Raw genomic sequence first — 47,125 nt, 5'->3', positions numbered from 1 at the left:
GGCGGCGGCGGCGGAGGCGGGGGCGCGGCCGGGCGCGTTCGCTGATCCAGCACCACCCCGCCACGCTGCAGCGCGTCCAGCGTCACGTCTTCCGGCGGCGTCTGCGTGAACTCCAGGTCGGCGAGCGACGCCGGTCCGACGCCGTCGATGTCAGAGAACGTCGGGTCCGGGCCGCTGCCCGCGAGCACGACGTTGCCCTCGATCACCAACTGCCCGCCGGCGACGAGGTCGAGCCCGCGGTCGGTGACGAACGAGCCGTCGGCCAGGAGCAGGTCCGACGCCTCGCGCCGGTTGAACCGGGTGGTCGTCGCGGTGATGGTCAGGTCGCCGACGGTCGTCATGTCGCCCAGCGAGGCGAGGTCGTCGACCTGCAGCGTGAGCGAGCCGAGCGTGGTGAACTTCTCGTGCTGGCTCATCGTGAAGTTCGCGGCCCGGATGCTGATCGAGCGCTCGCCGACGATGGTCGCGCGGTCGGGGATGTCGCGTCCCTTGGTGCCGAACGCCGTGCTGAGGAAGATCTCGGTCAGGGCCTCGCTGGCGCCGACGTCGCCGTTGAAGACGATGACGCCCGCGGGGGTGGTGAGCACCTCGAGCACGTGCGCACCGTCGAGGGTGGAGCCGAAGCGGATGGTGCCGGGCGTGGGGTCGTAGGTGCTCTCGAGGATGGCGAACGAGCCGAGCGTGACCGCGCCGTCGAAGCGCTGGTCGCCGCCCGTGCGGATCAGCCCGCCGTTGATCGCGCTCGTGCGCTGCACGAGGAGGTACTCGAGCGGGTGAGCCTGGCCGACCGGGGCGTCGAAGACGGCGTCGGCGAGGAGCGTGAGCCCGCCGGGGATGGGGCAGGGCGAGTCCCCGAGGTCGTCGCCGCAGTCGTGCCCGGGGTCTTCCGCCGCGTCGAGCGACGAGCGGAAGGTGATGGTCGTGCCGGTGAGGGTGCGGTCGTCGTTGACGACGACGGCGTCGTTGTACGTCTGGTGCGCGGTGGCGGTGACATCGGCCCGCAGCAGGACGGGGCCGAAGGTGTCGAGCGACACGAGGGTGAGCGGCGACGAGACGGTGGAGCCGGTCTCGCTGGCGAGCGTGAGGGCCGTGGCGTCGAGGCTGTTCGTGTTCGTGACGCTGACGCCCTGGTCGAACGATTCGACGCGGTAGGCCATGGCGTCGATGGGCGCGCCGAACTGCGCGAGGGCCGGGCGGTCAGATTCGAACACGGCGGCGTCCTGCGCGAACTCGAAGGCGTCGGGGCGTGTGGCGCCGCCCGAAGCCCCGCGGAAGATCGGGGTCGTGGTGAGCGCATCCACCCGGGCCGCGCCCAGGCCCGAGTTCGAGCCCGCGCGCAGCGCGATCGACGGCGCCCAGAGCTCGGGCACGGTGAGCACGCCCATGCCGGGCTCCAGGTGCATCTGGAAGGAGAGCGTGCCCGTGCCGCCGGTGGCGGCGTGAAGCTCGACGCGTTCGCCCGCGTGCACGAAGCCGGCGACGACGACGTTGCCCTCCGAGCGGATGCGCGCGACCGAGCCGATGTCGAGGTTGTCCTCGATGCGGACGTACTCGCTGGCGAAGGCGTCGAGCGAGCCGATGTTCTGGTAGCCGCTGACCCCGCCGTAGTCGCCCCCGATGACCAGGTGCCCGTCGGTGACGTTCAGCACGATGTTCGTGGCGCCGGGGTTCTCGATGATGCCGAACGGCCCGGCGCCGAACATCCGCGATTCGTCCTGCGTGATGGAGATGGTGCGCCCCGACGGCACGCCCGCGAGCGAAAAGCCGACGTTCCCCGTGGTCGCGACGAGGGCGATGTCGCCCGTGCTCGCGCGGAGCGTCGTGCCGAAGAGCATGTTCTCGGCGATGTGGCGCCCGGCCCGGAAATCAAGCGACGTCGCACGCACCTCGCGGCTGGCGAGGTTGAGCATCAGCGGATCGCCGAAGTTGATGTCGCGCCCCGCGAGCAGCGTGAGCCCGCCGTTGGCCTTGTTGATGTCCTCGAAGATCGTGATGTCGCGCGTTGCCTCGAGGCGCACGTCGCCCGCGAAGCCCTCGATCGCGCCGGGCGAGATCACCCAGTCGTCGGTGCCGCCCTCGGCGCCGAGCACCACGCCGTCGGCCACCTGCGCGTCCTGCGCGCCGGGCGTACGGATCAGGATGTCGCGCGGGTCGAGCAGGATGGTCGCGGGCGCGAAGCCCGGGGCGGCGTTGCCGACGATGTCGCCCAGGATGGCCAGGCGCTGGGCGCCGGAGACCTCGCCGGTGCCGCCGTCGCCCCCCCGCGCGCCGCCCGAGAGATCAACGCGGGCGCCGCGCTGCACGACGGTGTCGCCGTGGTACGCGTGGACGAGCACGCGCCCGCCGTCGGCGTGCCCGTCGCCACCCGAGGCCGAGACGACCGCGCCCGACGCCAGCGTGGTGCGCGAGGAACTGGTGACCTCGACCGCGCCGGCGCGCCCGGCGTCGGCGTCGGAGGCGATGCGCCCGCTCGTGGCGACCTGCGCGCCGGTGACGACGACCGTGCCCGCCTGCCCGCTGTGGACGCTGGTGTCGATCGTGCCGGTGTTCTCGATGCGCCCCGCGGGGGTCGCGGCGAGCACCGTGCCGCCCGACGCGCGAACGTGCCCCGTGTTGCGGAACGCGAGCGAGACGGCGTCGCCCGCGCCCAGGCTGGTGAGGCCCTGGCGCTTGCCCGGTCGGGCGGCGGCGTCGGACGAGGCGGTGACGTCCGCGCCGTCGATCCGGGCGCTGATGCGCCCGCCCGATTCGCGGACGGTGACGTCGCTGCCCACGAGCATCGCGACGACGCCCGCGTCGGCGACGATCGTGCCGGACTGCTCGATGCGCCGCCCGACGAGCGTGGCGGAGCCGACGTCCATCAGGCCCTCGGCGACGATCCCGCCCTGCACGTTCGAGACGCGGTCGACGCCCCGCAGGAAGTCGCGGTCGGTGATGGTGCCGGCGGCGGCGAAGATCCCGCCCGCGTTGACCACGCTGCCCGCGCCGAAGATGACGCCCGCGGGGTTCACGATGTACACGCGCCCGTTGGCGAGCAGCGTGCCGTCGATGCGCGTCGGCGCGGGGCCCTGGATGCGGTTGAGCACGCGCGAGGCGGCGTCGGGCTGGATGAACCGCACCGTCTCGTGCGGGGCGATGTCGAAGCTGCGATAGTTGATGATCGAGTTGCGCGGGGCGGTGATCGTCGTCAGCGCCCCCTCGCGCCGGATGGTGACGTTCCCGCGAACGACCTGGGCGCCCTCGGGCCCGGCGAGCGCGCCGGGCGTGGCGACGCCGAGCAGCGTGCCGGCAACGAGCGCGAGGGCCGTGCTCCGCCGAAGTACGCCGCCAGTTGCGCCGGGGGTGCCGCCCATGTGGAGGTCTCCTGTCTTGAAGCACTGTTCGAGCGCGGGCCAAGGCCTGTTGCCAGCAACGTACAGCGCGTGCCCGGCGCGTCCAGCGAACTGATCAATAGACGAGCGTGATGACGACGTGCAACTCGGCATGACCGGCGTCGACGACACGATCGCCCGAGGCGTCGTCGAGGCCGCGGAGGGCGAATCCCAGGTCCGCCCGGGCGTTGAAGCGGCGCGTGAGGGCCAACTCGACGCCGATGCCCGCCCCGACGAGCGTGTGATCGGACTCGAACGACTGCCGATCGGTGTTCACGATCCGTCCGGCGTCGAGGAACGCGCGGAAGATGAGGTCCCAATCCGTCGGCCCGTACGCGTACTGGGGGCGCCAGCGGAACGGGCGGGCGAAGAACGACCCGGGCTCGACGCTCGGGCCCAGCGCCCGCGGCAGGTGGAACCGGTACTCGGCCGTCCCGATGAGCCCGCTGTCGCCCGCGACCACCGCGTGCGGGTAGCCGCGGACGGTGTACAGGCCGCCGGCGACGATCTGCTCGTTGGGGATCAGGCGGCTGCCCAGCGCGTGCTGACCCTTGACCGAGAAGAACACCTCGTTGACTAGCCCCGCGCCGGCGTCGGCGGCGTCGCGGAAGTACGGGTCGAGGTAGAGCGCGTACGAGCCCTCGCCCCGCAGCACGACGAACGAATCGTCGGCGTCGAGGCGCCCCAGCGCGTCCAGGTCCTCCTCGGTGCCGGCGATGTCCGGCAGGTTGAAGTCCAGCCCGATCCGCGCGTCGAGCGACGATTGATCACGCCGGCGTTCCAGGCGCAGCGCGACCGACGGGAGCAGCAGGTCGGTGTCGCCCTCGACCGCGGCCAGTTCGTTCTCGACGCGCACGTGCTCGAACCGCGCGCCCGCGACCAGGTCCACGAAGAGGTCGCGCTCCTGAAGGAAGTTCCACGCGACCTCGGCGCCCGCGAACCACCCCTCGCCCCGGAAGTCGGCGTCCTGGATGCCCAGCTCGGACGCGACGTACTGGTACCACGAGCCGTGGATCTTCCAGCGGAGGCGGTCGCTGAACGAGAACGGGCGCTCGTACGAGGCGTGCAACGCGTGCACGTCGTCGAAGTTCGCGGTCTGGTAGTCGAGCGACAGGATGTCGTCGTGGTTGGTGAGGTTGTTGTGAACAAAGCCGAAGTGCTCGCGCCAGCCCGAGGTGCTCTCCGACCCCGTGTTCGACGCCTGGCCGAAGATCAGCCACGGGCGGTTCTCGGTGATGGTGTAATCAAGCGTGACGGCCCCGGGCACGTCGCCCGGGGCGGCGACGGTGACGTCCACACGGCGCCCCGGGTGCCGGTTCAGGCGGAACACGTAGTCCTCGAGCACGTCGCGGCGCAGCAGGTCCGAACGCGCGGTCGAGCCCGGCGCGTACGGCTGCACGGGCGAGTTGTCGCGGACGCGTTCGTGCAGCGGGTTGTTGATCGTCTCGTCCGGGTCCACGCGCTCGCCCACGCCGACGGAGCGCACCTCGACCACCATGCCGGTCGTGACCTGCAGCGTCAGGTGCGTCTGGTCTTCGGGGCGAAGGTCCACCACGCGCCCGTCCTGCACGCCGAACTGCGCGGGGTCGGGCGTTGCGTACACGCCCACGAAGCCCAACTCCCGCATGCGCTGTACCACCGCCGGGGCGAGCAGGGCCAGCCCCGCGTCGGTGAACCGGGCGGCCCCGGCCTCGTTGATCTCGCGCAGCGCCACCGCTCGCCCCGCGCCGGGCGCAAACCCGTCGGGCGTCTCCATCGCGACGAACGTCGCCCCGAGCAGCGATTCCACGCTCGGGTGCCCGGGGTTCTCGCGCGAGAACTCGATCCGTACCTGCGTGACGCGGTGGCTGCCGACGTGCGGCGATTCGACGCCCGGGGCCGTCTGCGCGCGAACCCGCCCCGGTGAAAAGACGAGCGCCAGCCCCGCCAACAGGCACGCCAGCCAGCAGCCCGCGCACGTCGGCATGGGTCGCGCCGCGATTCGCATTCACGTTCCTTTCGGTTCTCGGACCAGACTACCAGCGCCGGCCGGTCGCTCGCGCGCCCGCTCGAACCGTACTCGACATCTTGCCCATTTTCACTCCAGTCTCACACGGCGGGTCCCGATGTCTCCCGCCGAAACCCGTGTCCATGCGGGCTCGCAAGGGAGATCGTTCATGGCGAACTGGGGTCTTCGAACGGTGCGGACGGCGCTCGTGCTCGTGGCGGCGTGCGGTGTTGGCGGGTGCGCCCGATCGCGCCCGGCGGCGTCTCCCGCGGTCTTTCAGCCCGGCCCGCTCGTGACGCTCGGCGCGGGTGATTCCCTCGGCACGCGCATTTACCTGAACGACCTCATCATCGCGTCGCGGGCCATCGACCAGGACATCGTGATCACATCGGTGCCCGACCTCTCCTCGTTCTCACTGGTCGAGTAGAGACGCCCGCTGCGAGCGGCCCGGCGCGCTGGGCAACGTGTGCGGCGTGGGCGGGCCGAAATCTGCGCAAACCGGCGTCGCAGGGTTGACGGACCTGGCAGCGCGGTCATGTTTTCTTCGGCGGGGGGGCTCGGCCCCGCGCCCGCTGACCGCTCGCAGAGATCATCAAGACCAGGAGTTCCACCTGTGCGCACGCGCCCTTCGGACATCGTGACGGTCTCGCTCCTTCTTGCGTGCGGCGGGACGGCCTCGGCCTCGGTCATCGACTCCGCGGCGTACTTCACCTCGGTCCCGCACACGCGCATCACCTGGGAGGCCGACGGCGCCGGATCGCCCGTCGCGCTCATGCAGGGCGCGTCCCAGGTCATGCCGACCAACGCCTACTCGACGCTCGGGCTGATGTTCGAAACGCAGGTCCGCTGGATCAACGACGGGACGGGCGCGTTCGACGCGGCCCAGGCGACCGGTGGCGGGTCACCCGCCAACGCCATCCCGTCCTCGCTCGTGAACACGTTCGCCTTCACGTTTACGGTGCCGGTCCGGTCGTTCGGATTCTGGCTGGCGAACAACCGCGGCGCCGACCCCGCGGGTCCCACGATCCAGGCCTTCGACGCCCAGGGGCAGTTGATCGAGAGCGTGCAGTTCGGCGGGAGCCTGGTCGACGGGTCGATCACGGTCGGGCAGACGACCGCGGACTACGGCTTCATGGGCATCGAGTCGCAGGCGGACATTGCGCGCGTCGTCGTGACCAAGCAGGCGGCGATCTTCGACGACCTGTACTTCTCTGTCGTGCCCGCGCCGGCGAGTGCGGGCGTGCTCGCGCTGGGCCTGCTGGCGGCGGGGCGTCGCCGGCGCTGAGCGCGCGACTTGCCCCGGCCGACGAGAGCCGCGATAGTTGCCGGCATGAACACACGGCTCAAGACGTGGCGCGGGCTGTCGGTCGCGCTGGTGGGGGTGCTGCTCGCGGCCGGCTGCCAGACGGCCCAACCGGTGGCCGAGGCGCCGACGCTCCGAACGCACGGGGTGATTCTCGACGGCGACATCTCGGAGTGGCCCTCCGAGGTGGCGGCGTTCGCGGACGAGCACTACCTCTACGTGCGGTTCACCGTGGAGGGCCAGCAGTTCTCGCTCCAGTCGGCGCCGAACAGCGTGGTGGTCTCGATCGACGCGGACGCGAGCCCCTCGACCGGACGCGTGGACGCGGAAGGCCCGCTCGCGGGCATGGGCGTCGACGCGGAGATCGAGTTTTCGCCGCGGCGCCCGGACGGGTCGGCCGGGCGGGGCGTCGCGGTGTGGACGGTGCACGCCGACGGGCGGCGTGAGAGCGTGGCGCCGGGCGCGACGGACGTCGTCGTGGCGCCGACGTACGCCTCGAGCTGGTACGAACTGCGCATCTCGCGCACGCCGGACGTGCCGATGTACCCGGCGTCGGCCGGGCTTGCCGGCACGGGGCTGGCGCGCGTCGCCGTGTGCCTGCGCGCGCCCGACGGGCGGGTAACGGCGTGGGCCGACCCGTGCGAGGCGGCCATCGAGGACGTGTGCGCGGGGGGCAAGCGCCTTTCGAGCCTGTCCCCGCCCACCGCGCCGCGCAACGGCGTGCGGGTGGTGTCGTGGAACGTCGAGCGGAGCGCCCCGGCCTCGAACCCGGAGCCCTTCGGACGCATCCTGCGGGCGCTGAGCCCGGACGTCGTGCTCATCCAGGAGTGGGACCAGGGGGACGAGGCCTCGGTGCGGGCGTGGCTGGAGGCGGCCGGGTTCCCGGGGTGGACGGTGCACAAGGCTCCGGGAGATCTCGGAGAAGGCGGCGGGGTGCTGGTGGCGTCGCGGTTCCCGCTCGAGCGCGTGCCCGGGCCGCTGCGGATGAATGACGGCGAGCGCGACTCGACGGTGCGCGTCGCGGCGGCGATCGTGCGCACGCCGCTGGGCGACATGCTCGCGTCGTCGATGCACCTGAAGTGCTGCGGATACAAGGACAGTCGCGAAGACCGGCAGCGCATGGCCGAGGCGCGGGCGATCAACGAGTTCCTGCGCGGGCAGGTGCGCACGCGGACGGGCGGGGATCGCGCGTCCGAGAGCGAGGGGCGGCTGGTGGGCCCGCGCGTTATCGGCGGGGACATCAATCTGGTGGGCTCGCGTCCGCCTCTGGACTTGCTGCGATCGGGGCTGGACGTAGACGGCACGGACCTGGACGTCGCGGACGCGCGGGTGCTGGGGGATCGCACGTACACGACCTGGCGCGACCCCGGGACGCCCTTCCCGCCCGGACGCCTGGACTTCCTGATGTACAGCGACTCGGCGTGCGAGAGTGTGTCGTTCGTGTTCGACAGCGCACGCCTGACCGACGCCGCGTTGGAGCCCCTGGGCGTGCGCCGCGACGACTCGGCCGCGAGCGACCACCTGCCGGTGGTGCTCGACCTGACGCCCGTGCGGTAGGGATCAGTTCGAGGGGATGACGACCACCAGCCCGCCCTCGGCGGTCTCGCTGACGAAGCCCAGGTCGCGCAGGGCGACGAGTGCGGCGGACTGTTCGGCCTTTTTCTTGGTCGACCCCCAGCACGGCTCGAAGCAGCGCCCGCCGATCTCGGCGCGCACCTTGAAGCACTTGGCGTGGTCCGGGCCCTGCTCGTCGAGCACCCGGTAGTTCGGCGCCCAGCCGAAGTGCTGCTGGGCGTACTGCTGCAACACGCTCTTGAAGTTCTCCTGGTGCCCGCTCAGGGCCGTCCGCTCGATGATCGGCTCGATCAGCGGCCTCAGGAACTCGTTCGTTCGCTCCCAGCCGGCGTCGAGGTACAGGGCGCCGAGGATGGACTCGAGCGCGCAGGCGGCGAGGGAGGGGGGCAGGGCGGCGGACTGCATTCCCTTGCCCAGGATGAGCAGGTCCTCGATGCCCAGGTCGCGGGCCAGTTGGGCGCACGTGTCGCGCGAGACCACCGACGACTTGATCTTGGTCATCTCGCCTTCGCGGAGGTTCGGGAACCGGCGGTAGACCGCCTCGCAGACGAACATTCCCAGGACGGCGTCGCCCAGGAACTCCAGGCGTTCGTTGCTGGCCAGGCCGTTCTCGGCGGTGGAGGTATGGGTAAGCGCGCGTTCGAGGAGTGAGGGGTCGCGGAAGCGGTGCCCAAGGATGAACTCGGCCTGTTGACGCCGCTCCGCGTCCATTCGTGCACACACCCCCGCTTGGAGCCGAACCGGCTGCAACCGACAGTTTAGTGAGAACGCCCCGAGGATGCACGCCGAGCCGACGCGGGTGCGGAGGTGGGGGGTCCGGGCTCGACTGGGGCAGGGTGGGGGTCTATCATTGCGGCCCGGCGGGCGACGGTTGCAGCCGGGCAGATTCCCAGGAAGGCGCCATGCACTATCCGCACCGCACAAGCCGCATCAAGCGCAAGCGTTCGCTCGGGTTCCGGGCGCGCATGAAGACCACGAACGGGCGGAAGATGATCAACCGCAAGCGTCGGGTGGGTCGGTCGCTGAACGTGGCCGACAAGTAGCCCTCCGAACTAGGGCCGAACACAGTAGACAGCCGGGCGCGTTGGGGGTAAGTTATCCCCATGCGACCTCCCGGGGCAGGCACGTCGCGCGCGTTCACCCTCATCGAACTGCTGGTGGTGATCGCGATCATCGCGCTGCTGATCGGCATCCTGCTGCCGGCGTTGGGGAAGGCCCGGGCCGCGGGGCGGGCGACCGTCTGCCTGTCGAATCAGCGGCAGATCGGCGTGGCGTTGGGGCTGTACGCCGAGTCGTACAAGGAGATGACGCCGCGCGAGGCCGGGGTGAGCGAGTCGCTCAACCCGGGCGGTGCACCGCATGTCCCGGCGTGGTACGTCAGCCGTACGAATCGGGCGCCGTACAACATCTCGTGGGCGTTCAATCTCCGACCGTTCTTGGATTCGCGCGCGGTCTCGAGCCAGAGCAACGCGGGACTGAGCGATCAGTACGTGAACTGCTTCGCGTACCGTGATCCGTCGCGTCCGAAGGACCCGCACAACATTCACTATGTGAACAACGGGCTGCGCTTCCGGCTCTCGGCCGGGCAGCCGACGGCCACGAACGAGTCCAAGCCGCCGACGCCGATGTTCCGGTACGTTCGCCCGTCGAAGACCGCGTATCTGACGTGCTTCACCGACGACCCTAACGGCCTGCGCTGGGGGAACAACTACGCGGCGGGCAACTCTGAGCTGACGATCTCGATCTTCTACGACATGTGGCGGATCAGCAGTGTGAACGGGAGCGGGCCGAACACCCCGACCGAAGCGCAGCGCATCGCGCCCAAGCGCCATGTGACCGGAGCCAACGTGCTCTTCCTCGACACGCACGCGCAGATCATCAGCGCGAGCGACGTGGTCGTGCCCGCGCTGTGGGACGATGGCGACTACCGGTAGCGTGCGGGGCCGCGTACAACGCGCGGCGAGGCAGGCCCGCAGGAACCGAGCCGGGGTGAGGCGGCCCTCGCGGGCGCGTTCGGAGAAGAACCCTCGCTCGCGTTTCGGGCTCGTAGCGCGTCGGGCTCGCAGAACGGCCAGATCAACGAGACCGAATCACCGGCAGGGTGCCCCGGCGATGCGCTGGGCGAGGGTCAGGATGTCATCCTGATCAACGTTGCCGTCGGTGTTGATGTCGGCGTCGCCCACGCACAGGCAGCTCGGGTCGCCCGCGACGGCCTGCGCCAGGCACGCGAGGTCGTCCTGGTCGGCGTTGCCGTCGCAGTCGACGTCGACGGTGCAGCGGCGGATCTCCAGCGGCCCGGAGTAGGCGCGGTACACGTTGCCCTGCGGCTCCAGGCGGATGCGGGCGTTCGTCGAGTACGCCTCCGGGATGACCACCGACGCGACCCCGATGTTGGGCCGGCCACCCGCCAGCACGATGGGGTATGTCGCGCCCCCGTCCAGGGACAGACGTGCCGTCACCGTCAGCGTGCTGATCGGCGGCGCTGTCGTGCCGCCGACGTCCCACCGGATCGTGGCGGGCCCCGGGTACAGCACGGTGTTGGGGGCGGGCTCGGTCACCACGAACGGGGCGGCGTTGACGACCTGGATCGAGATGACGCCCGACGTCGTCACCGCCCCCGCCCCCGGGTGGTTGTCGCGCACGGCGACGCGGAACCGGCGCGTGCCCGCCACGCTCGGCAACTGCTCGCCCCGCGAGGGCTCACCCGCGAGGACGCGTGCAAGTGCGGGGAAGTGGCGTGTGCCGGTCGGCGCGGGCTGGAAGACGCGGAACAGCGGCGAGAGCCCGTTGTCGGGATCGTCGAGCGTCTGCGGGGGCCCGAGGTCGAACTGCTCCCATGAGTACGTGAGCGTGTCGCCGTTCGGGTCCGAGGCGCTGGCCGTCAGCTCGAAGGGCGTCAGCCGGGGTATCGCAAGACTCGACGCGGGCGGCAGCCCCGTGATCGTCGGCGCGGCGTTGCCCGTGTCCACCGTTCCAGCACACGCGCCTCCTCCGCCGGTCCCCAGGAAGGTGACCATCTCGCCGATGCTGCCGAGATGGAACATGAGATCGCGGTTGATCAGGATGTTGTCGCCCGGGGGCACGTTGCCGATGGGGCAACTGCCGGCGTAGCTCATGATGGTGGTGCCCGAGCCGGGCTCCCACGCGGCGCTCGACGCGCGGTTGCCGGCGCAGAAGCCGACGGTGCCGTTGAAGGTGTGGTTCGCGCCGAGCTGGTGCCCGATCTCGTGCATGACCACTTCGCCGGAGAGCGGATCGTCGTCGGCGGTGCGCGGCGTGCCGGAGATGCCGCCGGCTTTGTTGGCCGTGCACGCGGCCCGGAGGTACGCGACCCCGCCCGGGATGCGGGTCACGAGGTGCCCGAGGTCAAAGTTGGCGTCGCCGATACGGGCGCGGAGTGTGTCGACGTTCGCGCCGAGGTTGTTGCCGCTCGACGTGCCGTCGTACGGGTCGGTGGCGGGGTCGAGGAACACGAGCACGTCGTTGTTGGGTACGAGCAGGAAGCGCACGCGCATATCGCGCTCGAAGACGGCGTTCGTGCGGTTCGTGATGGTGACGATCGCGGCGAGGGCGTCGGGGACGTTCGCGGGGCGCCCCTGGCGTTCGCTGTGAAAGACCGCGAACTCGCCGGTGCAGGCCATCGCGAAGCGGTAGGTGCGCAGCGGCAGCGGGCCGCGCTCGGTGTATGTGCCGGGCTCGACGGGCAGCGGCGCGCCGTGCTCGGGCCCGACCGCGCAGTCGATGACGCCGGCGACATCGGCCCAGCGGCGCGAGACCACGCGCGCGGGGTCGCCCGGGACGGCGGAGATGACGGTGTCTTCGCCGGGCGCCAGGAGCAGGGCGTGCAGCCCGTTGTGCGAGAGGTCAACGCGGCCGACCATCGCCGGGTTGTCGACACCCCGGACGGCGAAGGTGCGGATCTGCGGGTACCTCGCCGCGAGGTCGGCGTGCATGACGGGCGAGTCCCACGCTTCGACGCGCGTCTGGCCGCCGTCGGGCAGGGGTAGGGTGATGACGGCGCCCGGGCCCGAGAACTCGGGGGGTGCGGCGGCGAGGGCCGCAAGGAGGTTGGCGTCCAGGGGTGTGTCGGGCTGCGCGCGGGCGGGCGAGAGCAGGACGCACAGCAGCAGGACGCAGGACACGACGATCCGCATGGGGAACCCTCCCGCGGGAAGGCTACCGGAGCGTGGGGGTGTCGTCCAGCCTGAAGAGGAAAGTCGATAGCACGAACGCGCGTGCGGCTGGATGCAATGAGCGCACATTCAAGGCGAGCGACGTTGTGATGTTGTAGCGAGCGGCCCTCAGCGGGCGAGGGTGACGCCGACGGGCTGGGGGCGCGGGATGTGGGTCGGCTGCAGGACCAGGCCCAGCGGCACGCGCTTGCCGCCCGGGGGCGGGATGCCTTCCTGGTCGATGTGGCGCTGGATGGCCATGACGCCCTCGATGAGCTGTTCCGGGCGCGGGGGGCAGCCGGGGACGTAGACGTCGACGGGGATGAACTGGTCGCAGCCCTGGACGACGGCGTAGGTGTCGAACACGCCGCCCGTGCTGGCGCAGGCGCCCATGGAGATGACCCACTTGGGCTCGGGCATCTGCTCGTAGATGCGCTGGAGGACGGGGAGCATCTTGATGGCGATGCGACCGGCGACGATGAGCAGGTCGGCCTGGCGGGGGCTGAAGCGCATGACCTCGGCGCCGAAGCGGGCGAGGTCGTAGCGCGAGCAGGCGGTGGCCATGAGCTCGATGCCGCAGCACGCGGTGGCGAAGGGCATGGGCCAGAGGCTGCTGCGGCGCGCCCAGTTGATGACGTGGCGCATCTGGGTGGTGACGAACCCGTCGACAGGCAAGGCGGCTTCGAGGCCCATGCAAACTCCCGTGTCGCGCCGTGAGAGGCCCGACACCAACTATACGCGTGCCGCCGTGCTACTTCGGGGCGGGGACGGTCGCGGGCGCGACGGTGCGGGGCGTGGAGACCGAGCCGGAGCCGGCGTCGCCCGTCCAACGCGTTGTGGATTTCTTGGGGGGCGGTGCGGTGAGGGAATCCACCCAGCGGTCGGCGGCGGTCTCGGAGCGGTAGGGCTTCTGCACGCTGACGCCCGAGGCGCCGATGCCGCGGGTGGAGACGGTGCGCGAGTAGCAGCCGCCGGCGGCGAGCGTGCTGAGCAGGGCGGCGACAAGGATCGTGCGGCGGGTCACGCAGGGCTCGCTTGGGGTGTTGCGGGAACGGGACGCCGGGCGTCGGGTTCTTCGGGCTCGGGCGGCGGCGGGATCAGATCGGCGATGGTCTTGCCCGCCAAGACATCGTACCGGGCCCGGTCGACGAGTTCGGGGACGGGACCTCGGGGCAGGTGGGGATCCTGCGAGCCGACCAGGGCGTCGCCCAGACCCAGAACGTCGGTCGCGAGGATCTTCTCGGGCGGGCGGGAGAGCGCGTAGCACGCGAGGCTGTCGGCCCCGCTCGCGACGCGATGCACCAGCCCGGCCTGCTCGAGCTTCTCGAGCATCTGCCCCACGGCCTGCTCGTCGATGCCCGTGCGCTCGGCGACGTGGTTGTGATCGGTGGACTGGCCCTGGCGGAAGCGCTCGGCGATCGACGACATGACGACGACCACGCCCGCGGGATCGACGAACCGGGCGCGTCCGGCGGTGTGGTCCTCGATGAGGCCCAGCGTGGCGAGCACGGAGCGCGTGAGCCCGCGCGCGGTCGCCTGGCGGTACGTCTGCATCGAGTACGCCAGTTGCAGCCCGAGCAGCACGATCAGCCACGACGCGTAGACCCAGATGAGGAACAGCGGGAGGATGGCGACGGCGCCGTAGAGGTTCGCGTAGTTGGTGCCCGGGCCGGGGCGGGTGGCGAACTCCACGTACCAGGTGAAGCCGAACTTGCCCAGTTCCCACAGGCACCCCGCGACGAGCGCACCCAGGAAGGCGGGGGCCGCCTGCACGCGCGTGTTCGGCACGGTCGTGTAGATGACTACCAGCAGGACGGTGCTCACGCCCGAGGCGAACAGGAAGCGCAGCACGCTGAGGATCGTGCTCTTGACGGTCTCGCCCCCGATCTCCGCGAGCGATTCGGCGGAACTCGAGAGGTAATGGGTGATGGTGAAGCTCGCGATGAGCAGCACGGGCCCCAGCGTGAGCAGCGTCCAGTACTGGACAATGCGGCGGATCCAGCTTCGCCCCTCGGGCGCGCGGTAGATGTCGTTGAAAGCCTGCTCGATCTCCACCAGCATCGAGACGGCCGCGTAGATCAGCGTGCAGATCGCGATCAGCCCGATCATGTTGAACGGGAGCTGCTTGATCTTCCCGGCGATGTCGACGGCCTTGGCGTTGATCCACTCGTCGAGCGCGGGGGGCGGGTCGACGACCACCTGCGCGGTGCCGCCATCGCCCTGGATGGTGCTGGCGGTGGAATCGGCCGGGAGCGACTGCACGACGCGATCCACGGAATCATCCGGCGGCGGGGCTGGCTCGGTGCTGCCGGCGCCCGGGCCTTCGAAGTGCGGGGGTTCGCGCGTGCCGGGCGGCGAGGCCGGGATGTCGATGCGGATGCGATCGAGCCCGGCGTAGACGAGCATCTGCCGGATGACGGACTGCTGGGTGTTCTGGCTGGTGAACGCGGCGAGGGCGACGGCGACGACGACGATGACGGGGATGAGCCCGAACATCGTGCGGTACGAGAGCGCGCCGGCCATGCGCGTGAGGTGCGATCGTCGGATGCCGACGAGCACCAGGTGCACCATGTGGAAGAGGGAGCGGAAGAGCCCGGCGGGGACGGCTTCGGAACGTGCCGCGACGCCCGAATCCAGCGGCAGTCCCCCCAGCACACGCTGGATCGTGTGGACCGGACGCGGGCGGGAGTTCCTGAACTTGGGGTGCTTCATGACGGGCGACGTGCGGAAGGCCGTGCAGGGTTTCGAGCGGGAGGACGCGCGGGAGGACGTGCCGGGGCGTTCGCCGCGGGCGGCGCTTTCTTCTTCGGCGAACCCCGGGTGGTTCTTGCCGGGAACGCGGCGTCACGCAGCGCGCGGACCTCGTCGCGGGTGAGTTCGCGCCAGCGTCCGACGGCCAAGCCCGAGAGGCGCAGCGGTCCGATGCCCACGCGGGTGAGCTTCTTGACGGGCATCCCCAGGTGCTTGAGGACGTCGCGGAGCTGGCGGTTGCGGGCTTCGCGGAGGGTGACTTCCAGCGTGGTGCGTCCGGGTTCGCGCTTCACGATGCGCACCTCCGGCGCCTCCGACGCGCGGCGTGCCACTCCCCGGTCGGCGTCGTCGCGCCGGGCGGCGAGCACCGCCTTGTGGCGGATGGCGTCGACGGCGGATTCATCCACGGGCCCCCGCACCACGACGTGGTAGGTCTTCGCCATGCCGTACCGCGGGTGGGTGAGGCGGTTGGCGAGTTCGCCGTCGTTCATCAGCAGCACGAGGCCGGTGGAATCGAAGTCGAGGCGTCCGACGGGGAAGAGGCGTTCCCCGGATGGGTGGTCGACGATGCTGGTGACGGTGGGGCGCCCGGAGGCGTCCTCGTCGGCGACGAGGGTCCGTTCGGGCTTGTGCACCATGATGCACAGGCGCCGGTGCGAGACGCGGACGGGGCGTCCGTCGACCTCGATGCGGTCGTTGTCCGGGTCGACGAAGGCGGGCAGACGGCGCACGACGACGCCGTTGACGCGGACGTGCCCCTGCTCGATGAGTTCTTCGCAGGCCCGGCGGGCGGCGACGCCCGCATCGGCCAGCACGCGTTGGAGGCGGACGCCGGGCGGAGCGGGCGACTTCGCGGTCGTCGCGGAGCGTGCCATGGGGGGAGCGTATGCGGGCGGGCGTGGGCCGCGGCGGGTATGCTGGGCCCATGACCGATGCGCGCAGCACGGACCACCCGCGCGAGCCGGCGCCGCGCGGCCCGCACCCGGCGGACCCCGGCGCGTCGTCCCTCGAGTCGACGATCGAGCGGGTCTTCCTGACGCCCCGCGTGGTCGACGAGCGCGCGTTCGAGGACTACGCGGCGTCGCTGCGTGCGCTGCTGCGCGAATCGCACGCGCGCGAGGACGCGCTGCGCCGCGCGGGGGTCGAGGTCAAGGGAATCGCCGAGCATCTCGCGCAGGCCTCGTCGTCGCTGCGTGAGCAGTTGAGCGCGCGCCCCGCGGGCGCGACGGAGGAACTGCGCACGCTCGTCCGGGTGGAAGTCGAGCGGGCGCTGGCGCGTGGGGGGGCGGGCGCGGGTGAACCGCGCGGCGGCGGGCCGGACGGGCACGAGGACCTGCCCGCGCGTCTCGGCGAGGCGATCGAGCGGGCGGCGTCGGAGGCGGTCGTGCGCGTCACGGCGCTCGCGCGTCAGGTGGAAGCCAGCGCGGCGGCGGCGGGGGAGGCCGAGGCCCGCGTCCGCACGCTCCTCCGCACGCTGGACGAGCGTGCGGGCGAGGTGTCACGCGCCGTGGACGCCTCGTGCTCGGGCGCGGCGGAGTCGGCGGCGCACCTCGATCGAGAGTCGCGCGGCGCGGCGGCGACGCTGGGCGCCTCGCTGGCGGAGTTCGAGCGCCGGGCGCAGACGCTGAGCACGGGCCTGGAGGCGGCGCTGGTGGATTTCGAGCGCCGGGCGGCGCGGGCGCGCGAGGCGCCCGAGGCCGAGGATGCGACGGCGCTCGCGGCCCGCGTGGACGATGCACGCCGCGTGGGCGAGGCGCTGGCGGCGTTGGTCTCCCGCGCGGAGCAGGTGGGGCGGGCGCTGCACGCGCTGACGCGCGGTGGCGAGCGTGGCGCGGACGGCGCGGGCGCGTAGACGCGTCGGGCCGCTCGGGATTGGGAGCACCATGAAACGAAAAACCCCGGGGCGCGGGCCCCGGGGGTCGTGTGGTGTCGCGTGCGGTCGAGGCCGGGATCAGCCGGGCGAGATGACGTTGTCGAGGAGCGAGCGGGCGTTCTGCTGGCCGAGGAAGAAGTCGCTGCGCTGCACGCCGTCGAAGGGCGTGGAGAGCGAGCGGTCGAAGTTGGGGATGGTGAAGGTGCGTCCGATGCCGGGCTGGAGGTCCGGGGAGTTGGCGGCGAAGGGATCGAAGACGACGGTGCCCAGGGCGTTGTTGTCGGCGATGCGCAGGCCGACGAGTTCGCCGACGCGGCGAGCGACGGCGCCGGTGAGGGACTGGACGAACCTGTCCATGTCGACCTGGCCGGGGGTGAAGCCGAGGAGCGCGAAGGAGGGGACGAAGACGACGCCCTCGTCCTCGACGTCGGCGTTGAAGGGGTCGCTGTGCTCGCTGAAGCCGTAGGGCTGGGTGTTGAAGAACTGCTGCGAGAGGAAGTTGAAGTTGAAGGCGACGTTGGGGTCGAAGAGCGGGACGATGGGATCGACGGTGGAGGAGAGGTAGATGGTGGAGAACTGCTCGCCCTCGAAGTCGGCGGGGTTGGTGGAGAAGCGGACGTCGAGCCCGCCGCCGGGGGCGTTGTCGAAGAGCGAGTTGAGGGCGGAGGTGAGCTGGGCCAGGATGTAGGAGCGGACGTCCTGCCCGTTGGAGGCGGCGCCGTTGAAGCCGAGCGCGCCGGGGTTGAAGGGGGCGATGGTGGTGAGGGTGTTGGCGACCTGGAGCCAGTCGATCTGCCCGCCGTCGGTCTCGATGAACACGTTCTGGCGGGTGGTGAGGTTCTGGCCGGTGCCGCCCTGGACGACGGTGATGGTGTAGTCGGTGTTGTAGACGCCCTGGAGGTAGACGGCGAAGGAGCCGGCGGCGCCGGGGAAGTCGGCGCGGTCGGGGACGATGAAGTCGATGTAGAAGTCGCCGGCGCTGTTGAAGCCGTAGCGGGTGGAGCCGTTGTCGGCGATGACGGTGTTGGGCGTGCCGCCGGTGGGGGTGAAGTCGGTGGGGCTGAAGACGAGGACGCCGTCGTCGATGCCCTGCGCGGAGGAAATGTCGAAGAGGCCGAACTGCACGGCGCCGCGGTTGTCGACGAAGATGCGCTGCTCGCCGCGATCGCCGGAGACGGGCTGGGCGCTGCCGAGGTCGGCGCCGAGTTCGGTCAGGCCGACGGTGATGATCATGCGGGTGCCCGGGGCGATGGGCTGGGCGTTGTTGAGCTTGAAGATGTCGACGTCGGAGGCGACCTCGCCGGGGACGCCGGCGTGCCCTGTGGGCCCGATGGCGCTGCGGACGGAGGTGGTGATGGTGCCGTCGCTGGAGCGGGTGGTGGTGATGCCGGTGTTGTCGGAGCCGACGACGAGATCGTCGGCGGTGTCGGGCGCGCCGTCGGTGCCGCGGTCGAGGGTGAAGGTGAAGGCGCCGACGACGATCTCGGCGGAGTCATCGGGCGTGCCGAACACGCGGTCGGCGCCGGCGAAGGCGATGGCCGCGGGCGGGTAGACGACCGGGGCGCCGTCGCCGGCGCTGGTGGGCGCGTTGAAGCCGGTGTCGCCGTCGTCGAAGATGGTGATGGTGAAGTTGTAATCGCCCACGCCGCCCGGCGGGATCGGGTTGTTGGGGATGGTCTGGGTGTCGGCGGCGGTGTCGGCGTTGCCGACGGCGATGACGTAGGTGCCGGTGACGAGGATGAGGTAGGCGGAGGGGAAGGTCACGTCGAAGGCGGAGCCCTGCGGCACGGGCAGCGACGTGGCGAAGGCGTTGTCGGTGATGAGGCCGAGCGGGTTGCCGGAGGGGTCGAAGACGGAGAGGCCGGCGAGTTCGGCCGGGCCGCCGAGCCCGGTGAGGCGGAGGATCTGCCCGGCCTGGAGCGTGATGGCGAAGAGGTCGACATCGCTGCCGAAGTTGAAGTAGGTGTTCTGCGAGTCGGGGTGATCGCCGATGGACCCGCGGATGACGAAGGGGATGTTGATGTCGGGCAGGCCGTCGGCGGTGTCGTTGCGGTCGAGGATCAGGTCGAGGTTGATGGGGGCGTAGAAGTCGACGCGGTTGGCGGTGTTGTTGTTGGCGAAGGCGGTCCCGGCGGTGAACTTGTCGCCGGCGTCGCCGATGATGGCGTCGCCGGAGAAGTCCTCGCCCGCGAGGGTGAACCCGTCGCCGTTGCCGTCGATGGACTGGTTGCTGAGGCGGGCGCGGAAGAGGTCCTGGTCAACGATGAAGCGGTAGATGCCCGGGCCGGGGCGGCCGGAGACCTGCGGGATGTTGGCATTGGTGACGCTGGTGCTGAAGGCGACGACCGCGGCGTTGCGCTCGGCGTCGTACGAGACGGAGTAGTCCGTGCCGGGCACGAGACGCAGGAGAATCTCGCCGGTGCCGCGAACCTCGTAGATGCTGAGCGAGTTCCCCAGGCTCGAGGCGTCGATGGGCTGGTTGAAGATGATGTCGGCGTACCAGACCCCGGCGTCGACGCGCGGGACGATGTCGGCGACCTGCACGGGCGCGGGCGGGAGGCCGAGCGACTCGGTCGCGAAGTTGCCCGCGCTGCCCGAGAAGGTGCTGCCCCCGATCGTGACCGTGCCGATCGTGCCCGACGAGGCGATGCGGTACGTCTCGCTGAAGCGGCTGGAGCCGACCTGGTTGCCTCGGATCACGACGCTGGTGATCGCGGAGCGGCCCGGGGCGATGGTGTCGTCGGTGGTGCCGAAGTACCCGTCCGCGCCGCGGTTGTAGCCCGCGGTGATGCTGGACTCGCGGAAGTTGCCCCCGATGGTGACCGTGCCGATGGAGCCGGTGGAGAGGGCGTCGGCGGCGAGGCCGGTGCCCCCGAAGACCGAGTCGGTGCCGAGGTTCAGCCCCGCCGAGAAGGACGTCGCGAACGCGTCGCCCGTGATGGCGACGGTGGTCAGGGCGTCGCCGGCGGAGACGAACGAGCGGCTGATGGACGGGGCCGAGAAGGTGCCCAGGTTAGCCCCGACGCTGATGTTGGAACGCTCGACCACGCCCGAGACGGTGATGCTCGGCACGTCGCGTTCGACGTGGATGTTCGCGCGGGCCGCGCCGGTGATGGTGATCGCCGACGCCGACCGCACGCGGAGCGACGCCTCGCCGGTGACGAGCGAGGAGGCGGCCCCGAAGTCGCCGTTGATACGGACGGTCTGCACGCCCCGTGCCGCGACGAACCCGCCGGTGAGGGAGGCGAACGTGAGGGTTCCGGCGTCGGCGCCGATGGAGATCGTGCCCGTGCCGGCGTAGGCGCCCAGCGTGAGGGTGCCGAGCGTGCCGTCGACGGTGATGTCGCTGTCGCCCGTGAGAGTGGCGTTGACGGTGACGGTGCCGAGCGAGGCGTCGTCGTTGGTGGTGATGTCGAAGTTGGCGATGGAGCCGGTGCTGGAGTTGACGGTGACGTTCGTCCCGGAGGTGGAGTTGCGGAGCGTGAGGCGCCCGGTGCCGGTGTCGAAGAAGGCCTGGCCGGGCCCGGAGACGGCGATGGTGACGCTGGCGCCGGCGTAGTCGAAGGAGCGCGAGCCGGAGAAGGCGGTGCCGGGCGTGCCGGCGCCGTTGTCGAGGTCGGGGTTGAGGCTGGGGAGGTTTGTGCCGCCCCGGATGAGGCGGGCGTCGTTCGCGACGCTGGAAGAGAGGGCGTCGCCGAAGGCGGAGACGTTTGCGCCGACGTTGGTCAGGGCGAGGGCGCCGATGGACGAGAGGCCCAGCGCCTGGCGGTCGTCGGCGGTGTTGTACAGCCCGTCGACGCCCGGGGCGATGCCGGCCGAGAAGGAGGTGTTGCTGGTGGTGCCCGAGACGGCGACGCGGACGATGGAGCCGTCGGTGATGATGTCGGCGTTCGCGCCGGTGCCGCCGGGGCGGGCGTCGTTGCCGAGCGAGGCAACGCCGGCGATGAAGGCGGCGTTGGAGACGTCGCCGCTGACGGTGACGGCGTCGATGGAGTCGCGCGCCATGAAGAAGTTGCCGGCGCCGGTCGTGAAGGCGTCGTTGGCGACCGAACCGCCGATGGTGATGGTGCGGATCGAGCGGCCCGCGCGGAAGGTGGTCTCGAAGACCGACCCGCCGGTGACGGCGACGTTGACGATGTTGAAGCCCGCGGAGATGACCGGGCCCTGCACCGCCGCGCTGGGCGCGAGGCCCGCGGGGAGCTGGTTGCGACGGCTGTCGTAGAACGCGAGCGACGACGAGGCGGGGTTCACGCCGATGTCGCCGAAGACGCCGTCCGTGCCGGCCGAGACGCGCAGCGAGGTGATGTCGTAGTCCGCGTGGACGCTGCCGAAGAGGGTGCCGTTGGTGATGATGACGGAGGCGATGCTGCCGTCGAAGGCGGCGATGCGCCGCCCGGGGAGCAGCGACCCGTTGGTGATCGAGACGGAGGCGATGCCGCCGGAGTAGCTGATGATGTCGCCGCCGAAGTCGCCGGTGACGGTGACGCCGGCGACGGAGCCGGCGGCGATGACCGACCCGCGTCCGACGAGGTCCTGGCCGGGCTTGTTCGTGGCGCCGCCGACGGTGATCGTGCCGAGGATGGAGCCGGAGACACGGATGTCGGCGTAGAGCTGCCCGTTGGGCGCGGCGGCGGACTGCAGGTTCCCGCGCACCAGGATCACGCCCGGGCGGTCGCGCAGCCCGATGTGCCGTCCGGCGACGATGGAGGTGAGGCCGCCCGAGATGTCGGCGGAGAGCGCGACGTCGCGGCTGGCGGAGAGCGTGCCGACGTTGCCCAGGGGCGTGGTGGTCTGCAGGTCGATCGCGAGATCGCCGTTGGAGACCGTGACGGTGGTGATGGGCCCGCTGGCGCGGAGCGAGCCGGTGAAGCCGAGGGCCGCGGTGATGGAGCCGATCGAGCCGGACGGGCCGGTGATCTCGATCTCGGCGTTGCCGATGGCCCCGCCGACGGTGAGCGTGGAGATGCGTCCGGAGACGCTGAGCGTGCTGGACTGGAGGTTGCGGCCGATGGTGATGGTCGGGACGGCGCCGGTGTTGATGTCGGACCCGCGGAGGTCGTTGGTGACGGAGAGGAGGCGGATCTCGTTGTCGACGTCGATGCTCGAGCGGTTGATGTTGACGGCGGTGATGGACTGGGTGACGGACCCGATGATGTCGATGACGAGGTCGCTGATGTCCTCGGTCGCGGTGAGGCTCTCGATGTCGCGGGCGCCGAGGATGATGTTCTGCCGGACCTCGTCCTGCTCGCCCGTGAGGGTGCTGTTGCGGAACCCGCGTGCCGAGACGCGTCCGATGCGGTCGGTCGCGGAGATCTCGGAGGCGTCGAAGTAGCCGGTGGTGCTGAACTCGACGAGCTCGCGCGCCCGGATCGTCGACGCGTAGAAGTCCGTGTTCATCACATCGATGCGCTGGATGTCGCCGGTGGAGAGGTTCTCCTCGCCGAAGTTGAAGGAACTCCAGAACCCGTCGAGGTTCTGGGCGGCGATGAAGGCGTTCTCGATGCGCCCGCCCATGATGCGGAACGTGACGATCCCGTCCTGCTCGATGCCGATGATGTCGGGGTCGTTGATGTTGCCGGCGATGATGGGCGCGCTGATGGTGACGCCGCCGGCGCGCTCCGAGATGATCTCGAAGATGTCGTCGCGGGTGAAGATGCCGGCGGTGGCGAAGGGCCCGCTGGTGACGTTGATGATGCCGTCGCCCAGGTTCATGCGCCCGATGTCGTTGGCGAAGATGGACCCGAAGATCCCGTCGAAGCGCCCGAAGGCGGTGGTCAGATCGGCGTTGACGTTGAGGAGGGTGAGGAGCCCGTCGTCGGCGGCGAGGATGACGTCGCCGACACCCCCGTCGACGCGGATCTCCTGAACGCTGCCGCCGCGGACGACGGCGCCGTTGAGCCAGCCGTCGATGGGCGAGCCGATGTCGTCGAGGTAGGCGTTGCCGCCGGTGAAGAGATCGTCGAAGACGGGGCGGAAGATCTCCCCGTTCCAGTCGAAGTCGTAGAGCGGGGTGCCGTCCCCGCCGCCGGCGTTCTCGCCGCCGACGCCGAGCGCGCCGCGCACGGCGGTCACGCTGCCCGACGCCAGCCCGAGCCACGGGGCGTAGTTGATGGGACCCCACGTGGGCCACTGGGTGCGACCCAGGTCGCCGGCGAGGTCGATGAAGTTCAGGCCGCCGACGTCGATGGAGACGATGTCGCCGCCCGGGGTGCGATTGGTGATGGCGTTGAGCGCGCCCGCGGCGCCGCCGCCGCCGCCACCGCCGCCGCCGGCGATGGTCTCGATGCGGTAGACGTCGACCTCGGTGGTGCCGGTGATCTCGATGTTCGAGGCGCCGTCGCTGCCGGTGACGATGATGCGCCCGATGCTGACCAGGCCCCCGCCCGTGCCGCCCCCGCCGCCGCCGGACTGGGTGGGCTGGACGCGGAGGATTCGTCCGCCGGAGAGATCGACGGTGATCTGGCCGATGGCGACGCCCTGCGAGCCGTCGATGGGGAGGACGCGGACGGTGCCGACCTGGACCTCGGGGGGTGCGCCCTCGACGGAGATGGTGACGCGTGCGCCGCTGTCGTCGACGATCTCGAGCGGGCGGTCGCCGACGATGGGCAGCAGGATGTTGACGCTGGCCTGGAGGTCGAGGCGCGGGAAGTCGACGAAGCGGACGTCCGAGCCCGGGCCGGTGACGAAGGGAACACCCTCGCTGCCGAGGTAGATGCCCGAGCGCCCGTCGGCGTCGGTGTAGGCGTCCTGGCTGACGAGGAACGCGCCCACGACCGAGCCGGGCGAGGTGTTGACGGAGAGCGCGTCGCCGCCGACGTGGAAGCCGACGCGGAAGAAGCCGATGTCGCCCCTGCCGCCGGCGGTGCCGGTGCGGACGCTGACGCTGTTGACGCCGATGCGGGCGCGCGGGTCGGTCTCGTCCTGGTCCATGCCGATCCCGCCGCGGATGTCGATGCTGCCGATGCGGCGCCCGACGGCGAGGTCGAAGAAGTTGACATCGCCCTCGTTGACGCCGCGGCCCACGGCGGCGGACTGCCCGGTGTAGAGCGAGCCCAGGTCGCCGCCGATGCGGAAGGTGACGGTGGCGAAGGCGGTGCCGTTGGCCGAGCCGATGTCCGAGCCGGTGGTGATGTTGAAGAGCGAGCCCGGGACGGTGTGGGTCCCGCCGATGAAGCTCATGACGTCGTCGGCGGAGGACACGGTGTTGATGGTGTCGGTGGGGTCCTGCTCCTCCCCGTCGGGGCCGGCGTAGCCGGTGCCGATGCGGATGGAGCCGACGTTGCCGGCGAGCACGTTGACGGAGTTGCCCTCGCCGCTGCCGAAGTCGGTGAAGCCCGAGCCGGCGCCGGTGCGGTACGCGCCCAGCGTGGTCGTGGCCATGCCGGTGACGGTGATGGTGTAGGCGGAGTTGCCCACGCCGGTGTCGTTGGCCTGCGGGTCGGAGACGACCAGGTAGTACGCGCCGGGCGCCGTCGGGCGCCAACGCAGCACGGACGCCGTGAACCGTCCCGATGTGATCGGCAGTTCCGGCGCGGCGAGGGTTCGCCCGTCCTGATCCACGATGCGGAAGTAGGGCGAGGTGGCGGCCAGGCCGTTGGCGCCCTCGATGACGATGTCCTGCGTGCCGTCGACCGCGAACCCGTAGACGTCGGCCGCGTCCTCGCCGTTGAGCGGGTCCTGGCCCGAGAGTTCGCCCTGGATGCGCACGCCCGAGGAGATCGAGCCGATCCACTCGCTGGTGAGCTGCGAGTCGTTGCGGAAGGTGCTGAGCCCGAAGATGGTGTACTGGTCGAAGGGGCGGAAGAGATCGGTGGGGTTGCGCGTGCCCAGGAGGGTGTTCGCGCCGAGGTGGTCGATGATGAGGTCGCGGACCTCGACCGTGGTGGTGATGCCCTCGATCCACTCGCGCTCGTAGTAGGTGAACACGTCGCGCGCCGGGCGCGAGATCGGGTTGTTGATGTCGCCGATGACGGTGATATCGGCCAGCCCGCGGCCGGCCGCCGCGATCGTCCCGGCGGTGCGCCCGACGATGACCTGCGAGCCGGTCTTGTTGTTCTGATCGACCGTTTCGCCGGGCGTCGGGGTGAAGTCGGGGTCGGGCGACCACTGCCCGAGATCGGAGCCGACGTAGAGCGAGCCGAGGTCGCCCTCGACGGTGAGCGAACCGACGAGATACCCGATGTTGATCTTGTCGGCGCTGCCGGCGATACGCGACGCGCCGTGCACGATGCCATGGATCGAGATGCTGCCGATCGACCCGTTCTCGACGAAGATGCCCTGCGTGGCCTCGTTGAACCCGGTGGTGACGGGGGTCGCGGCGGCGGGGGTGTACGGGCTGGCGCCGGGGGCGCGGCTGCGGACGAAGGGCGAGCCGATGACCAGCGAGCCCGGCCCGGGGGGCAGGCCCGTCACGGTGACGTTCCCGTTCTGGACGCGGAAGGCATAGCCGAAGCCGGCCGCCTCGAAATCGTCGTAGATTCCCTGGATGTCGTCGGTGATGGTGAAGGCGAACTGGCCGTCGAAGTCGTACGCGTCGTCGGGGCGCTCGGTCGCGGACTGGATCTCGCCGCCCCACATCGTGACGGTCGTGCGCGCGTCGCTGTTCAGGACGCGGATGCGTCCGATGCCGACGTTGAAGTTGGGGATGCCGTTGCCGTCGGGATCAACGAAGGGGAGGGTTCCGCCCTGCGGAACGCCCAGCCCGAGCGTGGCGCGCATGTCCGTGCCGTAGAGGTCCTCAACCACGACCTGCGTGCCGACGGGCCCGGAGATCGCGATGGTGGCGCCGAAGATCGAGTCGGCGATAACCTGGACGTTGTTCGCCGCGGGGATCGTGAACGTCACGGGGTCGATGCGGAAGGCGGGGTTGCCGCCCACGGCGGTGATGACCTCGAAGCGCACCGTGTCGAAGCCGGCGGTGCCCTGCGGGGTGACGAAGGTGTACTCGCCCACGCCCAGCGCCGGGTTCGCGCCGGTGATGAGCGCCTGCAGGGCCGCGCCCTGGAAGGTCGCGATCACCTGGTTGTTGCTGATGAGCGTGGCGCGGAAGTTGGCGGGCAAGAGGCCCGTGTTGTCCGTCGGCCCGTCGGGAACGACCTCGATGGTCGCCTGCGTCGCCTGGATGCGGAAGGCGGGGTTCTCCGAGTCGTTCCAGAGTTCGAAGGCGAAGAACTCGCCGACGTTGTTCGGCGCGGCCCGCAGCCAGCGGTCCTGGGCGTCGGTCCCGCCGGGCTGGATCGCGAAGTCCGACGCGGGCGCGATGCCGTGCAGCGCGCGGATGCCGGAATCGAGGAAGAACTGCCCGCTGGGGACGGCGCCGGCGTTCTCGTCGTCGAAGGGCTCGGCGCGCGTGGTCGGCTGCTGCGTCTGGGGCTCGGCGTTCGTGGCCAGGTGCGGGAGCACGTACCCGAACGACTGCGACGCGTACCCGATGCCCGTCGCGGGGTCCACGTTGTCCGCGGTGATCGTGAGCGAGAACAGCAGCTCACGGCGCTCGAGCTGTTCGGCGCTGATGCGCTCGCTCAGACCCGCCGCCGACGCCAGCCGTCCCGCCAGTCGCGAGAGCACGCTCGGGCGGGTGGTCTGACGTGAGCGTTCCGAACGATCCACGCGGATGGTGCGATCCATGGCGACTCCTGCTCGTTGTCCGGCCTGCCGGACTTCCTTCCCTGATCTCACCGATGCACACACGCGCCTCGCGGCACCTTGGGGTCCCGTGCTCGGCTTGCGTGCGCCCCGGCGCCCCGACGCTCGCGCGTCAGGCGCCGCTGTTCCCGGCGCCTCGCGACGCCGCGGAACCCGCCCCTCGGGGCTTCGCGCCCGCGGGGCGTCTTACCCCGCCGGACCTGCACATCCTACAGACCCGCTCGCTCGCGCTCAACAGGCCCGGGGCCCGCTTCTTGCCGCCCGTGCGCCGGGGGAGCGAGCAAATAGGGTTCTGTTCGGTACGAGCGGCCGCGCGGGGCTCGCGCGCCGCAGGTTGCCCGGTTCCGGCGCTCCGCCTGTACGCAGCGCGCGGCCCACGGTTGCCCGACCGGGAAATCATCGGACCATGCGCCGGTAAATCCGCGCCAAACTCGAAAAGCCACACCGATTCGTCCGAACCTCTACTGTCCGCTGCACGCGCATGACCGCTCCACTTTCCATCCCCGGGTTTCCCCTCTACGCCCTGATCCTGGCGGGCGGGGTTGTGGCCGGGCTGCTGCTTCTGATCCGGGGCGGGGCGCTGCTGCGTCCGGCGCTGGGGGTTGCGGGCGTCGCGGGCGGGGTGGCGCTCGGGCTGGCGGCCGCCCCGGGCTGGAATGACGCCCACCTCGGCGGGCTGCCCGTGTCCGCGCTTCTGCCGCTGGTGGGGGGGCTGATCGGCGGGGCGATCGCGCTCGCGGTGTTCCGCCTCGCCATCGCGTGCGGCGGGGCGGTCGTCTTCGGCGCCCTGGGGGCGCTCGGCGCGGTGATCTACCTGGCGGCGTCGAACGGCACGATCGTCCGGCCTCCCGCCCCCGAGTCGCTCGTCATCGACGGGTCGATCCCGCCCGCGCTCGACAGCGCCGGCGCGCTGCTGACGGGCGAGACCGGCCGGTTCGCGCTGCTCGCGGCCCGCGATGGGGCCGCGTCGTGGTGGGCGGACCTGGCATCGCCCACGCGCGAGACGCTCGCGCTCGGGGCCGCGTTCGGCGCGCTTGTCGGCCTGCTGGGCGGATCGCTCGCGCCGCAGCGCATGGGGGGCGTGGTGACGGGCCTGCTCGGCGCGGGGATCGTGCTCGCGTCGGCCGTCACGCTCATGTCAGAACTCGGCGCACCCCTCCCGACGGGGCTCTCGCCCGCCGCGTGGCTCGGGGCGTGGGGCGCGCTGGGCTTGCTGGGCGTGTCGCTGCAGTGGTCGACGGGCCGGGTGCGACCGTCGCCGAGCGTCTAGCGACGGGCGCGGAGCCTGATTTGACGCGGATCGAACCGGAACTCAGCCGGACTGGAACGCAGCCGAGCCGAAACTGCGTCGAACCGGAACCGGCTCGCACGGGTGCATGAACGCGCGAATGCGGATCGTCCCAGACGTCGGGCGAGCGATCAGTGCCCGTCCGCGTCGGGCGTCGCGCTGCGCGGATCGTTGACGGGCACCGGCGCGACGTCGTCGCCGAGCGCGTCGGAGGTTTCCACGCGGGGCGGGACGGCCATCTTCGTCGTCGCGGCCTGCGATGACGCCCGCATGAGCGGGCCGCCGAGCACGGAGAGCACCAGCACGCCGCCCGCCGAGATCGCACCCGCGATGGTGCGCGCCCGGAACGGCGCCACCCGCACGGGCTCGGCGCCGTCTTCGGGCTGCTCGAGCAGCGGCGTGAACGCGAGTCGCAGGTAGTAGTACGCGCCGATCGCGGAGTTGACGCCGAGGATCACCACGAGCGCGATCTCGTTGGCGGCGATCCCGGCGGTGAACAGCGGGAGCTTGCCGAAGAAGCCCAGCAGCGGGGGCAACCCGAGCAGGCTGAGACTGCAGACGACAAACGTCCAGCCGTGCAGCGGGCGCGCGGCGCAGAGCCCGCGGAGGTCGTCGTAGGTCTCGACCTCGCCGGGCTCGCCCGAGGCGTCGCGGTCGCGCTCCAGGGCCGCCAGCACCGCGAACGCGCCGGTGTTCATGACCCCGTACGCCGCGATGTAGAAGAGCACGGCCCCGACGCCGTTGCGGGTGAAGGTCTCGCCCACGGGCCCGGCGACGACGCCGACGAGCATGTACCCGCTGTGCGCGATCGAGGAGTACGCGAGGACACGCTTGATGTTCTTCTGGAGCACGGCGAGGACGTTGCCCACGGTCATCGTGAGCGCCGCCATGACCCAGAGCGTCAGGCGGAGCACCTCGGGCAGTTGCGTGCCCCCGCCGCCGCGTGCGGGCGCCGGCGCCGCGCTTGATAGCGGCGAGTTCACGCCCAGCGCATCGCCCCCGAAGCGCCAGCCGACGGCCGCGCAGACCAGGAGCAGGGCGATGAACCCGGCGGCCTTGGGCACGAAGGCGAGGAACCCCGAGACCTGCGGGGCCGCGCCCTCGTAGACGTCGGGGGTGTAGTAGTGCATCGGGACGGCGGCGATCTTGAACGCAAGCCCGACGACGGCGAGGAGGATGCCCGCGAGCGAGATGGGGCCGACGCCCTGGTCGCGCCACGCCGCGGCGATCTCGTTGAGGTTCGTCGACCCGGTCCCGCCGTAGATGAGCGCGAAGCCGTAGAGGAAGACGGCGGCGCCGAGCGCGCCGAGGAAGAAGTACTTGACGCCGGCCTCGCGCGAGCGGTTGCGCGAGGTCGAGACCGCGACCATGATGTACGTCGGCAGGCTGGTGAGCTCGAGCGCCAGGAAGAGCCAGATGAGGTCGTCGGCCGACGCGGTGAGCATCAGCCCGGTGAGCGAGAACAGGAAGAAGGCGTAGAACTCCGCCCGGTTGCTGCGGAGCGGATCGAACGTGCGGGTTCCCGCGGCGATCGACTCTTCGTCGCGCCGGTCGACGGTGCCCGCCATCGTGAGCAGCAGCAGCAGGCCCACGCCGGCGATGACGACCTTCATGAACGGCGCGAGGTTCGGCAGCAGCACCTGCCCGGCCTCGGGTGTGAGGCCATGATCAAAGACGATGCCCGTGATCGGGCACGACGCTTCGCCCGGGCGGGGCGTGCTGACGAGCGCGAGGAACCCGGCGACGATGAGCGACACCGCCGCGACGCTCGCCGAGGCCTTGCGCGTGCGGAGCGTGCGCGACAGCCCCAGCACCATGACCACGCACGTGCCCGCGAAGAGCGCCATCTCGGGGTACAGGAACGCCAGGCGGTCGGTCATGGCGTCGCCTCCTGGGCACGGGCGTCCTGCGGCTGCGCGGCGGCTCGGCGGATGGTGTCCTGCGGCTCGCGCAGCTCGTTCTCGTAGATCGCGACGGTGCGTTCGATCGGGGGCTGGAGCGTGTCAAGCAGCGGCTTGGGGTACAGGCCCAGCAGCAGGCACAGGGCCGCGAGCGGGAGGAGCAGCCCGATCTCGCGCGAGGTGAGATCGCGCGGGAGCCCGGTGTGCGCGTGGTCGGTCCCGTGTCCAGGCCCGTGCGCGGGCCCGGCGTGGGCCGCGTCACCCGCGTGCGTGCCGGATGGGCCATGCGTGCCGCCCGCGGCGTGCGCGCCATCTGCGGCGTGCGCGCTGTGGTGCGCGTGCCCCTTGGGCAGCACCAGCGGGCCCCACACGACGCGTCCGAGCATGTAGAGCAGGTACATCGCCGCGACGATCATGCCGACGCCCGCGATGGCGGCGAACCAGGGGCCCAGGTCGCCGGGCGTGGCGCCCACGGGCGTGCCGAGCGAGCCCCACAGGCCCGAGCCCCAGGCGCTGCTGGCCTGGAAGGCGCCCAGCAGGCACAGGAACTCGCTCACGAAGCCGTTGAGCCCGGGCAGGCCGACGCTCGCCATCACGAAGAAGACCATGAACGTGGACCACACGGGCATGTACGCGCCCAGCCCGCCGATCTCCTTCATGGAGCGCGTGTGCAGGCGTTCGTACATCATGCCGATGAGCAGGAAGAGCGCCCCGGTCGAGAGCCCGTGGTTGATCATGTAGAGCACGGACCCGGTGATGCCCGCGTTGTTGAGGGCGAAGAGCCCGAGCACGCAGAAGCCCAGGTGCGCCACCGACGAGTACGCGACGAGCTTCTTGACGTCGGTCTGCACCCAGCAGATGAGCCCGGCGTACAGGATGCCGACGATGCACAGCACCGCGATGAGCGGGGCGTACTGCAGCACCGCGACGGGCGTGAAGGGCAGCACGAACCGGAAGAGCGCGTACGTGCCCAGCTTCAGCAGCACGCCCGCGAGGATCACGCTGCCCGCCGTGGGCGCCTCGGTGTGCGCCAGGGGGAGCCAGGTGTGCACCGGGAACAACGGGACCTTGACCGCGAACCCCGCCAGCAGCGCCAGCATGACCAGCGCCTGCTCGCGCGGGCTCATGGCCCGGGCCGCCGCCTCGAGCGTGGCGATGTCGAACGTCCACCCGGCGGCCTTGCCCCCGCTGGTGGTGGTCGCGAACCACGCGACGTACAACAGCCCCGCGAGCGCGATGACCGAGCCGGTGAACGTGTACAAGAAGAACTTGACCGCCGCCTTGCGCCGGTTGGTCGAGCCGTACAGCGAGATCAGCACGAACATCGGCACGAGCGTGAACTCGAAGCAGACGTAGAAGAGGATGATGTCGCGTGCGCAGAAGACGCCGGTCATCGCCGCCTGCAGCACGAGGAGCCAGGCGTAGTAGGTCCGCACGCGTTCGGTGATGGCCGTCCACGAGCACAGCACGCAGATCGGGCCCAGCAGCACCGTCAGCAGCACGAGCAGCAGCGCGACCGAATCAACGCCCAGCGAGACCTTGAGCCCCAGTTCGCCCATCCAGGTCAGGGGCCTCTCGCTCCCGAACTGGAACCGGGCCGCGTAGCCCCAGTCGAACGACACCGCCGCGTACGCCCCGAGCACGATCGCGACGAGCGTGCCCGCCAGGGCGATGGTCTTCGCCCGCGCCTCGGGCGCCCAGATCACCACCGCGGCGAACAGCAGCGGGACAACGATGAGTGCGCCCAGTATCACGGCGTGCCTCCCGCGTGGCGCGCCCAAGACGCCCCGCCCGGACTACCCGTGTTGTTCCGCGTGTCTCGCATCACGTCGCCACCAGCAGCACGATGAGCAGGAGCCCGGCGAGCCCGCCGGCCATCCACAGGGCGTAGCCGTGCAGCTCGCCGCTCTGCGACGGGCGGAGCGTGCGCCCCGTCGCGCCCGGGGCCGCCCCGAACGCGTTGACCAGCCCGTCCACGATCCACTGGTCCACGAAGTGGAAGACGTGCGCGAAGGCCCGCAGCGGGCGCACGAGCACGAAGTCGTAGATCTCGTCGACGTACCACTTGTTCCGCGCCAGGCCGACGATCTTGCCGAGATAGGGCACGATCGCGTCGGCGCGGCTGGTCTCCGCCTTCGTGCGGCTGCCCAGGAACAGACCCTGCCAGCCCTTGGGCCCGTGCAGGTACGCCGCGATCGCCATCCCGACCGCCCCGACCAGCGCGGAGATCACGTACATCGCGCTGTGGTTCGTGATGCCCAGGAAGTTGAACTCGTGGTGCTCGGGGTGGTAGCGCGCCGACGACGAATCCACCATGAGGGCGGCCCAGCCGCCGTGCGCGCCCATGAAGTACGGGATCGCCGCCAGGATCGTGAACACCGCGCCCAGCCCGATCGCGATCTTCATCGCCATGCCCGGCGGGTGCGGGTCGAACTCCTCGGTCGTCGGGTCGAAGTCCACGCGCGTGCGCGCGTGGTGCGCCGATCCATGATGCCCGTGCCCATGCCCATGCCCGTGCCCGTGCCCGTGCCCGTGCTCGTGCTCGCCCTTGGGGTGGCGTCCCAGGTCAAGCAGATCCGCGTCGTCGCCGGGGGTGAACTCCTTGGGCCCGACGTACACGCGGAAGTAGGTCCGGAACGTGTAGTACGCGGTCATCCCCGCGGTGATGAGCAGGATCCACGCGACGCCCGAGGCGCCCCACACGGCGGTGCCGGGCGTGGTGAAGCCCTGCGCGAGGATCATGTCCTTGGAGAAGAACCCCGCGGTGCCGGGCACGCCGCTGAGATTGATGGAGCCGATGAGCATCGCCAGCCCGACGAGCCCGAAGCCCTTCATCCACGCGACGCCCGACATCCGCCGCAGGTCGAGCTGCCCGCCGAAGCCGTGCATCACGGCGCCGACGCCCAGGAAGAGCGTCGCCTTGAAGAACGCGTGCGTGAACGTGTGGTACGCGGCGCCCTGCGGCGTGAGCAGCCCGAGCCCCGCGAACATGAACCCGAGCTGCGAGATGGTGGAATAGCCCATCACGCGCTTGATGTCGAAGATCGCCATCTCGATGGTGGCGGCCCAGAACGCCGTCAGCGCCCCCGCCCACGCCACGAACGAGAGCGCCATCTTGGCCTCGTCCGCCGCGAACAGCGGGTACATGCGGGCGATCAGGAACACCCCGGCGGTCACCATCGTCGCCGCGTGGATGAGCGCCGACACCGGCGTGGGGCCTTCCATCGCGTCCGGCAGCCACACGTAGAAGAGGATCTGCGCCGACTTGCCGAACGCGCCGATGGCGAAGAAGAACGGGATGACCTGGACGACCCACGTCCCGGCGATCGGCTGCCCGGAGGCGTCGACCCCGCGCCCGATCATGGCGAACAGCTCGTCGAGCTGCAGCGTGCCGAAGACCAGGTACGTGGACATGATGCCCAGGACGAAGCCGAGGTCGCCGATGCGGTTGACGATGAACGCCTTCTTCGCCGCCGCCACCGCCGCGGGCTTCGTGTAGAAGTACCCGATCAGCAGGTAGGAGCACAGCCCGACGCCCTCCCAGCCGAGGAACGTGAGCAGCAGGTTGTCGCCCATCACCAGGCACGACATCGAGAAGACGAAGAGGTTGAACGACGCGAAGAAGCGGCAGTAGCCCGGGCCGACGTCGTGCACCATGTACTCGGCGGCGTAGAGCCCGATGAGGGCCGCCAGCCCGGTGACGAAGAGCATCCACAGCAGCGTGAGCGAATCAACGTAGAACGAGAAGTCGGCGATGATGCTGTGCTGGAGCGACTTGCCCGATCCGTCGCCCGCGTTCCACGAGAAGTTGATCCAGTCGAACAGGTGCGCCGTCTTGGGCGTGCCGTCGTGCCCCAGGTAGACCGTCAGCACGACCGCGAAGCACGCCGCCAGCGACCCGACGCTGAGCCAGGCGGGCAGCCGCGACCGGTTGCCCAGGGCCGCGAGCACCCCGCACAGCGCCGTCGCGGCGAGCGTGATGATGGGGATGAGCCGGATCAGCCCGGCGCCGGCGACGGCCCTGGGAATCCCGTGCGCGTACGCGTCGGCGTGCCCGGCCTCGGGCGGCGCCGCCACGCTCGCGAGCGTCAGAATGTCCGCCAATGCCTGCACCACGCACCCCCGACGCCCCGGCGCTCGCCCGGGCGGCCAAAGCTAGCCCTTCATCTCCCGCCACTCGTCCGCGTTCAGCGATTCCTTCCGGCGGAACAGCAGCACCACGAGCGCCAGCGCCATGGCGGCCTCGGCCGCCGCGACCGTCAGTATGAAGATCACGAACGTCTGCCCGGTAAAGTCCAGGTAGTACCGCCCGAACGCCACCAGCGCGATCCCGGCCGCCTGGAACATCAGTTCTGTGCACAGGAACATGATGATCAGGTTCCGACGCGTCAGGAACCCGATCAGCCCCAGCACGAACATGATCGCCGACACCGCCAGGTAGTGCGCCAGCGTCACGCCCGCCATCAGGTCCGGGTACCCGCTCTGCGCCAGCATGTTCGTCACGCGCCACCCCCGTCCGGCGGCATCAGCCCCAGCCGGTGCGCCTGCGATCGCTTCGCTTCCTCATCCAACTGCACCTGCTTGCGGCTCAGCACCACCGCGCCCAGCATCGCCATCAGCAGGATCACGCCCGCGATCTCGATCGTGCCCGGGTGGTCGCGCAGCAGGTTGAACCCCAGCGCCTCCACGTTCGTCGTCCGCAGCGACTCGGGCCAGTCCTTGCGCTCGATCCGCTCCAGCGTCTCGTTCACCACGATCGTCCCGCCGAACGAGTCGATCGCGACCGTCTGCCCGTCTTTCAGCTTCCCCGCGGCCCGCAACGCCCGCTCGGCCTTCACCGGCATCTGCTCGAGCACCACGTCGTTGATCGGTGGCTTCGGGGCCGGCAGCCCGGGGACTCCCTTGAACATCATCCCCGTGAGCAGGGCGAGCAGGATGAACCCGGCGACGGTCGCGGCGACCGGCTCGCGGGCCGTCGTGTCGTACTCGCGCAGCACTTCCACCTCGTCCTCGTGCGGGGCCTGCGAGGCGAGCATGATGACGAACAGGTACGTGATGAGGATGGCGCCCGCGTAGACGATGACCAGCGCGAAGGCCATGAACTCCGCCGAGAGCAGCAGGAACAGCCCCGCCGACGCCAGCACCGTCAGGATGAAGTACAACGCCGCGTACACCGGGCGCGGGTGCGTGATGACGCGGAGAGCGCTGCCAAGTGCAATGAACGCAAAGACATAGAAGTAGATGCTCGCGTGGTGCTCGCCCCCGACGATCGCCAGCACCAGCATCGCGGCCCCGCCGACGGTCGCCGCCAGAAGGGCGCCCAAGATCTGCGGCAGACGCCCGCCCCGCGGGAGCGCAAGGCACACGCCCGCGCCGCCCACGACGCACAACGCATAGATCAGCAGAGGATGGACGATCGAGTTCACGCGAGGTTTCTGATCCGTCCCGGCCTGCCCGGAAGAGCCGAGAGGATAGATCGGGCCCGCCCCGGCTTCAACCGGCGCGAGCTGTCGCCTCCGTGTCGTCCCGGACGAGCCCCGCACGAACGGGTGCGAGCGACGGCAGGGGGTTCGCGTCGTTCGCGCGTTGCGTTTCCGCGCCGGGCCGACGTCCGTCTAGGATGGCCCGATGCCCGGATCGCACGACCACGCCGCCGCGACGGCCGCGCACGCCGCACAGCCGTCGCGCGGGGCCCCGCGCGTCGGCGCATTCCTGCAGTCGCTGCCGAACCTCCTCACCTGCCTCCGCCTCGTCATCGCCGCCGGCTTCTTCGTCCTGCTCGCGACCTGGACCTACCCCATCCGCGAGTTGGTCGTCTCGCCCCGGCACCCGGTGTCGGCGTATCTCGTGGCGGCGGCCCTCTTCGGCCTGGCCGCGCTCACCGACGCGATCGACGGCCCGCTCGCCCGACGCTGGAACGTCGTCAGCGTTTTCGGGCGCGTCATGGACCCCTTCGCCGACAAGGTCCTCGTCGTCGGCGCCTTCATCATGCTCGCCGGCCCGCGGTTCGCCGTCGAAGAGCCCGGGCGCCCCTACTTCCAGGTCAGCGGCGTCGAGCCGTGGATGGTCGTCATCATCCTCGGGCGCGAACTGCTGGTGACGAGCATCCGCGCGGTGGCCGAATCCGCGGGCAAGGACTTTTCCGCCGACTGGTCCGGCAAACTCAAGATGATCCTGCAGGCCTGCGTCATCCCCTTCATCCTCGTCATGCTGGGCGTGACCGAGGTGAAGAAGGGCACCGCCGGGCGGCTGGCCATCGACATCGCCGTCTGGACCACGCTTATCGCGACGATCGTCAGCGCCGTTCCCTACATCGTCCGCGCCAGGAAAGTGCTCGGGTAGCGCACCGCCTTACGCGGCGAGCCAGGTGACCAGGCCGTAGATCGCTTCGATGCCGCCGAAGAGGATGGCGCCCCAGGCGAGGATGCCGCCGTTGCCGCCGCTGGAGGCCATGATGGTGATGACGGTGAACGCAATGCCGCCGACGCACCAGCACATGCCGATGACGACGTGCCGCTTGGCCTTGCGACGCTTTTCGGCGCGGTACTCGGGCGTTGTCTTGTATTGATCGACCTGGCGCGCGACGTCGGCGACGAGCAGCGTGGCGTTCTGCTCGGGCATGCCCGACTTCACGAGTTGCTTCACGACGCTCGACTGGCTCTTTCCGCTGAGCAGCGCCTGCGAGATCGCGCCGATGACCTGCTGCGCCTGCTGCTCGGGCGTGGGCGGTGCGGGGGGCGTGGTCGGGGCGGGCGGGGTGGTGGCCATGGCGAGCATCTCCGAGTCGCCGCAGATTACCCGGCGCGCGGGCGAGCCCGCAAGGTGCGGGCGCTCAGAGCGTGCGAAGAAATGAGGGCTCTCGCCCGGCGGTCCGGGGGATGATGACCAGCGGCTAGCGGACCGGTCCGGGGGGCACCCCGCCGCGCACGCCGTTCAAGCCGTGACGTGTGTTACAACCCGCCGGCCTGGCCGCGCAGCAACGCGGCCATCGCACGCAGTGCCGCACCCCGGTGGCTCCGCGCATTCTTCTCCTCCGCCGTCAACTCCGCGCTCGTCCGCGTGTACTCCGGCCCCACCAGAAAGACCGGGTCGTACCCAAACCCACCGCCGCCCCGCGGCACGTCCGGCGGCACGCCCATGCGACCCTCGAACGTACCCGACGTTACAAAGAGCACCCGGGGTTTGGCTCCTCGAGGCGCGGGCCCTGAATGGCCCGCCGAAGGCAGCGTCGCAGACGCCAGCACCATGACGCACCGGAAGCGCGCGGTGCGTGCCCGCGGGGGCACGCCATCCAACTCTTGCAGCACGCGTTCGATGTTGGCCGCGTCGCGCTGCGCACGCGTCGCGCCGGTCTCGCGCCCGTCGGTCGAGTAGTGCGAGGAGATGACCCCGGGCCGCCCGCCCAGCGCGTCGATCTCCAGCCCTGAGTCGTCGGCGAGCACGAGCCGCCCCGTCGCCGCGGCGTAGGCCTCCGCCTTGATCCGCGCGTTCTCCTCAAAGGTCGCGCCGGTCTCGGCGGGCTCGGGGAACGGCGCCCCGGGCACATCGTCCAGCCCCAGCACGGTGATCACGCGCCCGCGTTCGTCCGACGCGCCGGCCAGCAACGCGCGGATCTCCGCGACCTTGCCGGGGTTCGTGCTCGCGACGACCAACTCCATGGCCCCGAGCGTAGAGGGCGAGGAGACGCGTCGCACCGGCGCGCACGGGCCGTCGCGCAAGGGCCGGCGCGTCGAGCGCGGGGCGTCGTCCTACCGTCGCGCGATGAACGATCGCCAGGCCATCGCGCGACTCGCCGCCGCCGCCCTGCGCGGGGGCGAGCTGCCCGCGTGCTTCGTGGGGTTCGACGGATTCGTGGACTCGATCACGCGACTGGTCGCGACGCGCCGGTCCTCTCGCGCGGACGACTTCGAGGCGTTGCGGACGATCCCGGAGTTTGCGGCCCGGTGCGCCGCCGCCGCCGGACGCAGCACGAACATCGAGCGCGTCACGCTCGAGGACCGCTTCGGGGGCAACGGCCCGCTCATGGCGAACGCGCTGATGGCGCTGGGCGCGCCGGTGTCGTTCGTCGGCGCGATCGGCGTCGAGGGCGACCCGGGCGCGATCGACCCGGTGTTCGCGCCGTTCGCGGCCCGGTGTGCGCGCTGCGTGCCGATCGCCCGCCCGGGGCACACGCTCTGCCTGGAGTTCGACGACGGTAAGGTGATGATGAACGACACGAGCCGCGTGCAGGACGTGACGTGGCCTCGGATCGTGGAGCGCGTGGGGATCGACCGCCTGCGCGCGTTTGTCGGCGGCGCATCGGTGATCGGCGTGGTGAACTGGTCGCTCCTGGGCGGGGTCGAGGGCATCTGGGACGGCCTTCGCACGCAGGTGCTGGGCCCGGCGGGCGACGGGCGCGAACGGCGCGTGTTCATCGACCTGTCGGACCCGGCCAAGCGCGTGGACGACGACATCCGCCGCGCCATGCGAGTGCTTCGGGAGTTGGAGGACACGCCCGGGGTGTCCGTCACCCTGGGGCTGAACCTGGCCGAGGCCGAGCGCCTCGCCGCTGTGTTCTCCGTCCGCTCCGACGCGCTCTCGCCGGCGTCGCGACGCCTGCCGGCGCTGGCGTCGGACCTGCGGGCGGCGTTGGGGTTCGACGCGGTGATCGTGCACCCGCGCGAGGGCGCCGCCGGCGCGTGGCGGGGCGAGGTCGCGTGGTTCGACGGGCCCTTCACGCGCGCGCCGGTGCTCTCGACCGGCGCGGGGGACCATTTCAACGCGGGTGTCGCCGCCGGGCAGGCGATGGGCCTGGGTCTGGCGGCGTGCCTGGCCCTGGGCTGCGCGACGAGCGGGGCGTACGTCCGGGACGGCGAGAGCCCCTCTCGAGACCGGGTGGCGGGCCTGCTCGACAACCTCCCGCCCCCGGACGATCGCCCGCGCGGCGAATCCGGCGGCGCATAGAGTGAGGCGATGGCTCTCGACCTTCTGCGTCAACTGGGCATCGCCGATGACCCCCGCTTGGCCGCGGGAGGGGCGGGCGTGCACGTTACGAACCCGGCGACCGGCGAGCGGATCGCCACGGTGCGCCTCGACGACGAGGCGGCGTACGAGGCCGCCGTCGGACGCGCCACCGAGGCTTTCCCGAAGTGGCGGAACGTGCCGGCGCCGGTGCGCGGGCAGATCGTGCGTGAGATCGGCGACGAGTTCCGTGCGCACAAGGCCGCCCTGGGCGCGCTTGTCTCGCTCGAGGTCGGCAAGATCCTGCAGGAAGGGCTGGGCGAGGTGCAGGAGACGGTCGACATCGCGGACTTCGCGGTGGGGCTCTCCCGCCAGTTGTACGGGCTGACGATGCCCAGCGAGCGCCCGAGCCACCGGCTGATGGAGCAGTGGCACCCGCTGGGGCCCATCGGCGTCATCTCGGCGTTCAACTTCCCCAACGCCGTCTGGGCGTGGAACGCCATGCTCGCGGCGGTCTGCGGCGACACCGTGGTCTGGAAGCCCAGCCTGCTCGCCCCGCTTACGGCCATCGCGACCAACGCCATCGCCGATCGTGTGGCCCGGCGCCACGGGCATCCGGGCGTGTTCGAGCTCGTCATCGGCACCGACCCGGTGATCGGCGAGCGCCTCGTCGCCGACCGGCGTCTGCCGCTCATCTCCGCCACGGGCTCCACCCGCATGGGCAAGCGCGTCGGGCAGGTCGTCGCCGAGCGCCTGGGCCGCTGCCTCCTGGAGTTGGGCGGGAACAACGCGGCGATCGTGGACGCCTCCGCCGACCTCAACCTCGCGATCCCCGCCATCGTGTTCGCCGCCGTCGGCACCGCGGGGCAGCGCTGCACGACGACGCGCCGCCTCATCGTGCACGAGTCGATCGCCGACGAGGTGTGCGCCCGCCTGGTCGCGGCGTACAAGACGATCCGGCTGGGCGACCCCCTGAAGGAAGGCACGCTCGTCGGCCCGCTCATCAACGCGCACGCCGTCGAGATGTTCCTCAACGCCATCGTCGCGGCCACAACCCAGGGCGGGCGCGTGCTCTGCGGCGGCACGCGCGCCGACGTGGGCCTGGGGGGCAACTTCGTGGCGCCGGCCATCGTCCGTGCGCCCGCGAGCAACCTGCTCCCGATCTCGCGCGAGGAGACGTTCGCGCCCATCCTCTACGTCTTCACGTTCAAGGCGATCGAGCAGGCCATCGCGCTCCAGAACGACGTGCCCCAGGGCCTGTCGTCCGCCATCTTCACCGACAGCGTGCGCAGCGCCGAGCGGTTCCTGTCGGCCTCGGGCAGCGACTGCGGCATCGCCAACGTCAACGCCGGGACCAGCGGCGCGGAGATCGGCGGGGCCTTCGGGGGCGAGAAGGAAACCGGCGGCGGGCGCGAGTCGGGCAGCGACTCGTGGAAGGCGTACATGCGCCGCCAGACGAATACTGTGAACTTCGGGACCGAGCTCAAACTCGCACAGGGGATCCGCTTTGACTGAAACTTCCCAACCCGGGGTGCACGACCACGCGGGCGGGACCGACCGCCTCGCCTTGGAGGCCGTTGCGCCGATCCAGTCGGGCATGATCGTGGGCCTGGGCACGGGGCGCACGGCCAACCGCGCGATCCGCGCCCTCGCCCGGCGCGTGCGCGACGAGAAGCTCGACATCGACTGCGTGTGCTCCAGCCTCGCGTCCGAGTCGCTCGCCAAGGAGCTCGGGCTCCCGCTGGTCTCGTTCAACGAGATCGAGGCGCTCGACTACACGTTCGACGGCGCGGACGAGGTCGATCACCAGCTCCGCATGCTCAAGGGCGGGCACGGCGCCATCACGCGCCAGCGCCTGCTGGCCGCCGTCTCGCGCCGCTGCGTGTATCTCGCGAGCGAAGAGAAGCTCGTGCAGCGCCTGGGCACGCGGGCGCTGCTCGCGGTCACGATCATCCCCTTCGGCATCGCCAGCACCCGCAACCGCCTGCGCGAGATGGGCCTCTCGGGCGTGCTCCGGCGCACGCTCGACGGCGAGGTCTTCGTCTCCGACGGCGGGGGCGTGGTGTTCGACATGCGATTCTCCGAGGCCGCCGACGTCGAGCAGCTCTCGCTCGCCCTCGACCACGTCCCGGGCGTGGTGGACCATGGGTTCTTCCTGACCGAGGCCGACGAGGTGTTCATCGAGGGCAAGAAGGGCGACATCCGGGTGCTGACCCCGCCCGCCCAGTAGCCTCGCGCAGTAGACTGGCGCGGGCAGGCCTCCCCTCTCGGCGTTCGCGGGCGGGCGGCGTGCCGCGCCGCTCGCTGTCGGAGGCCGCCATGTCCGGACCGCAACTCCCCGGCCCATCCTCGCCCGACCCCGTCTCCCGCCGCCGGTTCATGCAGGCGTCCGCCGTCATCGCCGGGGCCGCCGCCATCGGCACGCTCCCCGCGTTCGGCGCCGCCCCGGCCCGGCGCGCCTCGCGCCTGCGGATCGGCGTCATCGGCTGCGGCGGGCGCGGCACCGGCGCCGCCCAGAACGCGCTCGAGGCCTCGCCCGATACCGAGATCGTCGCGATCGGCGACGTCCTGAAAGAGCGCGTGGACTCCTGCCGCTCGTCGCTCACGAAGCTCGAGGGCAACTTGTCCGAACGCGTCCGCCTCTCGGACGCCACGTGCTTCACCGGGTGGGACGCGTACCGCCAGGTGATCGACGCGGGCGTGGACTCGGTCATCCTCGCGACGCCCCCGGGCTTCCGCCCGGCGCACTACGCGTACGCGATCGAGAAGCGCAAGCACGTGTTCATGGAGAAGCCCGTCGCGGTCGACCCCGTGGGCGTGCGCAAGGTGATCGAGGCAAGCCGCGCCGCCGAGGCGCACGGGCTGTGCGTCGTCGCCGGCACCCAGCGCCGGCACCAGGCGTGCTATCTCGCGGCGATCGAACGCATCCGCCGGGGCGACATCGGCGAGGTCCGCAGCGCCCAGTGCTACTGGATGCAGGGCGGCCTGTGGATGCACACCCGCCGCCCCGAGTGGTCCGACGCCGAGTGGCAACTGCGCAACTGGCTCTACTTCACCTGGCTCTCGGGCGATCACATCGTCGAGCAGCACGTCCACAACATCGACGTCGTCAACTGGGTCCTCGGCAACCCCGTCCGCGTGCAGAGCGCGATGGGCGGGCGCCAGGTCCGCACCGACGCGGCGTACGGGCACGTCTTCGATCACTTCGCCATCGTCTTCGAATACCCCAACGGCGCGATCGTCACCAGCATGTGCCAGCAGATCGACGGGTGCCAATCCCGCGTCGAAGAGTGCTTCCAGGGCACCCGCGGCACGGCCGTCACCGCACCGGGGCGCGCCCAGCTCACCGGCGACAACGCCTGGCGCTGGACCGGCGACGAACCCAATCCCTACATGGTCGAACACAAACACCTCTACGAAGCCATCGCCTCCGGCACGCCGCTCAACGAGGGCGTGCGCATCGCGGAATCGACGCTCACCGCGATCATGGCGCGCATGAGCGCGTACACCGGCAAGCCCATCACCTGGGAGCAGGCGATGAGCAGCGAGCTCGACCTGACGCCGCCGAACCTGCAATGGGGCGACCTCGCCACGCCGCCAATCCCCGTCCCCGGCAAGACGAAGTTCGTGTGATCGAATAGCTCCGGGTTTCTCTTGATTCTCTCTTGGGTACCTCTTGGGTACCTCCCCACTCCGTGGGGAGTCCTGTCCGGATACCTCCTGGCTACCTCCCCGCTCCGCGGGGAGTCTTCTCCTGCGTACCTCCCCGCTCCGCGGGGAGTCTTTTCCGGGTACCTTCCGGGTACCTCCCCACTCCGTGGGGAGTCCTTCCCACCCTACATCCCCCCAAAGACCGACCACCCTACATCCCCAGAAACTCCGCCGCCGCGCCGCCCAGCACCGCGCGCAGCTCGTCTCCAGAGAGCACCGCCCGCGCCAGCGTCCCCGGGCGGTCCTCGCCGAGCGGGAACGGGTAGTCGCTCCCCAGCGCCACGCGGGCGGCACCGAACAGCCGCACCACGTGCCGCAGCGCGTCGGCGTCGTGCACCAGCGAATCAACATACATCCGCGCCGGCCCACCCGCCCCCGCCAGATACTCGCGCGGATGCCGCGCCTCCTCCGCAAACAAATCCCGGCGGCATTCGAACCCGTGCGCGATCCGTCCGATCGTGCCCGGGAAGGAGCCCCCCCCGTGCGCAAAGCACACCCGCAGCCGCGGCAGGCGATCCAGCACGCCCCCGAACAACATCGCCATCATCGCCATCGTCGTCTCGACCGGCATGCCCACCAGCCACGCCGCCCAGTACTTGGAGTATCGCTCTCCGAGCATGGGTGGCACCGGCGTCCCGCCGGTGTCCTTCCCGCCCGCGCTCCGCATCATGTCCCACGGGTGCACGAACACGCACGCACCCACCCGCTCACACTCGCGCAGCACCTCGAACACGCCCGGATCATCCAGGTTCGCCCCGTTCACGTTCGTCCCGATCTGCACCCCCGCCAGCCCCAGTTCTCCCACGCACCGCTCCACCTCGCGGCATGCCAGCCCGGGGTCTTGCATCGGCACCGTCCCCAGCCCCACAAGCCGCGCCACCCCCGGCCCGCGCGGCGAACCTTCCGCCACCTCCACCCGCGGCCCCGCGCGGCAGACCTCCGCGATGTGATCGTTCAGCAGCCGCGCCAGGTCGTACGCGTCGGTCGCGCGCGCCCAGTACGAGAACATCACCGGCACGGTGCTGAGCACCTGGACGTGCACGCCGCACGCGTCCATGTCGCGCAGCCGGGCCGCGGGGCTCCAGAGGTTCTCGCGCACCTCGCGGAAGTTTGTGACGCCCCCGCCCGCCTCGCGCCGGATCATGCGTCCGCAGGGGCAGCCGTCGCGCTCGAATCGCTCGAGCGCGATCCAGCCCGGATAGCCGCTGCGCTGCGTCCAGTCGGGCCAGCGCTCGGGCAGCATGTGAGTGTGGAGGTCGATCGTCAACATGGTCGGCCGATCAGCCTACGACGCCCACGCCGGCGGCGTCGGACACGCCGCAGTCCAGACCACATGGGCACGCACCGAGCAGCCACGCACCGAGCAGGCCGTCACTTCTTCTTCGCCCTCGCCCGCGCGCCCGTGCCCTTCGACTTCCCCGCCGCCCGCACCTTCCCCGCCTTCAACTCAATCGCCCCGGCCCGCTGGATCACCGTGCCGCACGCCTTGCACGTCCGGCGCTTCTCCGGCCCGTCCCAGAAGTCGTGCATGATGACCTTGAGGTCCTCGTCCACGCGCTTCAGCACCCAGCGCGCCTCGTACACCAGTTCGTCGCACGCCGGGCAGTACCACCGCAGCCCGTCCTGCTGAGGCCGCCCCCGCGCGTCCTTCCCGCGCGGGAACTCCACGATCAGCCCCACCGTCCCCTTGGGCCTCTGCGGCCTGTGGGGCACCCAGCGCGGCAGCAGGAACAACTCGCCCTCGCGGATCACCTGGTCGTACGGCTTGCCCCCGTCCAAAGGCCGCAGCCGCACCGCGATGTCGCCCTTCAACTGGTAGAACAGCTCCTCCGTCGGGTTCACGTGAAAGTCGTTGCGCGTGTTCGGCCCGCCCGACACGAACAGGATCACGTCCGGCGAATCGGTGAACAACTGCTTGTTGCTCACCGGCGGCTGGAGATCCTTCGCGTTCTGACGGATCCACTTCTGCAGGTTCAGGGGGGGCAGGATCGGCGTGCTCGTGGTGCTCATGCGCGCAGAATACCCGCAAGTGCCCCGTCGACGCGACCGCGCGCGCCGCGCACCGCACTCGCGCGCGCCCCGACCCGTCTCGCGCGATTGCTTCTACGCTCCCGCATGCCGCGCTGCCCCTGGGCCAAGACCCCGCTCTCGATCGCGTACCACGACGAAGAGTGGGGGGTGCCGGTGCGAGACGACCGCACGCTCTTCGAGTTTCTCATCCTCGAAGGCGCCCAGGCCGGGCTCTCATGGGAGACCATCCTCGCGAAGCGCGCCCGTTACCGCGAGGTCTACGCGGGCTTCGACCCCCAGGCCGTCGCCCGCTTCACGTCCCGCGACCAGGCCCGCCTGCTGGGCGATCCCGGCATCGTCCGCAACCGCCTGAAGGTCGCCGCGTCCATCGCCAACGCCCGCGCGTTCCTGCGGGTCGCCGAAGAGCGCGGCTCGTTCGCGGCCTACGCCTGGTCGTTCGTCGAGGGCGCAGAACCCCCGCCCGCGCCGCGCGTGCACACCGACATCCCGCCCCGCTCGCCCGTCTCCGACGTCTTCTCGAAGGACCTGAAACGCCGCGGCTTCTCGTTCGTCGGCACCACGATCATGTACGCGTTCATGCAGGCGGTCGGCATGGTGAACGACCACCTGGCGGACTGCCCGCGCCGCGACGCTGTGCAACGACGCGCCTAGCGATCCGCTCTGCCACTCTGCCACTCTGCCACTCTGCCACTCTGCCACTCTGCCACTCTGCCGCTCCGCCACTCCGCCACTCCGCCACTCCGCCACTCCGCCACTTTGCCACTTTGCCACTTTGCCACTTTGCCACTTTGCCACTCTTACACGCCCCCCTCCCCGCGGCGTAGCCGCGCCGTTCAATAGCCGGGGGTCGCCGCGAAGCGGCACCCCCGGATTGCGCCGCCCCCAACCCGCGCACCGCGCATCGGTGCTGGCCCCCCCTTCCGCCCCGCGCGCGATATCCTGACCCGCAATCCGGAGGTCCCCATGACCCGATACCTCGCGCTCCTCACGTTCCTCGTCTTCTGCTGCGGGACGCACCCCTTCTCCCTGCTCGCGCCCGCCGGCGCCCAGCCCATCCGCACGCTGCTCATCACCGGGAAGAACAACCACAACTGGCGCTACACGAGCCGCGTCCACGCCGACACGCTCGAGGCCACCGGCCGGTTCGACGTCACCATCACCGATGATCCTGCGCGCGACCTCGCCAGCCCGGGCATGCTCGCCCGGCACCAGCTCATCGTGCTCGACTACAACGCCGAGGAGCGCTGGCCCGAAGACATCGAGAAGGCCTTCTCCGACCACATCCGGCGCGGCTGCGGCCTCGTCTCCATCCACGCCTCCAACAACGCCTTCCGGGGCTGGGAAGACTACGAACGCATGCACGCGCTGATGTGGCGCAAGGGCGAGACCACCCACGGCAAGTTCCACGAGTTCACCGTCGAGTTCGTCGACCGTGACCACCCGATCGTCAAGGGCATCGCCGACTTCACCACCCCCGACGAGCTCTACCACAACATGGTGAACCCCCACGGCGCCGAGTACACGCTCCTCGCCCGCGCCATGTCCTCGACGGAAAGCGGCGGCAGCGGCAAGTACGAGCCCATGGCCCTCACCCGCACCTGGGGCCAGGGCCGCGTCTTCGCCACGCCCTTGGGACATACCTGGGAAAAGCAGGACGCGACCAAGGTGAGCGTGGTGAACCCGGGCTTCCGGGCGCTCCTGGTGCGCGGGGCCGAGTGGGCCGCCACCGGCAAGGTGACCCTCGACCCGCAGTGGTCGGACACGCGCCCGCACAATGCGCTGACGCCGGAAGAGCAGGCCGCCGGCTGGACGTTGCTCTTCGACGGCAGCACCACCGCCGGCTGGCACGCGTGGCGGCAGGAGGGATTCCCCAAGGCCGGCTGGAGCGTGCAGGGCGGCACGCTCTGCTTCACCCCCGGCAACGGCGGGGGCGACATCGCCACCGACGCCGACTACGCCGACTTCGAACTCTCGATCGAGTGGAAAGTGGGCCCCGGCGGCAACAGCGGGATCATGTATCGCGCCGCCGAAGGGCACGACTACCCCTGGCGCACCGGGCGCGAGTTCCAGGTGCTCGACGATCTCCGCCACGTCGACGGCAAGAAGCCCAAGACCCGCGCCGGCTGCATGTACGACCTCTTCGCGCTCGCGCACGACACCGCCCGCCCCGCGGGCGAGTGGAACCACGCGCGCATCGTCGCGGTCGGCACGCGCATCGAGCACTGGCTCAACGGGTTCAAGGTCGTCGATATCGACACCGCGAGCCCCGCCTACGCCGAGGCCATGAAGAACAGCAAGTTCGCGACGATGCCCGGCTTCGGCGAGCCCACGACCGGGCGCATCACCCTGCAGGACCACGGCGACCCCGTCTGGTACCGCAACATCAAGCTCCGGCGACTGGGCCCCGGGACGGGCGCTGCCCCCGCGCGCGAGGCGAGCGAGTGACGCCAGCCGACGGGCAGTTCCGCGAGGACGACGCGTCCGCCCGCGAGCTGGACGCGGCCGACCCGCTGCGCGAGTACCGATCGCTCTTCCACGTGCCGCGCGCCGCGGACGTCGCGCACGCCGGCAACGCCG

The 47,125-nt window shown here is 70.9% G+C and carries 33 protein-coding genes (1 of these 33 running past the window's edge); 15 read left to right on the top strand and 18 right to left on the bottom strand.

Annotation, left to right across the window (positions count from 1 at the left end; genetic code table 11):
- Together SFY69_09810 and SFY69_09805 are read right to left on the bottom strand one after the other, a co-directional pair.
- The coding region (locus SFY69_09810; GenBank protein ID MDX2132335.1) for a filamentous hemagglutinin N-terminal domain-containing protein at window positions 1-3,353 on the bottom strand (3,353 nt) is incomplete at its 3' end.
- Between the two features lie 94 nt (window positions 3,354-3,447).
- Window positions 3,448-5,358 carry a ShlB/FhaC/HecB family hemolysin secretion/activation protein gene (locus SFY69_09805; protein MDX2132334.1) on the bottom strand — a complete coding sequence of 637 codons (1,911 nt, stop codon included), beginning with the start codon at window positions 5,356-5,358 and terminating at the stop codon, window positions 3,448-3,450.
- A gap of 169 nt (window positions 5,359-5,527) precedes the next feature.
- Between SFY69_09805 and SFY69_09800 the strand changes: the two genes are divergently transcribed.
- From SFY69_09800 to SFY69_09790, 3 genes are all read left to right on the top strand, one after another.
- Window positions 5,528-5,785, top strand: a complete 258-nt coding sequence (locus tag SFY69_09800; protein MDX2132333.1) for a hypothetical protein — start codon at window positions 5,528-5,530, stop codon at window positions 5,783-5,785.
- Window positions 5,786-5,971: 186 nt separating this feature from the next.
- Window positions 5,972-6,643 (top strand): hypothetical protein, encoded by a 672-nt coding sequence (locus tag SFY69_09795; GenBank protein ID MDX2132332.1) that lies wholly within the window; start codon window positions 5,972-5,974, stop codon window positions 6,641-6,643.
- 45 nt (window positions 6,644-6,688) lie between these two features.
- A complete protein-coding gene (locus tag SFY69_09790) occupies window positions 6,689-8,218 on the top strand; it encodes an endonuclease/exonuclease/phosphatase family protein (GenBank protein MDX2132331.1) in 1,530 nt (509 codons plus the stop codon).
- A gap of 3 nt (window positions 8,219-8,221) precedes the next feature.
- Here SFY69_09790 and rnc read toward each other — a convergent pair whose 3' ends face one another.
- Window positions 8,222-8,947, bottom strand: coding sequence for a ribonuclease III (rnc, locus tag SFY69_09785; GenBank protein MDX2132330.1), 726 nt, complete (start codon window positions 8,945-8,947; stop codon window positions 8,222-8,224).
- Window positions 8,948-9,138: 191 nt separating this feature from the next.
- On the opposite strand from rnc, the gene rpmH reads away from it, so the two are divergent.
- On the top strand, window positions 9,139-9,279 hold the full coding sequence (gene rpmH, locus SFY69_09780) for a 50S ribosomal protein L34 (GenBank protein ID MDX2132329.1): 141 nt from the start codon (window positions 9,139-9,141) through the stop codon (window positions 9,277-9,279).
- A 60-nt stretch (window positions 9,280-9,339) separates the two neighbouring features.
- A complete protein-coding gene (locus tag SFY69_09775) occupies window positions 9,340-10,170 on the top strand; it encodes a DUF1559 domain-containing protein (protein MDX2132328.1) in 831 nt (276 codons plus the stop codon).
- Window positions 10,171-10,326: 156 nt separating this feature from the next.
- On the opposite strand, the gene SFY69_09770 is transcribed toward SFY69_09775, so the two are convergent.
- The 5 genes from SFY69_09770 to SFY69_09750 form a co-directional block, all read right to left on the bottom strand.
- Entirely contained in the window at window positions 10,327-12,390 is a 2,064-nt protein-coding gene (locus SFY69_09770; protein ID MDX2132327.1) for a M12 family metallo-peptidase, read from the bottom strand.
- A gap of 147 nt (window positions 12,391-12,537) precedes the next feature.
- Complete coding sequence (locus SFY69_09765) at window positions 12,538-13,101, bottom strand: NADH-quinone oxidoreductase subunit B family protein (GenBank protein ID MDX2132326.1); 564 nt, start codon at window positions 13,099-13,101, stop codon at window positions 12,538-12,540.
- A 58-nt stretch (window positions 13,102-13,159) separates the two neighbouring features.
- Window positions 13,160-13,432: a hypothetical protein gene (locus tag SFY69_09760; protein ID MDX2132325.1), complete on the bottom strand. Its 273-nt coding sequence runs from the start codon at window positions 13,430-13,432 to the stop codon at window positions 13,160-13,162.
- Window positions 13,429-15,120, bottom strand: coding sequence for a YhjD/YihY/BrkB family envelope integrity protein (locus SFY69_09755; protein MDX2132324.1), 1,692 nt, complete (start codon window positions 15,118-15,120; stop codon window positions 13,429-13,431). Before SFY69_09755 ends, SFY69_09760 begins: the two co-directional genes overlap by 4 nt.
- The gene (locus tag SFY69_09750) at window positions 15,117-16,034 is read right to left on the bottom strand and encodes a pseudouridine synthase (protein ID MDX2132323.1); all 918 of its coding nucleotides are present in this window, start codon (window positions 16,032-16,034) and stop codon (window positions 15,117-15,119) included. Before SFY69_09750 ends, SFY69_09755 begins: the two co-directional genes overlap by 4 nt.
- Before the next feature lie 50 nt (window positions 16,035-16,084).
- On the opposite strand from SFY69_09750, the gene SFY69_09745 reads away from it, so the two are divergent.
- Entirely contained in the window at window positions 16,085-17,011 is a 927-nt protein-coding gene (locus tag SFY69_09745) for a hypothetical protein (protein MDX2132322.1), read from the top strand.
- Window positions 17,012-17,110: 99 nt separating this feature from the next.
- On the opposite strand, the gene SFY69_09740 is transcribed toward SFY69_09745, so the two are convergent.
- Window positions 17,111-26,659, bottom strand: a complete 9,549-nt coding sequence (locus SFY69_09740) for a hypothetical protein (GenBank protein MDX2132321.1) — start codon at window positions 26,657-26,659, stop codon at window positions 17,111-17,113.
- A gap of 499 nt (window positions 26,660-27,158) precedes the next feature.
- Between SFY69_09740 and SFY69_09735 the strand changes: the two genes are divergently transcribed.
- Entirely contained in the window at window positions 27,159-27,947 is a 789-nt protein-coding gene (locus tag SFY69_09735; protein ID MDX2132320.1) for a hypothetical protein, read from the top strand.
- Window positions 27,948-28,096: 149 nt separating this feature from the next.
- On the opposite strand, the gene SFY69_09730 is transcribed toward SFY69_09735, so the two are convergent.
- From SFY69_09730 to SFY69_09710, 5 genes are all read right to left on the bottom strand, one after another.
- Window positions 28,097-29,845 (bottom strand): NADH-quinone oxidoreductase subunit N, encoded by a 1,749-nt coding sequence (locus tag SFY69_09730; protein ID MDX2132319.1) that lies wholly within the window; start codon window positions 29,843-29,845, stop codon window positions 28,097-28,099.
- On the bottom strand, window positions 29,842-31,620 hold the full coding sequence (locus tag SFY69_09725; GenBank protein ID MDX2132318.1) for an NADH-quinone oxidoreductase subunit M: 1,779 nt from the start codon (window positions 31,618-31,620) through the stop codon (window positions 29,842-29,844). Before SFY69_09725 ends, SFY69_09730 begins: the two co-directional genes overlap by 4 nt.
- 70 nt (window positions 31,621-31,690) lie before the next feature.
- Window positions 31,691-33,982 (bottom strand): NADH-quinone oxidoreductase subunit L, encoded by a 2,292-nt coding sequence (locus SFY69_09720; GenBank protein MDX2132317.1) that lies wholly within the window; start codon window positions 33,980-33,982, stop codon window positions 31,691-31,693.
- 39 nt (window positions 33,983-34,021) lie between these two features.
- Window positions 34,022-34,360, bottom strand: a complete 339-nt coding sequence (nuoK, locus tag SFY69_09715; protein ID MDX2132316.1) for an NADH-quinone oxidoreductase subunit NuoK — start codon at window positions 34,358-34,360, stop codon at window positions 34,022-34,024.
- Between the two features lie 5 nt (window positions 34,361-34,365).
- A complete protein-coding gene (locus SFY69_09710; protein ID MDX2132315.1) occupies window positions 34,366-35,292 on the bottom strand; it encodes an NADH-quinone oxidoreductase subunit J in 927 nt (308 codons plus the stop codon).
- A 202-nt stretch (window positions 35,293-35,494) separates the two neighbouring features.
- Between SFY69_09710 and SFY69_09705 the strand changes: the two genes are divergently transcribed.
- Window positions 35,495-36,208 carry a CDP-alcohol phosphatidyltransferase family protein gene (locus tag SFY69_09705; GenBank protein ID MDX2132314.1) on the top strand — a complete coding sequence of 238 codons (714 nt, stop codon included), beginning with the start codon at window positions 35,495-35,497 and terminating at the stop codon, window positions 36,206-36,208.
- Window positions 36,209-36,217: 9 nt separating this feature from the next.
- Here the strand turns inward: SFY69_09705 and SFY69_09700 are convergent, their stop codons facing one another.
- Both SFY69_09700 and SFY69_09695 read right to left on the bottom strand, forming a co-directional pair.
- Window positions 36,218-36,634 carry a hypothetical protein gene (locus SFY69_09700; protein ID MDX2132313.1) on the bottom strand — a complete coding sequence of 139 codons (417 nt, stop codon included), beginning with the start codon at window positions 36,632-36,634 and terminating at the stop codon, window positions 36,218-36,220.
- A gap of 182 nt (window positions 36,635-36,816) precedes the next feature.
- A complete protein-coding gene (locus SFY69_09695) occupies window positions 36,817-37,524 on the bottom strand; it encodes a non-canonical purine NTP pyrophosphatase (GenBank protein MDX2132312.1) in 708 nt (235 codons plus the stop codon).
- Between SFY69_09695 and SFY69_09690 the strand changes: the two genes are divergently transcribed.
- The 4 genes from SFY69_09690 (at window position 37,523) to SFY69_09675 (ending at window position 42,439) form a co-directional block, all read left to right on the top strand.
- Window positions 37,523-38,809: a PfkB family carbohydrate kinase gene (locus tag SFY69_09690; protein MDX2132311.1), complete on the top strand. Its 1,287-nt coding sequence runs from the start codon at window positions 37,523-37,525 to the stop codon at window positions 38,807-38,809. The two genes, SFY69_09695 and SFY69_09690, sit on opposite strands and share 2 nt — an antisense overlap.
- A 9-nt stretch (window positions 38,810-38,818) precedes the next feature.
- On the top strand, window positions 38,819-40,321 hold the full coding sequence (locus SFY69_09685; GenBank protein ID MDX2132310.1) for an aldehyde dehydrogenase family protein: 1,503 nt from the start codon (window positions 38,819-38,821) through the stop codon (window positions 40,319-40,321).
- A 16-nt stretch (window positions 40,322-40,337) separates the two neighbouring features.
- A complete protein-coding gene (rpiA, locus tag SFY69_09680) occupies window positions 40,338-41,036 on the top strand; it encodes a ribose-5-phosphate isomerase RpiA (GenBank protein ID MDX2132309.1) in 699 nt (232 codons plus the stop codon).
- Window positions 41,037-41,125: 89 nt separating this feature from the next.
- On the top strand, window positions 41,126-42,439 hold the full coding sequence (locus SFY69_09675; protein MDX2132308.1) for a Gfo/Idh/MocA family oxidoreductase: 1,314 nt from the start codon (window positions 41,126-41,128) through the stop codon (window positions 42,437-42,439).
- 229 nt (window positions 42,440-42,668) lie between these two features.
- Here SFY69_09675 and SFY69_09670 read toward each other — a convergent pair whose 3' ends face one another.
- A complete protein-coding gene (locus tag SFY69_09670; protein ID MDX2132307.1) occupies window positions 42,669-43,787 on the bottom strand; it encodes an amidohydrolase family protein in 1,119 nt (372 codons plus the stop codon).
- 101 nt (window positions 43,788-43,888) lie between these two features.
- The gene (gene nbaC / locus SFY69_09665; protein MDX2132306.1) at window positions 43,889-44,527 is read right to left on the bottom strand and encodes a 3-hydroxyanthranilate 3,4-dioxygenase; all 639 of its coding nucleotides are present in this window, start codon (window positions 44,525-44,527) and stop codon (window positions 43,889-43,891) included.
- A 105-nt stretch (window positions 44,528-44,632) separates the two neighbouring features.
- Between nbaC and SFY69_09660 the strand changes: the two genes are divergently transcribed.
- The 3 genes from SFY69_09660 to kynU all read left to right on the top strand — a co-directional run.
- The gene (locus tag SFY69_09660; GenBank protein MDX2132305.1) at window positions 44,633-45,199 is read left to right on the top strand and encodes a DNA-3-methyladenine glycosylase I; all 567 of its coding nucleotides are present in this window, start codon (window positions 44,633-44,635) and stop codon (window positions 45,197-45,199) included.
- Between the two features lie 312 nt (window positions 45,200-45,511).
- On the top strand, window positions 45,512-46,993 hold the full coding sequence (locus tag SFY69_09655; protein MDX2132304.1) for a family 16 glycoside hydrolase: 1,482 nt from the start codon (window positions 45,512-45,514) through the stop codon (window positions 46,991-46,993).
- Window positions 46,990-47,125, top strand: partial view of a kynureninase gene (gene kynU / locus SFY69_09650; GenBank protein ID MDX2132303.1) — the 5' portion only. It continues 1,337 nt past the right edge of the window; 136 of the gene's 1,473 nt are visible here — the first part of the coding sequence; the start codon lies at window positions 46,990-46,992; its stop codon lies off the right edge, out of view. Before SFY69_09655 ends, kynU begins: the two co-directional genes overlap by 4 nt.

Source organism: Planctomycetota bacterium, from assembly GCA_033763975.1.
Classification (GTDB): domain Bacteria; phylum Planctomycetota; class Phycisphaerae; order Phycisphaerales; family UBA1924; genus RI-211.
This window is presented reverse-complemented; position numbering and strand designations above follow the sequence as displayed.

Coding starts and splice junctions, on each gene's coding strand:
- SFY69_09755 (MDX2132324.1), bottom strand. CDS start 15,120: ATGAAGCACCCCAAGTTCAGGAACTCCCGCCCGCGTCCGGTCCACACG.
- SFY69_09660 (MDX2132305.1), top strand. CDS start 44,633: ATGCCGCGCTGCCCCTGGGCCAAGACCCCGCTCTCGATCGCGTACCAC.
- SFY69_09690 (MDX2132311.1), top strand. CDS start 37,523: ATGGCCCCGAGCGTAGAGGGCGAGGAGACGCGTCGCACCGGCGCGCAC.
- SFY69_09695 (MDX2132312.1), bottom strand. CDS start 37,524: ATGGAGTTGGTCGTCGCGAGCACGAACCCCGGCAAGGTCGCGGAGATC.
- SFY69_09745 (MDX2132322.1), top strand. CDS start 16,085: ATGACCGATGCGCGCAGCACGGACCACCCGCGCGAGCCGGCGCCGCGC.
- SFY69_09770 (MDX2132327.1), bottom strand. CDS start 12,390: ATGCGGATCGTCGTGTCCTGCGTCCTGCTGCTGTGCGTCCTGCTCTCG.
- rpmH (MDX2132329.1), top strand. CDS start 9,139: ATGCACTATCCGCACCGCACAAGCCGCATCAAGCGCAAGCGTTCGCTC.
- nbaC (MDX2132306.1), bottom strand. CDS start 44,527: ATGAGCACCACGAGCACGCCGATCCTGCCCCCCCTGAACCTGCAGAAG.
- SFY69_09670 (MDX2132307.1), bottom strand. CDS start 43,787: ATGTTGACGATCGACCTCCACACTCACATGCTGCCCGAGCGCTGGCCC.
- SFY69_09675 (MDX2132308.1), top strand. CDS start 41,126: ATGTCCGGACCGCAACTCCCCGGCCCATCCTCGCCCGACCCCGTCTCC.
- SFY69_09775 (MDX2132328.1), top strand. CDS start 9,340: ATGCGACCTCCCGGGGCAGGCACGTCGCGCGCGTTCACCCTCATCGAA.
- SFY69_09700 (MDX2132313.1), bottom strand. CDS start 36,634: ATGGCCACCACCCCGCCCGCCCCGACCACGCCCCCCGCACCGCCCACG.
- SFY69_09655 (MDX2132304.1), top strand. CDS start 45,512: ATGACCCGATACCTCGCGCTCCTCACGTTCCTCGTCTTCTGCTGCGGG.
- SFY69_09800 (MDX2132333.1), top strand. CDS start 5,528: ATGGCGAACTGGGGTCTTCGAACGGTGCGGACGGCGCTCGTGCTCGTG.
- rnc (MDX2132330.1), bottom strand. CDS start 8,947: ATGGACGCGGAGCGGCGTCAACAGGCCGAGTTCATCCTTGGGCACCGC.
- SFY69_09805 (MDX2132334.1), bottom strand. CDS start 5,358: ATGCGAATCGCGGCGCGACCCATGCCGACGTGCGCGGGCTGCTGGCTG.
- SFY69_09735 (MDX2132320.1), top strand. CDS start 27,159: ATGACCGCTCCACTTTCCATCCCCGGGTTTCCCCTCTACGCCCTGATC.
- nuoK (MDX2132316.1), bottom strand. CDS start 34,360: ATGCTGGCGCAGAGCGGGTACCCGGACCTGATGGCGGGCGTGACGCTG.
- SFY69_09705 (MDX2132314.1), top strand. CDS start 35,495: ATGCCCGGATCGCACGACCACGCCGCCGCGACGGCCGCGCACGCCGCA.
- SFY69_09750 (MDX2132323.1), bottom strand. CDS start 16,034: ATGGCACGCTCCGCGACGACCGCGAAGTCGCCCGCTCCGCCCGGCGTC.
- SFY69_09685 (MDX2132310.1), top strand. CDS start 38,819: ATGGCTCTCGACCTTCTGCGTCAACTGGGCATCGCCGATGACCCCCGC.
- SFY69_09730 (MDX2132319.1), bottom strand. CDS start 29,845: ATGACCGACCGCCTGGCGTTCCTGTACCCCGAGATGGCGCTCTTCGCG.
- SFY69_09765 (MDX2132326.1), bottom strand. CDS start 13,101: ATGGGCCTCGAAGCCGCCTTGCCTGTCGACGGGTTCGTCACCACCCAG.
- SFY69_09740 (MDX2132321.1), bottom strand. CDS start 26,659: ATGGATCGCACCATCCGCGTGGATCGTTCGGAACGCTCACGTCAGACC.
- SFY69_09790 (MDX2132331.1), top strand. CDS start 6,689: ATGAACACACGGCTCAAGACGTGGCGCGGGCTGTCGGTCGCGCTGGTG.